The following is a 57,671-nucleotide window of genomic DNA, read 5'->3' on the forward strand; positions in this document are numbered from 1 at the left end:
CAAGCAACATATCCATATACATGGACTTGTTTCGAAATACGAGAGAAAACGCATACATCAAGATGTTTGAAGGAGATTCACCTTTCAGCTTTTTTACATTAGATGATTTCAATATCGCAGAAACATGAAATTTATTGAAGAAAATCTTGATTGAATCTGTTATCTGCTTAGTATCGAGTTCATTCTGTGATATAATCTTAGACAAGGCGTTGGTCTCCTTATGGTTAATTTTTGGTGGTACTTAAATTATACCAATTTTAGAGGCTTATCGCCTTTTTTGTTGCCAGTTTTTATTGAATTTTCAAGGTTCTAGAGCACTTTTTAATGTGCGAAGTTTCAGTAATCTGATTTTGAAAAAAAATCGAGTGTTCTTCAAGAGTTTTTATGATCTTGGGAGAGTCGTATTCAAACATTACGTCTTTTGTATCGGAAAGAGAAAAACCTAAAGAACGATATTTTAATATGTCAACTATAGAACATACGTCCCAGTAACTATACTCTCTGTATCCATTATTAGGATTGACTCTGGGATTAAGAAGCCCCTGGCGCTCATAGTGCCTTAGAGTTTCTCTGCCGAAATTAAATATCTGGCATATTTCTTTTGTTGAGTATTTTGTTTCAATCATAGGCAATCCTCGTAACTAACTGTATTGACTATACATATTTATGCATTTAATATATTGGTTTTGGAGTAAGACAAATCGGGAGGTAATAAAATGGAATTAAGTCAATGTGTTGCTGCAAAGCTGGAATCATCTCAGGCTTTAATAGCAGGAGTGAGAGATGAAAAGATAGCCATTCCGCTTTCAGCAGTTTTATCAATAGAGAATGTAGCTGTTTCTGAGATCAAAAGCGTTAATTTTGAGGATGTTATTTATCTTAGAGGACAGGTTATTCCATTGATCTATATGGATAAATTGTTCGATTGTGAGGATTCGAATACAGAATCTTCAAATATAAATGTTGTTATCTGCATGTATAAAGATACTTATATTGGTCTTGTAGTTGATGAGCTTTTTGGACAGGATGATATCAACACAAAATCATTGGGAATACTGGACAATAATAACCGCTTTTTTAGTGGCGCGACAATTCTTGATGATGCAGTAGCACTTATTCTTGATGTTGAGTCATTGATTGCATAAGGAGGCTATAAATGTCCGAGTTAACAAAATTTAATCGAAAAGAAGATGAGTCAAAATATATCATCTTTAAAATAAATCAGGAGTTGTACGCTATCGATGTTCAAAGTGTAAATAACATCATTCAGATGCCTGCAATAACAAAAGTTCCAAGTTCACCAAGGTATTTTAAAGGGATTATCAACCTTCGTGGCGAAATTATACCTGTTATGAGCCTTCGCCGTAGAATGAATTTTGAAGACGATTCTTTTACAAGTAATTCACGTGTGATCATCTTAAATATTGGTGAAGGCAATCTGCTTGGAATAGTTGTTGATGAAGTAAGTGATGTAAGAAACATTCCTGGTAGCATGATTGAGCAGCCATCACCATTTCTAAAAAGCGAAGAGTCGGTTGTTCGCGGAGTTGGAAAGATTGATGATATGATAATATCAATTCTTTCAGTAGATTCAGTAGTTGGTCAGAGCGTTGCATCATAATAGTTTTGCTTTTGTTAAAACCTATACTGCCGTATTGGCAGTATAGGTTTTTATTTCTTTAAATGTTCAATCTGGTTTGTGAGTTCTTCCGGAACGTCAATTCCATCTTTATTCAACTTGGCTATGATGTTCAGGATAGGCTTTGCTGCATTGTTTATACGAACAGAATAATGGTTGAAAAGTTCTTTGTACTGAGGATTGTCAGCGTTCTTTTCTCTGACTGCCTTAGCAAAAGGACAGAAGGTAAAAAGAATTTCTCTTGTAACTTTGTTCAGTCTTGGAGAACCGGCAGATTCAAACTTGATATATGAAAGATAATCTGCAATAAATACATTTTTATAATTATTACTGAATTTCTTTAAGTCAGTTCTTAATTTTTCTTTGTTTTCAGTTGAAAGAGCAGAATTCTTTTTATAAAACTGCAAATAATCACAGTACATTGATGTAAGAGAAGGGTCAGTAACATCGTTCCAGTGCACTCCTTGCTCGGTCTTACACATTTCCCATCTGAACTCGCCAAATAGTTTTATCATAGTTTCTTCTGTATTTTCTGTATTAAATATAGAAACAAGCATTCTGGCCTTTGTTCGCCTGTTTTTGCCCTCGATTTCCTGCCAAAGACTGGCTCTGCTTCCAACGTTCGGCATCAATATCATGTATGGAGTTATATCATCATCATAATAAACCTGAGGGATACCGATTTCTGTATTGGAGTACAGTGCCTGTCTGCAGAATACTCCATAGTCAATGCTGCGGATCATATCATAATATCCGTTTACTTTGGCGGCTGTCTGATATGCCATATCAAGTGGTCTTAAGACATTTTGCTCATCAAAAACAGGAACGAAAGAAGAAATTCGTCCAAAGGTCATTCTGTTTCCAAGGGCAAAGAGATTGTGAATTTCGAAATCAAGTCTTTTCTGTGGGTTGTTTTGCATAGCTTCAAGCTGATCCTGACTGATAGCGCCTGTTGATCTTTGCTCTCTTAGATATGAAGGCCAATCCTGATCAAACTCATTTTTTGATGGTTCAACTTCTAACATAAATATTTTTTTGAGCCATTCATAAACAGTCAGTACATTACCGTTCTCATCAGGAACATAAGCCTTTGCCATGTTATGGAGAATACTTGTATTCTTTGCTCCTGCCAATTCTTCATCAACAAAACCGAACATAAAAAACATCTTAACTTCGATTGGGATGTTTTCATCAGTAAGGCTCCGTAAAAAAGCAGGTATGAACACTTCATAAAATGAAGTACTTATATTTCTCCTCAAAGCTCTTGCTTCATCAGAGGAATCATAGCGGTTATTATTTGATTTAAAAGCTGAAATCTGTTCTTCGAATTTAGTAGCAATTTCACCACTTACCCCTGAATAAACAAGGATGGTATTAAGAGCATTAACGATAGTCACACTACCTTCTGTACCTTCATTCTCAGACCTTTCCATATCTGCAAGCTTTAATTTTATTGCTTTTATAGTGGAAGTAAATGATGAGGTTTTCTTTTTTAATACTTTTCGGTATTCATTAAGGAGAAGAACTTGATCTGATATAGTTTTATATATGGTATAGGTAGTCATGATCATTCCGGTTGCAAATTCTATGTTTAAGCCATAGAAAGTCTTCTTTAGAACAGCTTCGTTTTCCTTTAGACTGTTGCTAAAGTCGATTACCCAGTTAGGTATTTTTTCGGATTTTTCAGGAGGAATCAACTCATCAAGTTCTGGAAATGATTTTGCTATTTCGCCGACTTTTATGCAAAGACTTGGATAGTCGGCATAATCAGCCATAATCTGTTCATATTCCTGAAGCGCGTCATCATACTGTTTTTCATATACTGCGCAGGTTTTTGCAGCAATCTCAGATGACTGAGCGGCAAGAATAGGAGCAATTTTGGGATTTGATTTAATTATTTTGGGAAGATCATCTGGCGAATTAAAAGGATAGGAATAAACACTCGTTTCTTCAAGTGCTTCATAATTATACGCGTAGGGATCGCCTGGATTTTCTACAATTCCGATAAAACCGCCAACATTACAATTGATAGAAGAGTACGCATTTGAAATTTGAATACTCCCTTTTATCACAACTTCAACACTTTCTACCTTGCCTTGTCCTGCTTTATGAAGAAACTGGCCTTTTTCAAGTTTTGTAATTCCCATGTATCCTCCAAAGAACAATAAATAGTAAATTACGTATACAATATAATGATATCACGACAACCATTTAACATCAATTAAAAGAAAATTAAAGAATAACAGGCTTTAATCTATACTCGGATTTTATATTGTTCTGAGCAACCCGGTTATAAATTGTTGTGGCAGAAAGTGTCTCTTCAAAAAGTGCAAACTCCAGCGGAGACAGAAACTCTTTTGCATCCTTTAGTCTATGTAAAATCGGTAGAGTTCCTTTTTTTTGGATCATAGACAAAAGGGCTGAAGATTCTTTTTGGCTACCAAGGATTCTTCCATAACAGGTAAAACCATCAAGCTTGTAGGAATCCATGTTTTCTTGCGTTATGTTCAAAAGAATATGTAAAAGACATCTGCTTATGCGGGTGTAAGTAAGATTCCTGGTTTTTAAGCTGTTGCAAAATGAATCAAAATTCGTGTAGCTTTCGAGAACGCCTAAAATGCGGTTTGAAAGATCATTGTTAACATCAAGATATTTTGTATAGCCGCTATTCTTATCTGAAATAAGTTTATAATAAAGAAAATCAGAAAAATCATTGGAATCGAGGTATTTACCTGCATATTCAGTGAAAAAAGCAGCTGATGCAGACGGAAGTTGTGCTTTGATAAGGCTTTTTTCTGTTTCACTATTTGAAAAAATCATATTTCTAATGCCTTGTGCACTTGATATTTCTTCGATTCCTTCGGAATGATAATCTGCGCCTTCTCTTTTTATGGTAAACGGAGTTATTTTACTTTTAATTCGTCGAATAGCTTTTAAATATTCAACTGCCAGAATATTATTTGGGCTTTCAAGTATATCGACATATGCTGAAGATATATCTGATTTTTCAAGAGTAAAATAGTCATTTAAGGCTTTTTTTCTGGAAACAGGGTAGGAATCGCCCATTTTCAAATACTTGCCAAGGGCGTCCTTGTATGACTGTGGTTCATCAGATAGAATTTCTGCGATTGAATTCAAAGATTCAATATCTGGATTTTCACTTCCAAAACAAAGATAGTCTACTACGCCGAGCCTATCAAGAAGTGAGATAGCGCCCGATGCAAAATACTCAGCGCTTCCAAGACTGTAATAAACAGGGAGTTCAAAAACAATATCGGCACCACAACTAAGAGCCATCCTGGCTCTATCGAATTTGCTGATGATTGCCGGAGCACCTCGTTCTACATAATCTCCGCTCATAACAACTACACAGTAGTCAGCGTTTAATTTTTCTTTACATTTTTTAATGAGGTATTCATGACCTTTATGAAAAGGGTTGAATTCTGCGATAATCCCGATGGTTTTCATTGACGATATCCTGATAACAAAATTTTATATTGCGACAATAAATGTTACTGTTCACTCGCATACAGCTCGCTCCAGTAACCACTTCGCGCATTCATTCCAAATCGACTTCGTCGATTGAATGCGCTCACTCCCGTATCAAGTTCTCACGAAATGCGCAGCTTAGTGCGCATTTCTGTCTGAACAGTAACCAATAAATTTCTAATTTTTGTACAGTTTTTTCCTTGTACAAGAATTATAATATAAGTATGATATACATGGAAGATTTTTTGATTCTGCTCAAAGAATAAAAATGAAACTGAAGTTACTATTATAATATAAGTAGATTTCAGAAATATTTTGAAAAGAGGTCAAATATGAAAGTTTTAGTTATTAACTGTGGAAGTTCATCACTTAAATTCCAGCTTATTGATTCAGACTCAGAAGCTGTAATCTGCAAAGGACTTTGCGAAAGAATCGGAATTGACGGAAGCCAGATAGTTTATACTCCTGCTGGCAAAGATAAGATTACAAAGGTTACTCCAATGCCTGATCATAACAGAGCAATTGAGCTTGTTATTGAGGCACTTACAAATAGTGAAAACGGTGTTGTTTCTCTTGATGAGATAGGAGCAGTTGGCCACCGTATCGTTCATGGTGGAGAAAAGTTCACTAAATCTGTTGTTATTGATGAAGAAGTTATTAAGGCAATTGAGGATGTTTCTGATCTTGCACCTCTTCACAATCCAGCTAACCTTATTGGTATCAGAGCATGCCAGAAGGCAATGCCTAAAGTTCCAATGGTTGCAGTTTTTGACACAGCATTTCATCAGACAATGCCTGAAGAAGCTTATCTTTATGGCCTTCCTTATTCATACTATGAGAAATATGGAATCAGAAGATATGGTTTCCATGGTACAAGCCATTCATATGTAAGTAAGAGAGCTGCAGAAATCCTTGGAAAGGATGCAAAAGACCTTAAGCTTATTGTTTGTCACCTTGGAAATGGTGCTTCAATTTCAGCTGTTGATGGTGGAAAATGTATTGATACATCTATGGGACTTACCCCACTTGAAGGACTTATCATGGGAACAAGAAGTGGTGATATAGATCCTTCAGTTGTTGAGTTTATCATGAAAAAAGAGAATTCTACAGTAGCTGATGTTACAAATCTTTTAAATAAAAAGTCAGGTGTATTCGGACTTTCAGATGAGCTTTCATCTGATTTTAGAGACCTTCAGAAAGGATATGAAGAAGGCCATGCGGGCGCTAAGAGAGCTGTTGATGCATTTGTTTACAGAGTTGTTAAGTACATCGGTGCTTACACAGCAGCTTTGGGAAGAGTAGATGCTATTTGTTTCACAGCAGGCGTGGGCGAGAACAGTGGATTCGTTCGTAACCTTATTTGCAAGAGACTCTCATTCCTTGGCGCAACTGTTGATGAAGAGGCTAACAAGGCTCATGGTGAGGACAAAGTCTTTTCAGGTGCTGACAGCAAAGTTAAGCTTCTTATTGTTCCTACAAATGAAGAACTTGCAATTGCGCGTGATACAGTAGCACTCTGCAAATAATGAATTGATAATAAAGATGTAAATCCAAAAGAGGCGGTGATTTTTCACTGCTTCTTTTTTTATACTAAATGTTAATCGTTAAACTAAATTTTCTTGATATTAAATAAACATAACAAAAAACTTGAAAATACTGAAGTAAAACTGTATGATATACTATGTCTTTTGTTTGGGATAATATAGAAAAAGCTGATAATGGGGAAGGTATGAAAGAGTTAAATTCATGTAAAGAGGCAATGGCCTCCAGTATAGAGAATAAATACTTTAGTATTGCTCATTTGTATAAAGATGAAAAGGCGATGGAAATGCATATTCATGATTGCTATGAAGTGTATTTTTCCATTTCTGGAGGAAAGCAGTTTCTTATTGATAATAAAGTCTATGATATAGCCCCCGGGGATCTTTTTCTTATTAATCAGTATGATTCTCATTATCTTACCCAGATTGAGAAAGAAAAGCATGAGAGAATTGTTATCATGATAGATCCAGACTACATGAAGGAGATATCTTCAACAGAGACCAATTTGGATGCATGTTTTCAGGAGAGGAATGAGAAGTTCTCTCATAAGATAAGTCTTACCAGTGAACAGCAGAGTCGTTTTCTTTACTTTGTAAATAAGATACTCACAAGCAACGGATATGGACATGATTTGTTAGAAAGAGCGACATTTACGGAACTTTTTGTGCTAATAAATCAGATAGTGAATGAGAAAACTAGTGATAAATTAGAGGATAAGCCTTCGACATATAATGAACAGGTGGATGCAATCCTTTCATATCTGAACAATAATATTCAGTATCCGATAAGTATAGGAGATTTATCAAAGCAGTTTTATATAAGCGAGTCATACATTTGCAGGATTTTTAAATCTGCAACCGGAACAACTATAAATAAGTATATGACAGCCAGACGTATTTCTATTGCCAAGTCGTTATTGGCAGAGGGAATAGGAGTGAGCGATGTATGCGAGAAGTGTGGATTTAGTGATTATAGTAATTTCCTAAAAGCATTTACTAAGTCTGTAGGAATCTCGCCCAAGAAGTACTCTCAGAATTGCAATAGATGATGAAATGACATGAGTCAAAAAAATGTATTGACAAACACTGCTGCTATGAGTACAATATCAAGGTATGCTAATGAATAAACGTAAACAATTGCCTTTTTAAGGCAGTTTCTTATACGGTTACTGTAAGGAGGTGTTACTCAAATGTCAATCTGCCCAAAGAATAAGTCATCAAAAGGCCACAGAGATCAGAGAAGAGCTAACTGGAAAATGACAGCTCCAACTCTTGTAAAGTGCAGCCACTGTGGAGCTCTTATGCAGCCACATTGCGCATGTAAGAAGTGCGGCTATTATAACAAGAAGAGCATTGTTGAAGTTGAGGCTTGATAACTAAGTGTAACCTCATATGTTCTGAAATTTAAGGCTTTCCAATTTATTTGGAAAGCCCTTTTTTTGCCCAAAAATCAATGTTTTTATTCTATTGATTTTTGATTAGTACTCTTGTATATTATAAGAAGTCAATTTTGATATGGGGGTAATTTTATGGCAGAATTAGTTAGAGTTGCTGTTGATGCAATGGGAGGAGATAACGCTCCGTTTGTCACAGTAAAGGGTGCTGTGGATGCTGTTAAAGAGTCACAGAATCTCAAGGTTTTCCTCGTTGGAAAAAAAGATGTTGTAGAAAAAGAACTATCTGCTTACGAATATGAAAAAGATAAGATTGAAGTTGTGGATGCAACTGAAATTATCGAAATGGCTGAACCTCCTGTTATGGCAATAAGAAAAAAGAAAGATTCGTCTATTGTAAAAGCCATGTATATGGTCAACCATGGCGAGGCTGATGCTTATGTTTCCGCAGGAAGTACAGGTGCAACACTTGTGGGTGGACAGGTAATAGTAGGACGGCTTAAAGGAGTTGACAGAGCACCACTTGCTCCGCTTATTCCTACCGAGAAAGGCAATTCTCTTTTGATAGATTGTGGTGCCAATGTAGATGCCAGGTCTAACCATTTGGTACAGTTTGCTAAAATGGGAACTGTTTACATGGAAAATGTCATGGGTATCAAGAATCCCACGGTTGCCATTGTAAATATTGGTGCAGAAGAGGAAAAGGGTAATGCTTTGGTAAAAGAGACATTCCCGCTTCTTAAGAACTGCCCGGATATAAATTTTATCGGAAGTATAGAAGCAAGAGATATTCCTGCCGGATTTGCTGATATTATTGTTTGCGAGGCTTTCACTGGTAACGTTATCCTTAAGATGTACGAGGGTGTTGCCAAGTCCATGATGCATGTTATCAAGAAAGGGCTTATGAGCAATATTAAAACCAAAATTGGTGCACTTCTTATTAAAGATGACCTCAAGAAGTCTCTTGCTGATTACAGTATGGATAAATATGGTGGAGCGCCGATGCTTGGGCTTAAGGGCCTTGTAGTTAAGACACATGGAAGTGCTAATGATATTGAGGTTAAGAATTCAATCCTTCAGTGTGTAACATTCACAGAACAAAAAATTAGCGAAAAGATCAGTGCAAAATTATCTGATGAGACTTGAGCGCTGACTATATAAATTATTACTTTGACAGTTAAGAAAGGTCGATTATTATGGAATTTGAAAAGATGAAAGAAGTTATTGCAGGCGTTTTAAATGTTGATCCTGAGGAAATTAAGATGGATACAACTTTTACAGAAGATCTTGGTGCTGATTCACTTGATCTTTTCCAGATTATTATGGGACTTGAGGATGAATTTGATGTACAGATCGATCCTGAAAAGACAGAGAATATCACTACTGTTGGTGAAGCTGTAGAGCTTCTTAAAAGCGCACTTTCTACAAAATAAGCTGTAAATAAATAACAGACAATGGTGAGGCAGCTTTTTGACTGCCTCATTTTAATTTAAGTAAAGCACTTGGCGAGGTTTTTATGTTATCAGAGTCAGATATTTCAAAATTTGAAAATACTATTGGATATACTTTTGAGGATAAATCACTATTAATTCAGGCATTTACTCACAGTTCTTTTGTAAATGAACAAAAGATTAATAAAAAGCCTGATTATGAGCGTCTTGAGTTTTTGGGAGATGCTGTCCTTGAAATGCTATCAAGTGAGTACCTGTTCAAAAAATATCCGGATAAAAAAGAGGGTGAAATGTCAAAAATCAGAGCGTCTCTTGTATGTGAGCCTGCTTTGGCCTTTGATGCAGAAAAACTTGATATAAGGCATTACATGCAGCTTGGAAAAGGTGAAGAGGCCACAGGGGGCAGGAACAAGGAATCAATCATTGCCGATATGGTTGAGGCGGTGATAGGTGCATTGTTTTTGGATGGCGGAATAGAAGAGTCCAAGAAGTTTATTTATAAATATGTTCTTACAAATGAAGAGAGCATGCAGATGTTTAGCGATAGTAAGTCTATTCTTCAAGAGATTGTTCAGGGGCAGAATATGGGACAGATTCGCTATGAAATTTGTGGCGAAAGAGGTCCTGAACATGATAAAATATTTGATGTCTGCGTATTTGTGGGCGATAAGAATTTTGGAGAGGGGTCAGGAAAAACCAAAAAAGCTGCTGAGCAAAAGGCTGCTTACAAGGCTATTCTTGAATTAAAGAAAATCAAGTAATGTATTTAAAAAGTATTGAAATTCACGGTTTTAAGTCGTTTGCAAATAAGATAAAATTTGATTTCCATAATGGAATCACCGGAATTGTAGGACCTAACGGCTCTGGTAAGAGTAATGTAGCGGATGCTGTAAGGTGGGTTCTTGGTGAACAGCGAATAAAGCAGTTGCGTGGTGGATCCATGCAGGATGTTATCTTTTCCGGCACAGAGCTTCGTAAGCCTTTGGGCTATGCTTTTGTTGCCATCACTCTTGATAATTCGGATCATTCCCTTGCTATTGATTACGATGAAGTTACTGTTTCAAGAAGGCTTTATCGTTCTGGTGAAAGTGAATATATGATAAATGGCTCTACATGTCGACTTAAGGATGTAAACGAGCTGTTTATGGATACAGGTATTGGTAAAGAAGGATACTCTATTATTGGTCAGGGTCAGATTGACCAGATTCTTTCAAGCAAGCCTGAGGACAGGCGTAATCTTTTCGATGAGGCTGCCGGTATTGTGAAGTTTAAATCCCGAAAAGAGACTGCTATCAAAAAACTTGAGGAGGAGAAGATAAATCTTACCCGTCTTTCTGATATTTTATCTGAGCTTGAAAAACAGGTAGGACCATTGGAAAAACAGTCTGAAGTAGCTAAAGAGTATTTAAAACTTCGTGAACGTCTTAAAACTTTGGATGTCAATATGTTCCTTGTTGAAAACAAGAGCCAGAGGCAACAGCTTGAAGATGCCGAGAATAATCTTGGCATTGCGACTGAATCTCTTGATAAAGCAAAAGAGTCCTATGAAAAAGCCAAGGAAGAATATGAGGGAATTCAGAAAAAACTTGAAGTTTTAGATCGAGAAATAGATGAAGCCAGAGCAAGAATCACTGATTCATCTGTCAAAAAAGAAAAGCTTGAAGGCCAGATAGGCATCTTGAATGAAAAGATAAAGTCTGCTACAACCAATGATGCTCATTTTAAGACGCGTATTAAGGATGAGCAGGCTAAAATTGAAGAAAAAAATAAAGAAAAAGAGAAATATCTTTCTGAAAAAGAGAGTATCGATAAGGAAGTAGGAGAACTTTCACAAAAGCGTGATGAAGCAAGAAAAGAGCTTGAAAGGGTTCTTACACAGATATCAAACATAAATGAGGAAGTAGAGAGCTGCAAGAGCGCTATTATTGAAACCTTGAATACCAGAGCTACCATAAAATCAAAGCTCAGTTCCCTCAATACAATGAAGGAGCAGGTAAATATCAGAAAGGCAGAACTTACTGGAAAGCTTGTTAGAGCCAGATCTGATGAGTCAAAGCAGGAAGAAACAATCAAAAGACTTAAGGATGAGTTTGAACGCATAACTTCAGAGATTTCTGAAATGAATAAAAAGCAGAAAAAGGCTGAAGAAGACGTAAAAGAGATGCGTGAAAACATGTCTTTAAAAGATTCTGAACTTAGAAAGATACAGGAACTTTATCAGCAGGAAAAATCAAGACTTGAAGCTTTGGCAAATATTACAGAGAGATATGAAGGATACGGCGGCAGTGTTAAAAAGGTAATGGAGAAAAAAGACACAACACCCGGAATCATAGGTGTTGTGGCTGATATTATAAAGACACAGCCTAAGTATGAAACAGCTATTGAGGTTGCTCTTGGTGGTAACATTCAGAATATTGTTACCGATGATGAAGAAACTGCCAAGAAAATGATTGCTTATCTAAAAGAAACTAAGGCTGGAAGAGCAACGTTTTTACCTCTTACAGCATTGGACAATCCGCCTGAGCTTAAAGCTAAAGAGGCTCTTAATGAAAAAGGCGTTCTGGGTATGGCGGATGAACTTGTTGATACTGATCCTAAGTACAGGCAGGTTGCTAAGGCCATGCTTGGAAGGATTGTTGCTGTAGACAACATTGACAATGCAGTTAAAATTGCCAGAAAGTATAATTATACAGTTCGTATGGTAACTCTTGAAGGTGAACTTCTTGTTCCCGGTGGAGCTATAAGCGGTGGAGCTTTCAAAAACAACTCTAATCTCCTTGGTAGGAGACGTGAGATGGATGAGATGGAAGCTAACGTCAAAAAATACAAACAGAGTATTGATGATCTCAAGAGTGAGATAGAGGAATGCAGAACAAAGAGGAATGAGCTTAGAACTCTTGCTGAAGAGCTTAGAACAGAACTCCAGGGCAAGTTTATTGCACAGAACACTGCGAGACTTAATGTTGAAAATGAAGAGACAAGACAGGCTGAACAGAAAGCTGGTTATAGTGATCTTAAAGCTGAAAATGATGAAATAGAGAGTAAACTTTTGGAAATTGCTGAGGAAAAAGCAGAGGCTGAAAGACTTCTTGAAACTTCGGAAAACACTGAGAAAGAATCTACTGTTAAGGTTGAAAAATTTCAGAAAGAACTTGAAGGGCTTCATGAGATTGAGGAAACTGAAAACGAAAAAGTTTCAAAACTCGATATTGAGTATGAGAAGATAGCTCAAAAGCATGAATTCCAGCAGCAGAATCTGAATCGTGTCGAGTCAGATATAGAAACTCTTGAGAAGGGTCTTCAGGAGATTCTTGATTCCATGGAAGAGAATATAAGAAATCTCGAACAGAACAAGAAAGATATTGAAGAGATTCGACTTACAATTGAAGCTTCAGTTGATGTGCAGTCTGATGCAAATAAAGAGCTCGAGCAAAAGAAAGAAGAAAAGAACGAGCTTTCAGTTTCACAGAAGGAATTCTTTGGAAAGACTGAAGAACTTAATAAGCAGATATCTGATCTTGATAAAGAAGTTATCAGATTGGGGTCAAAGAGAGAAAAGTGTCAGGAGGCTATTGAGTCACATATCAATTATATGTGGAATGAATATGAAATCACTCTTTCTGATGCAGCAGAGCTTCGTGACGAAAACATGACTGATGTTCCGGCTATGAGAAAAGAAACTAATTCTCTTAAGGATTCAATAAGAAAACTCGGTGATGTAAATGTTAATGCCATTGAGGACTATAAAAACCTCATGGAGAGATATACGTTTATGAAGACTCAGCACGATGATCTTATTGAAGCGGAAAGGCAGCTGAAAGAGATCATCAAAGATCTTGATGAATCCATGCGTAAGCAGTTCATTGAGCAGTTCCACAAGATAAATGCAGAGTTTGATCAGGTATTTAAAGAAATGTTTGGAGGAGGAAAGGGTTCACTGGAACTTGCTGAGGACGAGGATGTCTTAGAAGCTGGAATCAGAATCAATGCACAACCGCCGGGAAAGAAACTTGTTAACATGATGCAGATGTCCGGTGGTGAGAAGGCACTTACAGCTATTGCACTTCTTTTTGCAATTCAGAATTTAAAGCCTTCGCCATTCTGTCTTCTTGATGAGATTGAGGCTGCCCTTGATGAAAACAACGTTGTTCGTTTTGCTAAATATCTTCATAAGCTTTCAAGTACGCAGTTTATTGTAATTACTCATCGTCGTGGTACAATGGAAAGTGCTGATAGATTATATGGTATTACCATGCAGGAGAAGGGAGTGTCTACTCTTGTAAGTGTAAACCTCATTGATAAGGAGCTTACAAATTAATGGCCAATAATTTTTTTGCAAAACTGCAGCAGGGATTATCCAAAACCAGGGACAATATTGCCAGAGGATTTGACAATGTTTTTTCGGGATTTTCAAGTATAGATGAAGATTTTTATGAAGAACTTGAAGAGACTCTTATAATGGCTGATATAGGTGTTAATGCCACCAGCAGAGTTATGGATGAACTCAGAAAACAGGTAAAAGAAAAGAAAATATCAGATCCTAATGCGTGCAGAGAGCTTTTGACACAGATTTTAAGAGAACAGATGCATACTGATGATAATGCTTATGACTTTGAAGATAAGAAGACAATAATCTTTGTGATCGGTGTGAATGGAGTGGGAAAGACTACATCAGTAGGAAAACTTGCTTCAATTTTTAAAAACAAAGGAAAAAAAGTTCTTATTGCTGCAGCAGATACCTATAGAGCAGCAGCTACTGAACAACTTCAGGAATGGGCAAAAAGAGCTGATGCTCCAATAATTGTCGGAAAAGAAGGTGCGGATCCGGCGAGCGTTATATATGATGCGGCATCTTCATTTAAAGCCCGAGGCTGTGATATTTTGATAGTTGATACAGCAGGAAGGCTTCACAATAAGAAAAACCTTATGGAAGAGCTTGCCAAGATGAACAGAATCATAGATAAGGAACTTCCTGGAATCTGGCGTGAGAACTTTATTGTGTTAGATGGAACTACAGGGCAGAATGCAATTATGCAGGCAAGAGAGTTTGGTGAAGCGGCAGATCTTACTGGTATTGTGCTTACTAAACTTGATGGTACTGCCAAGGGAGGAATTGCTGTTGCCATTGTATCGGAACTTAATATTCCGGTTAAATATGTGGGAGTTGGAGAGGGTATTGACGATCTTGAGAGATTTAATTCAGATGAATTTGTTGATGCTCTAATGTAAGAGCTGATAAGGAGACGACATGGAAAACGGGGAAAAAATGACACTTGAAAAATTTGAAGAAGCTTACGAAGATGTAAAAAAAGTTACTTTGGAGACAAAGCTTATCTACAGTGATTACTGGAGCAATTCTACAGGTAACAAGGTATATTTGAAACCTGAAAATCTTCAGAGAACAGGGGCGTACAAAGTAAGAGGCGCTTATTACAAGATTACAACTCTTTCTGATGATGAGAGAAAGAAAGGTCTTATTACTGCATCTGCAGGTAACCATGCGCAGGGCGTTGCGTATGCTGCAAAGCGTTATGGCGTTAAGGCAACAATTGTAATGCCTACATCAACTCCACTTATCAAGGTGAACAGAACAAAAGCTCTTGGAGCTGAAGTTGTTCTTCATGGCAATGTGTATGATGAAGCTTATGAGCATGCTAAAAAGCTTGCTGAAGAAAAAGGTTATACAATGGTTCACCCATTTGATGATCTTGATGTTGCAACCGGACAGGGAACCATAGCAATGGAAATAATCAAGGAGCTTCCAACCGTTGATTATATTCTTGTTCCAATCGGTGGCGGCGGACTGGCTACAGGAGTTTCAACTCTTGCAAAACTCCTTAATCCCAAGATCAAAGTTATAGGTGTTGAGCCATCCGGTGCTAATTGTATGCAGGAATCTATGAAGGCGGGGCATGTTGTTACACTGCCTACAGTTAATACTATTGCGGATGGAACAGCTGTTAAGACACCGGGCGAAAATATATTCCCATATCTTAGCAAGAATATTGATGAGATAATCACTGTTCCTGATGAGGATCTTGTTGTAGCATTCCTTGATATGGTTGAGAACCATAAAATGGTAGTAGAGAATTCAGGACTTCTTTCTGTTGCGGCTCTTAAGCAGCTTGATGTGAAGGATAAGAAGATTGCCTGCGTTTTATCTGGCGGCAATATGGATATTATTACAATGTCTTCTGTTGTACAGCAGGGACTTATTATGAGAGACAGAATTTTTACTGTTTCTGTTCTTCTTCCTGATAAGCCGGGAGAACTCTCAAGAGTTTCAGGTGTAATTGCTGAAGTAAAAGGCAATGTAATAAAGCTTGAACATAACCAGTTTGTTTCCATTAACCGAAATGCAGCTGTTGAGCTCAGAATCACTCTTGAAGCTTTCGGAAGCGAACACAAACAGCAGATCATTGATGCACTCAATGATAATGGATATAAACCAAGAATTGTAAGGACAAATATTTAAGTAATGAATAGGATAAGATCAAAGAAATTAAGAAGAGTAGCGGAGTATATTCTAATCACAATCGGAGCAATAATATATGGAGCAGCAACAAGTCTTTTAGTTGATCCTAATAATATAGCTCCCGGAGGATTAACAGGTCTTGCCATCGTGCTTAACAGAGTGGTGCCGATGGGTACTGGTTTATGGTTTTTGATCATGAATATACCTATTCTGATCCTTTCTATCTGGAAATTCGGTATTAGGTTCACTATTTCAACCATCTATGCAACTGCCGTGATTTCCTGGGTTACGGATATCTGTACTAACTTCTTTTCGGGATACATAATTTATGATGTATTCCTTGGGGCATCCTTTGGTAGCGCAGCCCTTGGTATTGCAATCGGCCTGATTTTTAAATGTCATGCCACAACTGGCGGTACCGATGTTATAATTAAATTATTAAGGATCAAGTATCCGCATATCAAAACTGGAGTGCTATACCTTTTAACAGATATTGTAGTACTTCTTATAGCGGGTATAGTATTTGGTGACTTTGCAGCTTCTTTATATTCATTTATGTCGGTTATGGTTACATCTTATGTTCTTGACCTTGTTTTGTACGGTAGAGATGAAGCTAAACTTATTTATATTATTTCTGACAGGGTTGATGATATAACCAAAAGGCTTCTTGAAGAGCTGGATATCGGTGTTACACATGTATTTGCAAAAGGGGCATACAGCGGGGAAGATAAAAAAGTTATAATGTGTGCCATAAAGAAGAGGCTTTCGCCTCTAGCTGAGGATATAGTAAGAGATGAGGATCCTAATGCGTTTATGATCATCTCTAGTGCAAGTGAGATTTATGGCGAAGGCTATAAAAGTTATTTTGACGAGAGAATTTAAGTATGAATAGTTCATCTGGGGAATTACGTGAGAAAAGGGGTGTCAGGAACACTCATAATATTATATCAATCATATTCTTGAGCCTTGTGGCGCTTTTGGCGCTATCTTTTAGTATTGCACTTTTGATTAAAAATGCGATGCTTAAAAGAGAGGAAGAGGCAGTAAGGAGTGAACTGGAAGCTCTGAACAATGAGGGATATTACACTGAGGTTGAGACACAGATTCTTGTTGATGAGGCTAAAAAAGTTGCTGCCGATGAAACTGAGAAATCAATTAAAAGTACTATACAGAGAAAACTTGAGGCCGGAGAAGGTACTACTTCAACAATAAGATCTCTTTTTCCTGAACAATTGGTTGTTGCCAGTGATGGCAGGTATTACTTTTTCCCTATTACAGATGAGATTGAGCATCATCCCTTTGACGAAGATGACTTTGAATTTGATGAAAAAGGATATCTGCAATATGTTGGTGATGATGAAACGATTAAGACCAAAACCGGTGTTGATGTATCAAGATTTCAGGGCGACATCGATTGGGATAAAGTTGCTGATGCGGGCATCGATTTTGCTATTATCAGGACAGGATTTAGAGGTACTACAGAAGGAAAACTTCTTCAGGATGATTATTTTGAAAATAACATAAAGGGTGCTACAAAAAATGGCATTGATGTAGGGGTTTATTTCTATTCACAGGCCTTGAATGAAACTGAAGCTCTTGAAGAAGTGCAGATGATGCTTGATATGATTGAACCATACGATATAAAATATCCTGTTGTGATAGATATTGAATCTGCAGACTCAGATTCTGCCAGGACTGTGAATCTTTCAAGTGATTCTTATGAAGAGGTCGCTAAGGTTTTTTGTGAGGCTGTTAAAAAAGCAGGCTATAAGCCCATGATTTATGGAAATGTAAAATCATTTACACTCCTCATGGATGCAATAGATGTTGATGACTACGATATTTGGATTGCTTATTACGGAACACCTTTGTATTATCCGTATCATTTTGATATGTGGCAGTATACATCCAGCGGAAGTGTGGATGGAATTACCGGTAACGTTGATTTGAATATTTGCATAACTGATTATTGATTCTATGGATACAAAAGATTACGAACAGAAGGGTTATCTAAACGAGGACTATAAGTTTTTTCATATCTGCGATAATGAGAATATAGATATTCCATTTCATTATCATGATTTTGACAAGCTTATTTTGATACTAAATGGAAATGTGAAATATATTATTGAAGGGCGAGAGTATGAACTTTTGCCCTTTGATTTTGTGCTTGTAAACAGGTTTGATATTCATAAGCCTGTTTATGAGGCTGATAATGGGCAGAAGGAATATGACAGGATAATACTATATCTTAATCATGAATTTCTTGAAAAGTATGGACTTTTAGATGCTTTTCATAAGACAAAAGAAATAGAGAGTTATGTTGTCAGGTTTCCTGCAAATATTAGTACAAAGATATATGATGGCTTTGTAAAAATTGAAAATGATTTAAAGGTAGAAAATGAAGAATATGCCGGTAAGCTTTCTACAAGGATTGATGTTTTGAGCTCTTTGATTGAGTTTAACAAGGCCTGCATATCAGAAGAACTTGGCTTTACTCAGGAAGCACGCTATAACAGAAAAGTTATTGATATCATTGAGTACATCAACAAAAACCTTTCAAAAGATCTTACAATTGAGAGACTCGCTGATCATTTCTATATGAGTAAATATCATATGATGCGTGTGTTTAAGCAGGAAACAGGGTATTCAGTTCATCAATATGTTTCTGAAAAGAGAATCCTTTATGCAAGGACTCTTATAATGTCAGGAACTCCGGCAACAAGTGCCTGTCTTGAAGCGGGCTTTAAAGATTATTCATCCTTTAGCAGAGCTTTTAAATTACAACTTGGGATCTTGCCTTCTGAAGTGAAAATATAGGTGTCAAGAAAAAATACTTGACACCTATACTCTTTTTATATATTATAAACATTGTTGATTTTTAGGAAGAGGTATATCATGGAGAAAATCGTAGAACAGGGTCTTCTATATGATTTTTATGGCGAGCTTTTGACTGATCATCAGAGACAGGTTTATGAAGCTGCTGTATATGATGATATGTCACTTACCGAGATCGCTGATGAGCATGGTATCAGTAAGCAGGGAGTACATGACCTTATCAAGAGATGTACCAGGACATTGCAGGGATATGAGGATAAGCTTCACATGATACGAAGATTTGAAGCTATCAAAGAGAGTGCTAAAGAGCTAAAAAATGTTTCTGATAATTACGGAGATATGTCAGATGATGAACTTCGAAAGAGGCTTGGCAGTATATCCGACAGAATTTTAGAGGAGCTTAGTAACTAATGGCTTTTGAGAGTCTTACCGATAAATTGCAGGATGCCTTTAAAGGGCTCCGCAGCAAGGGAACATTAACTGAAGATGACGTTAAGGCAGCTTTAAAAGAAGTTAAAATGGCTCTTTTAGAGGCAGATGTTAATTTCAAAGTTGTTAAACAGTTTGTTTCATCTGTTCAGGAAAGAGCTGTTGGAGAGGAAGTTTTAAACGGTCTTAATCCTGCCCAGATGGTAGTCAAGATTGTTAATGAAGAGATGACTAAGCTTATGGGGTCTGAAACCACAGAGCTTATGCTTCAGGATAGCAAGTATATAACTGTTATCATGATGTGCGGCCTTCAGGGTGCAGGTAAAACAACTACTGCTGCAAAACTTGCCGGAAAACTTAAAGGTAAAAGGAAACCTTTGCTTGTAGCCTGCGATATATACAGGCCTGCTGCTATTGATCAGTTAGAGGTTAATGCTAAAAAGCAGGAAGTTGATTTCTTTTCAATGGGCACTGATGTAAGCTCTGTTAAAATTGCTAAATCCGCAATGGACTATGCAAAAGAACATGGTCATAATGTTGTGATTTTAGATACAGCCGGTCGTCTTCAGATTGATGAAGCGATGATGAAAGAGCTAAGAGACATAAAGGATGCTGTTACAGTGCATCATACGCTTTTGGTTGTTGATGCCATGACTGGTCAGGAAGCGGTTAACGTTGCTGAACAGTTTAACGAAAAAGTTGGCATCAATGGAATCATTCTTTCTAAGATGGATGGTGACTCTAGAGGTGGTGCAGCTCTTTCGACCAAGGCAGTTACTGGAAAACCTATACTTTTCGTTGGTATGGGTGAGAAGTTATCTGACCTCGAACAGTTTTATCCGGATCGAATGGCAAGCCGTATCCTTGGAATGGGAGATGTGCTAAGTCTTATCGATAAGGCAGTTGAAGCAAACGCAGAGCGTGATGCTGAGAAAGACCGTGAGATGGTCTCCAAGATGAAGAAGGGCAAGATTGACTTCGAAATGTATCTTGAGAGCATGAAACAGATGCGTAACATGGGAGGACTTGCTTCCATAATGGGGATGCTCCCGGGAATGGGTAAGATCAGTGATGATCAGCTCCCTGATGAAAAACAGCTCGCAAGGATTGAAGCAATTGTCCTTTCAATGACTCCTGAAGAACGAAGAAATCCAAAGCTTATGAGTCCACAGAGGAAGTTTAGGATTGCAAAGGGCTCAGGTAATGACATTGCAGATGTAAACCGATTTATAAAGCAGTTTGAACAAATGCAGAAGATGATGAAGCAGATGCCTGGTCTTATGGGTGGAAAGAGAGGATTTGGTAAGTTTGGTAATCCTTTCGGAGGCTTCGGAGGCAAAAAGTTCTTTTGATATGTGATTCAGCAAATAGCTGGTTTATCCATATAAATACAATATTATTTATTTTTTATTCATTTACGGAGGAAATTTAAAATGGCAGTAAAGATCAGATTAAAGAGAATTGGTAAGAAGAAGGTTCCTTTCTACAGAATCATCGTTTCTGATTCAAAGTTCCCTGTACAGGGTAAGTTCATCGAGGAGATCGGAACATACGATCCTAACACAGATCCTAGCACAGTTAAGTTCAATGAAGAACTCACGAAGAAGTGGCTTTCAAATGGTGCACAGCCTACAGAATCTGTAGCAAAGCTTCTTAAGCAGGCTGGTATCAAGTAATAAAACTTGAATTATAAATTTTAATTACTTGTGCCGGAGGTTAATCAATGAAAGAGTTAGTTGAAGTAATCGCAAAATCGCTCGTTGATAATCCTGAAGAAGTCGTTGTGACTGAGAAGGCAGAGGGGCGTAATATTATGATCGAGCTTCATGTTGCACCTTCAGACATGGGCAAGGTAATTGGCAAACAGGGGCGTATTGCTAAAGCAATCAGAGCTGTTGTAAAGGCTGCTTCTACCAGAGAAAACCTTAAGGTAGACGTAGAAATAGTTTAAGCCAAATATATTGAGTCGAATTGGTGTTATTCCAGTTCGACTCAAATTTAAAATAAGCATTTTTGTTTATACTTTTAGTAGGATATAAGATGAATTTTCACATCATGACATTGTTTCCCGAAATGATTCAGGCATCTCTTTCTAACAGTATCACTGGAAGAGCTGAAAATAAGGGATATATTTCTTTTAATGCTGTAAATATAAGAGATTATTCTAATGATCTCAAACATCACAAGGTTGACGATTATACATATGGTGGCGGTGCTGGTATGCTTATGCAGGCACAGCCTATTTATGATTGTTTTATAGATATCAAGAACAAGATTATCGAAAGTGGCGGAAAGTCTCCAAGAGTCATTTATGTTACTCCTCAGGGATGCGTATTTGATCAGAAAAAAGCTCAGGAACTTTCAAAAGAGGATGATCTTGTTTTTTTATGCGGTCATTATGAAGGCGTTGATGAGAGAGTTTTAGAAGAGATTGTTACTGACTATATTTCAATCGGAGATTATGTCCTTACAGGTGGAGAACTTCCTGCAATGGTCATGATAGATGCAATCTCAAGGCTTGTTCCCGGTGTTCTAAATAATGATGAGTCTGCTCTTACAGAGAGCTTTCATAATAATCTTCTTGAGTATCCTCAGTATTCAAGGCCGGAGGAATGGATGGGGAAGAAAGTTCCTTCGATTCTTTTATCTGGAGATCACAAAAAGGTTGATAAATGGAGACTTGAGCAGTCTGTCATTAGGACAAAAGAAAGGCGCCCTGATCTTTATGAAAAATGGCTTGTAGAAAATCCGCCAAAGCCTGAAAAAAAGAAGAGAAAAAGACGTAAGACTACTGAAGATGCAATGCTTAATGAGATTGTTGCATATGATAGTAATGATGATTTAAAAGATGGAGAATGATATGACAGAAACATTTCAGGTTGGTGTGATAGCTTCTACACATGGTCTTTCTGGTGAAGTTAATGTATTTCCTACAACAGAAGACCCGAACAGATTTAAGAAACTAAAGAAAGTTACGCTTCATACTTTGAGAGGCGAAGAGATAGAGCTCGATGTTCAGAGTGCAAGATTTTTCAAGAAATTTGTCATTGTTAAATTTAAACAGTTTAACAATATTAACGAAGTTGAAAAATTCAAGGGATGCGAGCTTACTATAGAAAGAAAAGATGCTCTTAAATTGAATCCGGGAGAGTATTATTGCGCAGATCTTATTGGTCTTGATATAGTCGATGAGGATGGTAACGTTCTGGGGAGTGTAACGGATGTTATTCAGACAGGTGCAAATGATGTATATGAGATGAAAAGGGCAGATGGCGGCGAGAATGTTTATATTCCTGCTATAAAAGATTGTATAAAAGAAATAGATTTAACGAAAAAAAGAATTATTATACATGTTATGGATGGACTTATGTAAATCCTGATGACTTTTATTGTCAAATAAACTATAATTATATGTGTTAGTTTTTTACTAGGATTGTGAGGAAAAGTAATGGTTGATTATACAGAAGGTGCTGGGTACCAATATCATACACACGTAGCTCCGGGAGATGTCGGGAGATATGTTATTCTTACAGGAGATCCGGGACGTTGTGAATCTATTTCCAAATTGTTGGATAATCCCAAGTTTGTTGCGTACAATAGAGAATACAACTGCTACACAGGATATTTGGATGGAGAAAAGGTAAGTGTTATTTCCCATGGTATCGGTGGGGCTTCTACTGCAATTTGTATAGAAGAACTTGCAAAATGTGGTGCAGATACATTTATCAGAATGGGTACTTCAGGTGGAATGCAGGATGATGTAATTGGCGGAGATATAGTTATTGCATCTGGTGCTATAAGAGCTGAAGGTACATCTAAAGAGTATGCTCCAATTGAGTATCCTGCAGTTGCTTCCTTTGAAGTTGTAAATGCTTTAGTTGAAGGGGCCAAAAAAGTCGGGGCCAGTTATCATGTAGGCGTTGCTCAGTGCAAGGATTCTTTCTTTGGACAGCATGAGCCTGAAACGAAGCCTGTCGGACCTGAACTTTTGTATAAATGGGATGCTTGGATAAAATGTGGTGCTCTTTGTTCTGAAATGGAGAGCTCAACTCTGTTTATTGTAGGCAGTTATTTAAGACTTCGTACTGGTGCTGTTTTACTTGTTGTTGCAAACCAGGAGCGAGCTAAAAAAGGTCTTTCTAATCCTCAAGTACATGAAATGGATAAAGTGTATGGTACAACCATTGAGGCTATAAGAAGACTCATTGCTTCGGATAAGGCCTGAAAGGGGTTTATCATATATAGTTTTCATAAATCAAAAAATGGAGGAAGATTATGAAAAAGAAATTTTTAGCAGTACTTATGGCTGCAACAATGGTTTCTTCACTTGTAGCATGTGGTCAGACAGCTACTACAACAACAGAAACAACAGAGACAACTGAGGCTACTCAGGAAACACAGGCTACTGAAACAACTCAGGAGACAGCAACTGAGACAGCAGAAGCTGGAGACAAGATGATGATTGCTATGGTAACAGACTATGGCGATATCACAGACCAGTCTTTTAACCAGTCTACTTATGAGGCTTGTAAGGCATTTGCTGAAGCAAATAATGCTGAGTTTACTTACTACAAGCCAGAAGGCGATTCAACAGCTGAAAGAGTTGCTATGATCGATAAGGCTGTATCCGATGGTTACAATGTAATCGTAATGCCTGGATATGCATTTGCAGAGGCTATTAATGAGACAGCTGATATGTATCCGGATGTTAAGTTTGTTGCTCTTGATGTTTCTGAGTATGACCTTGAGGGTGAGGGATCTGATTTCAATTCAGAGACATATCCTAATGTATTCTCAGCAGTATATCAGGAAGAGCTTCCTGGATACATGGCTGGTTATGCTGCAGTAAAGATGGGCTATACACAGCTTGGTTTCCTTGGCGGTATGGCTGTTCCTGCTGTTATCCGTTATGGCTATGGCTTCGTTCAGGGTGCTGACGCTGCTGCAAAGGAGCTTGGTGCTGACGTTTCTATCAACTATGCATATGGTAACCAGTTCTACGGCGATTCAGATATCACAGCTGCTATGGATACATGGTATCAGGGCGGTACACAGGTAGTATTCGCTTGTGGTGGCGGTATCTTCACATCAGCTGGTGAGGCTGCAGGCAAGGTTGGCGGAAAAGTTATCGGTGTTGACGTTGACCAGTCAAAGACTATCGATGGAATGTTTGAAGCAGGTATGACTGTTACTTCAGCTATGAAGGGCCTTCAGGCTACAGTTAACACACTTCTTGCTGCTATCAGAGATGGTCAGTGGGATTCTTATGCCGGCAAGATTCTTAACCTTGGTCTTGTTTCTGGCGATGACACATCACTTAACTATGTTGGTCTTCCAGAAGATACAACAATTTGGACAGAATCTTTCACAGTTGATGATTACAAGAAGCTCGTTGCTGATATGGTAAGCGGCGCTGTAACAGTATCTAACGATACAACAGCAGCTGAGCCTACAGCAGAGAATGTAAAGATCAACTTCCAGGGCAATATTAAGTAATAATTACTTCAGTATGAAGTTCAGGGACCGGAAGCCTCAAAACTTTCGGTCTCTTTTTACCAGTCAAATGGTGATAAATATTGGTAGGAGGAAAAAGAAGGTGGCTTTAGAAAGCGCGTATGCTATTGAAATGCTGGGTATTACAAAGCGTTTCCCTGGAATAATTGCGAACGACAATGTTACTATTCAGCTTAAAAAAGGTGAAATACACGCTCTTTTAGGGGAAAATGGTGCTGGTAAGTCAACACTCATGAGCGTTTTGTTCGGCCTTTATCAGGCAGAAGAGGGGACAATTAAAAAGGATGGTAAGGTTGTTACTATCAACAATCCTAATGATGCCAATGACCTTGGAATAGGAATGGTTCATCAGCACTTCAAACTTGTTCAGTGCTTTACTGTTCTTGATAACATCATTCTTGGGGTGGAGACAACAAAACATGGATTCTTACAGAAAGATGTAGCAAGAAAGAGAATCTTGGAGCTTTCTGACAAATATGGTCTTAAGGTAGATCCTGATGCAAAGATTGAGGATATTACCGTAGGAATGCAGCAGAGAACTGAAATTCTTAAGATGCTCTACAGAGAGAATGATATTCTTATTTTTGATGAGCCTACAGCTGTTTTAACTCCTGCAGAAATTGATGAACTTATGCAGATCATGAGAAATCTTGCAAAAGAGGGTAAGTCAATTCTCTTTATTTCTCACAAGCTTGCTGAGATTATGTCTGTTGCAGACAGATGCACTGTACTTAGACGTGGTAAGTACATTGGAACTGTTAATATTGCTGACACTAATCAGGAAGAGCTCAGCCGTATGATGATCGGTAGAGATGTACAGCTTGTCGCAACCAAGGAAGATAAGACGCCGGGGGATGTTATTCTTCATGTTGAGAATATGACTGTACCATCCAAACTTCATCATAATAATGCGGTTAAGAATGTTTCTTTTGATGTCAGATCAGGGGAAATCGTATGTATAGCCGGGATTGACGGAAATGGGCAGACAGAGCTTGTTTATGGCTTGTCTGGGCTTGAAAATATTACTTCAGGTAAGATCACACTTTCCGGAAAAGACATTTCGCATGCATCTATCAGGGAGAGATCTCTTAGCGGAATGAGTCATATTCCTGAAGACCGACATAAACATGGTCTTGTTATGGACTATTCACTTGCCTATAACCTTGTGCTTCAGAGATATTTTGAACCTCAGTTTAGCTCAAAGGGATTTCTTAAAAAAGGTGAGATAAATAAATATGCTGAAAAGCTAATTGATCAGTATGATATCAGATCAGGTCAGGGGGCTCCTACAATTGCAAGGAGTATGTCAGGCGGCAACCAGCAGAAAGCTATTATTGCCAGAGAAATTGATAAAGACCCGGATCTTCTGATTGCAGTTCAGCCTACGAGAGGCCTTGATGTAGGAGCGATTGAATATATTCACAAACAGCTTATTGCCAGAAGAGACGAGGGACATGCAGTTCTTTTAGTTTCTCTTGAATTGGAAGAAGTTATGAGTATATCAGACAGAATTCTTGTTATGTATGAAGGCGAGATTGTAGGAGAGTTTGATCCGAAAAAGACGACTCCTGAAGAGCTTGGTCTATATATGGCAGGAGCTAAAAGAAAGGAGGCTGGAGCTTAAAATGGCTGGAAAGAACAATAAAATTGAAAAAGAAAGCTTTTTCTCAAAGCCGGCAGTCCAGTCTATAACTGCATCATTACTTTGTATAGTTATTGGACTATTGATAGGATATATAGCACTTCTTATCATCAACCCAGTTGGAGCTACAGAGGCTATTATTACAATTATTAAGAATTATTTTACATATCCATCCAAGGCTGCTGCTCTTAAATATCTTGGAAATACGCTTGTTAAGGCTGCACCACTTCTTATGTGCGCTTTATCAATTCAGTTCTGCTATCAGGCAGGCCTTTTCAATATTGGAGCTGCAGGTCAGTATGTGGCCGGAGCGGGTGCATCACTTTATTTTGCACTTGGTTTTGGACTTCCATGGTACGCATGTATTCTTGCAGCACTTGTTGCAGGCGGTGTTTTTGGAATTATCGTTGGTCTTTTGAAGGCTTATCTTAACGTTAATGAAGTTATTTCAGGAATTATGCTTAACTGGATTGGCTTATATACAGTTAATATGCTTCTTGGAGGCGTAAAAGAGGTTTCAAGTCCTTATACACTTTCACTTGCAAATACCAATCCTTCTGCTATTATTCCTTCACTCGGACTTGAAAAGCTCTTTTCAAACAATAAGTATGTTACAATTGCTATTCCTTTAGCGATTTTAATTGCAATTATACTTAAAGTTGTTTTGAGCATGACTGTATTTGGTTATGAAATAAAAGCAACAGGTATTGCAAAAGATGCTGCAAAGTACAGTGGAATGAAAGAGAAAAAGAATGTAATCCTTACGCTTTTCATTGGTGGTGGCCTTGCAGGTCTTGGGGCAGCGTTCCTTTTCCTTACAGGATATGAGCAGTGGTCTGTAACTCAGTCATCTGTTCCGGGAATGGGCTTTAATGGTATTGCAGCTACATTCCTTGGAGGTCTTGATCCTATAGGAACAATTTTTGCTTCATATTTTATTCAGCACATTACAAGTGGTGGTTCATATCTTGATAAAAATGTATATCCATCACAGATTTCAGATTTTATATCCTCAATAATTATCTACCTCTGCGGATTTGTTCTCTTCTTTAAGTTCTTCTTAAACAGCAGAATAAGAGCCAGCAAGGAAAAGAGAGAAGGAGGTAATAAATAATGGTATTACTTCTTCAATACACATTATTATTTTCATCAGTACTTATCCTGGTTGCTCTTGGTGGATGTTTTTCAGAGCATTCTGGTGTTATTAACCTTGGACTTGAAGGAATCATGGTAATGGGTGCCTTAGGTGGAGCGCTTACATTAAAAGTTATTTCACCTTCGCTTCCTGCTATAATTATTGTTATTGCAGTACTTTTGGCTTCAACCTTATGCGGAGTATTATACTCGGTGCTTTTGGCTTTTGCCTGTATCAATTTCAAGGCAGATCAGACACTTGTAGGAACGGCTCTTAACATGCTTGCTGCAGCTGCTGCAACAGTCATTGTTAAGACTATTAATATTGCTGAGAATCCTGATAATGTATCATCAACTGTTCAGTATGTAGCTTCTAAGAAGGCTCTTGTTGTTAATATTGGAAGCTTCCAGTTTAACTGGTTCATGCTTGTGGCTCTTATAGCTTTGATAGCAGCTTATGTTATTCTCTATAAGACAAGATTTGGATTAAGACTTATGGCCTGCGGTGAGCATCCTCAGGCTGCTGACAGTGTGGGAATCAATGTTTATAAAATGCGTTGGTCAGGTGTTCTTATTTCAGGAATGCTTGCAGGAATCGGTGGTATTGTTTATATCACAGCAGGAGTAAGTGAGTGGAAGTTTGAAAACGGTGTTGCCGGTTTCGGATTCCTTGCTCTAGCTGTTATGATTTTTGGACAGTGGAAGCCTCTTAATATTGGACTTGCAGCTTTGTTGTTCGGGTTCTTTAGAGCTCTTTCCAATGTTTATTCAGGATTTGATTTTTTGGCAGCGCTCAATATTCCGAGCTCTGTTTATAATATGATGCCTTATATCATTTCTCTTGCAGTACTTGCATTTACATCTGCTAACTCAAGAGCACCTAAGGCAGAAGGAATTCCTTATGATAAGGGATCAAGGTGATATATAGTATGAAAGAAACACAAATTAAAGAATTAATAGAAAAAGCTTTGGATATGAGAAATTTTTCTTATACTCCATATTCTCACTTCAACGTTGGAGCAGCGCTGTTAAGTGCGGATGATAGGATTTTTACGGGATGCAATATTGAAAATGCTTCTTATACGCCAACTAATTGTGCTGAGAGAACAGCTTTTTTTAAAGCAGTAAGTGAGGGAGTTCTCACATTTAAGGCAATAGCAATTGTGGGCGGTCCGGCAAATGCAACAGAACTTGAATATTGTCCTCCATGTGGAGTTTGCAGACAAGTAATGAGTGAGTTTTGTGATGATGATTTTATAGTTATTGTTGCAAAATCTACTGAGGAGTACAGGATGTATACATTAACTGAGATTCTCCCAGATAGATTTGGCCCATCAAATCTTATTAAAAAGTAAGTAAAATTACTGTTGATTTGAATCATTTTGTTGACGTATTAACATATTTTGTGTTATATTATAATACGTTGTGAAAATCAGACGGTCCTCTGTTATGATTAAGAGTCAGAATGTAGCTGATTCTGTAGGATTACATATTAAGAACGTCCATAGAATAGGAGAAAAGATATGAGTACAATTATCGAAGAGCTCGAGAAGGAGCAGCTTAATGCAAATGCACCTCAGTTCCACACTGGTGATACTGTAAGAGTACACGCTAAGATCAAAGAAGGAAACCGTGAAAGAGTACAGGTTTTTGAAGGAACTGTTAAGAAGATTCAGGGTGGTAGCAACCGCACAACATTCACAGTAAGAAAAGAGTCTTATGGTGTTGGCGTTGAGAAGACTTGGCCACTTCACTCACCTATCGTTGAGAAGGTTGAGGTTATCAGAAGAGGTAAGGTTAGAAGAGCTAAGCTTAACTACCTTAAGGGTCTCACAGGTAAGAAGGCAAAAGTTAAGGAACTTGTTACCAGATAAGTTGTTAGTTAAAAGGCAGTTACTTTTTAGTAATTGCCTTTTTCTTTACTTACAATCCATGCCAGATTGAGGATTAATATGTTCAGGAAGAAAAAAAGAAATCTTTATCTAAATCCTAAGAAAAAGATAATTACACCCAGAATGCTTCATGAGATCTTTTCGTGGCTCTTTGTAACAGTTATTGCGGTCTTTTTGGCATTTGTATTTGTAATGGCATTTGGAATGCAGGTTACAAATATTGGAGATTCTATGACACCGACCCTGGCAAATGGACAGGTGGTTTTGGTGAACAGACTTCAGTTTAAGATATTGCGACCTTCAATAGGAGATATCATAGCTTTTCTACCAAATGGCAATGCTAATTCTCATTACTATGTTAAAAGAGTTGTAGCAACTTCCGGTGACAAAGTTCAGATAATCGATGGATATTTATATGTAAACGGCGAAAAAACTGAAGATACTGATGAAATATATGATAAAATGGAAGATGCAGGGATTGCTGCCAATGAGATTAAGCTTGGAAGCGGAGAATATTTTGTCCTTGGCGATAACAGAAATAGTAGTGAAGACTCGAGAAGTGCCAATATTGGTATTGTTAAGACCAATATGATAATTGGCAAAGTTTGGTTTAAACTTGCTGGTAATGATAACAGCGGAGGTTTTATTTTAGAATGAATTTACAATGGTATCCTGGTCATATGACAAAAGCAATCAGGATGATGCAGGAAAACATTAAACTGATCGATATAATAATTGAAGTGGTAGACGCCAGGATTCCGGCGGCATCCAGAAACCCTGATATTGATGAACTTGGAAAAAACAAGTTCAGACTTATAGTTTTGAATAAGTCCGATCTGGCTGATAGTCTGGTGACAAAAAAGTGGAAAGAGTTCTATGAGAATCAGGGCTTATTTGTAATGGAGATGAACTCCAAGACAGGTAATGAAGCAGGTAAAGTTAAGGATCTGGTTCAGAAAGCTTGTGCCGAAAAGATTGAGAGAGATAAAAAGAGAGGAATTGTTGGCAGACCTATAAGAGCAATGGTCGCAGGAATTCCTAATGTTGGTAAGTCAACATTTATAAACAAGCTTGCCGGCAAGGCTTCTGCAAAAACCGGTAATAAGCCTGGTGTTACTAAAGGAAAACAGTGGATCACACTTAGTAAGAGCATGCAGCTTTTAGATACTCCCGGTATCCTGTGGCCTAAGTTTGAGGATGAACAGGTAGGGTTTAGGCTTGCACTTATCGGGTCTATGAATGATGAAAATCTTGATGTTGCAGAGCTTGCATGTGAACTGATCAAGAATCTTGAAAAGAATTATCCAGAAGCCATTTTTGAAAAATATAGTATTACTAAAGAGCAGCTTGCAGAGCTTGAAGAGGATCAGTATTCTACTCCGGCAAGCAGAGTTTTATCAGCAATTGCCATAAACAGAAAGTGTCTTCTTTCAGGTGGCAATCCGGATATCTCAAGAGCGGCAGCTCTTCTTTTAGATGATTTCAGAAATGGAAGACTTGGCAAAATATCTCTTGAAAGACCAAATGAACAATAAACTAAAATATGATGGGCGAATGTTATGAAGAAGTTTCTTAAAGAACTATTAAGCACAATAATTTATCTGGCAGTCATTTTTCTTTTGACATTTCTATTTATTACCTTTGTTATGCAAAGAACCGAGGTAAGTGGTCAATCGATGGAACCAACACTTCAGGACGGCGATTCGCTTCTTATTGAAAAGGTATCCTATAGATTCAATGATCCAAAAAGGTTTGATATCATAGTTTTTCCATATCAGTATGGCAATGACCAGTTTTTTATAAAAAGAATAATTGGTCTTCCTGGTGAGAGCATAAGGATTGATTATGATGGAAATATTTATGTTAATGGTGAGATCTTAAAAGAAGGCTATGGCGCCGAGATTATACTTGATCCGGGCAGGGCTGAGACGGAAGTTGTCCTTGGCGAAGACGAGTATTTCGTCATGGGTGATAACAGAAATCACAGCATGGATAGCAGGGATATTTCTGTTGGTAGTATCAATAAAGCTGATATTACGGGCAGAGCCTTCATTCGTATTTTTCCATTTTCTAAATTCGGGAGCATAAACTAATGGGTTCAATGACAGATATTAAGGCAGCGTTGCAACTTGCAGCAACAAGGGAAGAGTTTATTTCTTTTATTAATGAGTATTCATCTGATGAGAGGGCTGGCGTAAAAAAGCTCGTAGAATCAGCTGAAAAGAAATTAAAGGCTCTTGAAAAAGAAATAGCCCGAATAGAAGAAATGAAAAAATATGAGAAAGAATATGCTTATTTGGGGCCTATCTGCGGAATTGATGAAGTGGGAAGAGGGCCTTTGGCTGGGCCTGTATATACAGCAGCTGTAGTTCTTCCTCCTGATTGTGATATTTTGTATATTAATGATTCTAAGAAATTATCCGAAAAAAAGAGAGAAGAGCTTTATGATGTAATAATGGATAAGGCTCTTTCTGTCAGCATCGGATGTAATTCGCCTGAAAGAATCGATGAGATAAATATCTTAAATGCAACGAAAGAAGCTATGGTTTTTGCAGTGAAAAACCTTAAGGTAAAGCCGGCAACTCTTTTGATAGATGCAGTACACCTTGACGGGCTTGATGAATATAATCAGGTATCCATAATTAAGGGCGATGCAAAGAGTATCTCTATAGCTGCAGCCAGTATAGTGGCTAAGGTTACAAGGGACAGGATAATGAAAGAAGAAGCAAAAAAGTATCCTGAGTATTTCTTTGATTCCAATAAAGGCTATGGAAGTCAGGACCACATTGAAGCCCTAAAAAAATATGGTCCTTGTCCAATACACAGAAGGTCGTTTATAGGTAATTTCGTATGAGTGGTATTTCCAGCGTATCACAATCAAATCAGCCTATAGTTCTGAATGGTAGCAGCCTCCAAGTCCCACAGGGACAGGGAGAGGCTTTAAACCTGAAAAATGGTTCTGTCATTCAGGGAATGGTTATGTCTGTAAATGATACCACCGACGGAAAGATGGTTAGTATAAATGTATCCGGTTATGAGATTTCAGCTAAACTTCAGGATGGGATGGATCTTAAAGAAGGTCAAAGCCTGCAGTTTGCAGTAAAAGGTCTAAGTTCTAAGGCAGTTACCATTATGCCTCTTTATGAAAACACTACGGCTATTCAAAGCACTATTAAGGCTTTGACTGCTGCCGGACTTGAGACTACCCCTGAAAATGTTCAGATGGTAAAAGATATGATGGAAGCAGGACTTCCAATCGATAAAGCATCTTTGCAGGAAATGAGCAAGAATTTAAACTTGTTCTCTGATACATCGGTTTCAACTTTAGTTGAGATGAAAAGTCTGAATATTCCAATAAATGATAATAACATAAATGGTTTTGAGAGCTACAAAAGCTATGAACATCAGGTAGTAAATGAGATGGAGGATATTATGAACGCCCTTCCGGATACATTTAATATGCTGATGTCAGATGGAAAAGAGACGAAAGCCATGAATCTGTATGGCTCTGTATTAAAGCTTTTTGGCAAGGAAAATCCAACTGCTATACAGACTCAGGAAAGTCCAATGGCTTTGCAGACGCAGGAAAATCCAAGCTCTTTGCAGGGGCCGAAAAACCCAACAGTATTGCAAACAAATGAAAATCCAGTTGCGTTGCAGGAACAGGAAAATGCTGAGACATTGCAGGGAATGGTTAAAGAGGCAACGTCAAATAATAGTGCTATTGTTATGGGAGATGTGGTTTTCGAGAATGAAGCCTCTCTCAAAATGACGGATTCCGGTAAAGAAATCATTGATAACAGCGTACCTTCTGAACAAAATCTTTCGGTGGAGATAGATGTTTCTAAACAGAATAATTTAATTGAAAAAGAAACGGCAAGTATAAAGGGGAATATTTTCTCAAATGAATTTATTGATAATCTGAAAAATCTGGGTATTTCTGATGAGAGTATTAGCAAGCTATTAACATCTGATTCAAAAGAACTTTTAAATGAGCTGGCCAAAAGCTTTGAGGAAGCAGACCTTACCAATAGAGTAGAAAGTGCTGCCTGGAAAAAGCTCTTTGTAAGTGAAGAATATAATAGGATCATAAAAGAAAATATATCTGAACAATGGCTATTAAAGCCCTCAGAAGTTGAAGATAAGGAAAATATTCAAAATCTGTATCAAAGATTAAACAATCAGGTTAAGCATCTTGCAGAGACGGTCAATAATTCAGGATTATCTGATACGAAACTTGGGCAATCGCTTAATAACCTTTCTAATAACCTGGATTTTATGAATCAGTTAAATCATATATTCCAATATGTACAACTTCCACTTCAGATGGCAGGGCAGAATGTTCATGGAGATCTTTATGTATATAGAAACAAGAATAAGAGGATGAGTGAAGATGGATCGGTAAGTGCAGTTCTTCACCTTGATATGGATAATCTGGGGCCTATAGATGTTTATGTGAAAATGCTTGAGAAGAAAGTTACGACTAACTTCTATGTGTCAGATGATTCAATCTTGGATTTGATAAATGATAATATTCATATTTTGAATGAGAGACTGGAAAAACGTGGATATTCCATGAATGTAATTCTAAAACTCCAGGATGACATGGATGGAGAAGATGCTGCTGTTGATGAGATGTTTGAAGTCACAAAAACTCCAATATTATCGACTACGTCATTTGATGCGAGGGCATAATTATGTCTTATGAGAAAAAAGAAAAACCAAAAACTGCGGTGGCCCTTGCCTATGATCCAAATGAGGATGGAGCACCAAAAGTTATTGCTTCAGGTAAGGGAGTCCTTGCAGAGAAGATAATTGAGCAGGCAAAAGAAAACAAAATTCCTGTTCATGAAGATGATAAATTGGCTGAGACGCTTTCTAAACTTGAAATTGGGGAGATGATACCGCCTGAACTATATGAAGTTGTAGCTGAGATACTTGTTTTTGTTGATGCTATGGACAAAATAAAGGCTAAAGAACGCTCGAAAAAGTAGCATATTTATTTTTTAAGAAAAGGATATTTTATAGTAGTAGTGAATAAAAGAACGATGGGCTCATGGTATGAAGAACTTGCTTGCATGTACTTAAGGAGCCAAAACGCAAGGATTTTAAAAAGAAATTTCAGGGTAAGAAGTGGTGAGATAGATATTGTTGCTTTTGATGAAGGATATTACTGTTTTATAGAAGTTAAGTATAGAAAAGACAATAAATATGGCGGCCCTGAGGCCGCCGTTGGTTTGTCTAAACAAAAACAGATCTGTAATGTATCAAAATTCTATCTTTTATTGAATCACATTTCGGAAGATGTTCCTGTCAGATATGACTGCATAGCCATAAGCGGTGAACAGGGAATGGCAGAGATAAAATGGTATAAAAATGCATTTCAATATAGGCTATGACTTTTATACGCTGTATAGCCATATTTTATAAGGTGAAGTCTCGTTTTCGTACTGTCCGATAAGTTCTATTCCAAGCTCGTTAGCATTGCTGATTTCAATTCTTGAAAATATATATTTTCCATTTAAATTTTTAAAGGCATCTACATCAATAAGGAGTCTTTTATCATCTACATTTTTGGTCCTCAAAGGAGACCAGATAGAATCAACAGTACCGGAATAAATATAGGCTCTAGCTCCCCAGTCATCGTAATATTCTCTTGCGGAAAGAGATTCATCAAGTGCCGGTGCAATAATCTTCCTGAAGGAATCTTTGTAGGATTGGTAATAGTAGCTAAGACACCCATCAAGAGTTGATATGCCGCTGTATGATAAAACTGCAGGGTGAAAACCATAGGCAACAGAGTATTCGTTATCATAGTTTATGTCATTTTTTATCTCTTCAAATAAATCTGCTGAATAGAATTCTCCATAGGAGAGGGTTTCCGATTTGGCATGTTTTATCAATTGCCATGCGTTTACATAAATGGTGTTATAGAAATCATTGTACAAAGACTGGGTGCCAATTACAGACACCATAGTCAGAAGCATAATGGTAGCAGGAAGTTTTTTATAATGTTTGGCAAGCTTTATTGAAATGATGACTATTTCCAGATACCACAAAAAGGGATTAAAGAATACAGTTCTGTTAAACTGCCAGCCTTTTAATGGAGAAAAAATAGTCTCGAAAAGAGTTCTTATTGGTTCGCAGTAGTATAGACCATATACAATACAATTAAAGATAATAAAGTAAAGTACAAGATTAAAAGGATCTGTAAGAAGCTTTCTGTAGTTCTTATTTTTTATAAAAATAAAATTTATGACAAAAAATGAAATGATAACTATTGGCATAACAATGAATCTGTGAAGATCATCGCAGTGGAACATGTTTCTAATAAATACATTGTTTATTGTAGACAGAGTCTCGGAGAAGCTAAAGTTCTCAATGACCATTTCATCCCTGATTGTTGGTTCATTGCCGGCAAAAATCAGTAGAAATAGTCTGTATTCGATAAGAATGAATGAAATCGAAATAAGAATCATGCTTATGAGAAGTGGAACGTTTATTTTTTTATCTTTTATCAGTCTGTAGAGGAAATAGATAAAAATATAGCCTATAATAAATGGTCCAAAGAATGTGAAATAAGACAAAGTCGGATAAATGAAAAGAAGGATATTGTACTTGAGCTTATTTTTTTCCATTACTTTTCTTACGAGATAGATAAGCAGCGGAATAGACGCAAAGGCAAAAGAAAATGCGGGATAAAGTGGAAGAAGGCCATAGATAAAGCTTCCAAGTACAATAGCCCATTCATTTTTCTTGTAATTGGCTTTTAATATATCTTTTCCAAGTAGTATTCCGGAAAAAGTGGCAATGAAAATTTTTATAAAATATCCGATGACATAGGCTGTGAAATTAGGAAACAGCATATATAAAACAGCATACAAATAGAACTCTGAAAGGAGGAAGTTTCTATTAATTCCACCAAGCAAAGGTACAGTTACATTATGCGAAAAGAAAGCGTTATTTAGTTTTAGTATCTGGTAATCAGCGATGTGAATATCAAGATTATCGTGAACACCAATATATGTGTGATTTTTTCCTGCAATAACGAATGTTATAAGTTCGATAGCAGTAATAAGGATGACAATTCCCCAATACCAGTTTGATTTAATTTTTTTCATATTTTCCTCAATAAAAAACAGAATACAAAAATTAAGCATATTAAATATGCTAATTAAAGTATTCTGCTGCTTTTCACATTTCTTTTCACGATGAACATTCTCTGGTGTATCATCCAGACATAATGTAACATCATAAAAGCTTTAACCACTTTGGCTGTGTAATACTGCAAATTCAATTTAAAAAAATTATATCACAGCTTCAGTAACATTTACAATTATAAGAGGCTTTCGCATAGTCTTTTTCCAAATGGATGCCTGCAATGTACGTTTAATGTTGGTCTCAAATCTGGAACTATCGATATCCTGTGCTATCATTCTGGAGACTTCTGAGGAAACATCATCTGTCAGTTTCAAAATTAGAGAAGCCGATTTTTGGCGGTTTACGAAACCTTGTGTTACTATTGATGGAGGAGCTATGAGTCTTTTTGACCCATGAGAAAAGCAAAGAGTAACGATAACTACTCCCGCCTGGGACATAGCCTTTCTTTCGGAGAGAATCTGTCCACTGATATCGCCTATTCCGAGACCGTCAACAAGTATTTCTTTTAACTCAATGGAACCTGTAACTTCAGAAAAAGATTCAGAGATTTTCAAAATGTCCCCGTTTTTTATCATCAGAACATTTTCTTCCGGTATTCCACATGATATGGCAATTTCCTTGTTGGCATTTCTTATTCTGAATTGACCATGAGCAGGTATTATGTATTTGGGACTTAACAGATTATAGATTAGTTTTAACTCCTCGATACATGCGTGACCGGTTACATGAAGATCTCTGAAAAGTATTTTGGCACCCTGTTCTTCAAGGCTATTTATTGTTTCTGAAAAAATGCTTTCATAACCCTGCACTGGAATTGAGCTAAAAAGTATCACATCGGACTCTTTTATCTTTATATTCTCATTGAGACCATTTGCTATATCCGACAGACAACTGATAGGTTCACCGTGATTTCCGGTTGTGAGAAATACTAATTCGCTGTCTTTATAGCAGGATGCTTCATCAGGCTCAATTAAAACATCATTTTGGAGGGAAATATAACCAAGTTTTTCTGCTGATTTAAAGATTTCAAGCATCACATCGCCCTGAAGGATGACTTTTCTGCCGTATTTCTTAGAAATATCAATTATTTGGCTTACTCTGTCCATGTTTGAAGCAAAAGTTGCAATGATCAGACGCTCATTTTTGTAATTATTAAAGAGTCTGTCCATTGAGATACTTACTTCATTTTCTGAAGGAGATGAACCTTTTATGAGGGCGTTAGTACTATCGCTTAAAACAGCAAGGACCCCCTTTGAACCAATTGCAGCAAGTCTTCGTAAATCTGTAGTGTCACCGATAGTAGGAGTTAAATCTATTTTGAAATCTCCGGTGCATACGATTATTCCTGCGACGGTGTAGATTGCAAGCATAACAGCGTCAGGAATACTGTGGTTGGTTTTTATAAATTCAATTTTAAAATCTCCAAGAATAAATGTATTTCCCTGGCGAATTACTTTTGTTTTGGGTTTATTGATATTGTATCTCTTTAATTTATCTTCGATTAAAAGAATTGTGAGAGGGGTTCCATATATTGGAATATCAAGTTCGGGCAATACATAAGGAATTGCACCTATATGGTCTTCGTGACCGTGAGTTACAACTATACCTTTCACTTTTTCTTTGTGTTCTTTAAGGTATGAAATATCAGGAATTGAGGTGTCTATACCAGGCATGTCATTGGGTGGAAAAGAGGTCCCGCAATCTACTATGATAATAGATTCATCGCTTTCAATAATAGTCATGTTCATGCCAATTTTATCAAACCCGCCAAGGGGAATTATTTTTATTGTATCTTTCATTATGTTAAGCTCCCGATTTGTCTATATGGTAGAGTTTATCAAATTATGATAAAGTGTGTAAATACGATAAATACTTAATGAGGAAGAAAAATGACAGATAATAAATTGATCAGATATGGGAAAAAAGAAACAACCAAATTAAAAGAAAAAAACGGTGTGACATATATTGTGTTTCCGGAAATCGAGAAGATAGGCTTTGTAGATCATCTTTTTTCTACAAGGATTGGTGGCGTTTCAAAAGGTGACTATGCCACAATGAACTTAAGCTATACAAGAGGCGATGATAAGGAATGTGTTGATGAAAACTATAGAAGGATAGCTGAAGTTTTAGGACACGGCAAGACCTTAGATGACTTCGTGTGTACTTTTCAGACGCATACAACTAATATACGTGTTGTAACAGAAAGTGACAGAGGGAAAGGCCCCGCAAGAGTAAGAGATTATACTGATATTGATGGACTGATTACAAATGTTCCTGGTATAATCCTTGGAACCTTTCATGCAGATTGTCCGCCAATATATATTATTGACACTGTAAAAAAAGCTATTGGTCTTGCGCATTCCGGTTGGAAAGGTACTAGGGGAGAAATTGGTAAAAAGACTATTGAGAAAATGAGTACAACTTATGGAACTGACCCTAAAGATTGCATCTGTGCTATAGGCCCGTCGATTTGTGGCGAATGCTATGAGATAGGTGAAGACGTAGCTTTGGAATTTTCCAAGGCTTATACGGAAAGAGAACTTGAAGATAATAAAATTTTAGTGCCTTATCCAAATAACAAGTACAGATTATATCTTTGGAATGCGATAAAGTTATCTCTTTTAAAGGCCGGAGTACCTGATAGCAATATTATTGTCACGGATATATGTACAAAATGTAACCCCGACCTACTTTTTTCACACAGAGTACATGGCGAAAAACGTGGAAATCTCATGGCATTTTTATGCATTAACGATAATGCGTTAAATTCTTAAGAAATCTTAAGAATTTTCGTAGGTAAATCTTAAGAATTTTCTGATTTAATAGAATTATAAAGATATGGAGCAGAGGATGGAAAACATATTAGTTTGTGATGATGACAAGGAAATAGTTGATGCGATTGAAATCTATCTTTCCCAGGAAGATTTCAGAATTTACAAGGCATATGATGGGATTGAAGCTCTTGAAATCATTAAGAGTAAGAAAATCTCTCTGGCAATTGTAGACATTATGATGCCCAGAATGGATGGTATGAGAATGGTTATGGAGCTTAGAAAATTCAGCTCCATTCCTGTTGTATTTCTTTCTGCAAAATCTGAGGATTCTGACAAAATACTTGGACTTAATATAGGTGCCGATGATTATGTCACCAAGCCTTTTAATCCATTGGAACTTGTGGCAAGAGTAAAGTCCAATTTAAGACGCTACACAACTCTTGGAAGTATGGAGGATAAAGAGAATATTTATAAGACTGGAGGCCTTGTCATTGACGACAATTCTAAAGAATGCTTTGTTGATGGTGAAAAAATCCGCCTTACGCCTATTGAATATAATATTCTTGAATTTCTTGTTAAAAACAAAGGAAAGGTTTATTCCATCAATCAGATTTATCAAAGTATCTGGCAGGACTCCGGGTCTTTTACAGCAGACAATACTATAGCTGTACATATCAGACATATCAGAGAAAAAATAGAAATCAATCCAAGAGATCCAAGGTACCTCAAGGTTGTGTGGGGCGTAGGATACAAGATTGAAGACGAGGAACCATGTTAAAAAAGCCTATTAATTTTAAAATACTAATTTTAGTTCAGCATGTATTGGCTGCATTTGTAGCCTTTGCACTTGTCTTTGTATTTGCCGGAACAAGCATAATCATTTCAGGTGCGAAGGGAGATTATTCCTATACGCTGTATGAATCAGACAGAAACAGAGCCTACGAGGACTCTTATCTGTTCAATAACATACTTGGCAACAATCTTGCAGATGTTATCAGGCTTATAGCGATAAGGAGTCAGCTTGAGACCGCAGGCGAGTACGATAGTGAAAAGACAATTGATGTTACTGCCTACGTGAACAGAGGTACAACGCTTCCCGGGGATTATGTAACAGCTGTATACACGGTTGCGGATCTTTTAAAGTGGGCACAAAGCGGGTTTACTTATGAAACAAGAAATTTCACAGAGGAAGAGAGTAGATCCTTTTTAAGCGAAAGAACAACATATACCCATTTGAAAAATAATCTTATGTCAGGAGGAATGAACTCTTACTTAAGCTCAGGACTTTCTGATAACAGTGTGGCTTTTACAGTTTCAGGGAATTCAATTCCATCAGGTGGAACTCACAATATTCTTGTTTCAAGGTATCAGACCACAGATGGCAGAAATATCGAAGATCTTGTTTCAAATTGGGAAGAATACAGCCTTTTATGTAGTAATGTTGAAGAGGCTGCAAAAACTCTTTTATATAACTTTGAGGAATATGGCAAGCTTCTTTCTTATTATGGATATCAGTCAAGTAACTTAAGATACTATATTTCAAGAACAATCAATGGTAGTACTTCGGTGTATACAAATATCTCGGAACTTTCAGGAGAGACAACCGGTATAGACATAAAGAGTGTTTTTGAAGCGTATGGTAGATACATATATTATTGCCCATACGAACTGAAGTATGAGACCAATACGCTTATAAAAGAAAATGTTGTCAGGAGCTTTCTTAAGACATATAGCTATGCTTATCCGGATCAGATAAAAGTTTATGTGGCTGTTGATACTATTGGTTACCCATGTAGTGACGATTTTTATCAGGGCAAGAGTAGTTTTACCAAATATATGCCTTACAGAACACAAATCTTGATATTGTGCTTTGTTGCGGCATTTATCTATATTCTTCTGTTTATAATAACTCTTAAGTCTCCTTTAGTTGTGAGCGGAAGTTCAATAAAAACTGAAATTGCCTGTCTTAAGAATATAATAATAATGGCAGTTCCATTGGGGGCTTTTGTGATGGCATCTGTCCTTACACAGATGAGTTACATGAAGATGATTCGGCTTGAGAACTTCCCCGTATATGCGGCCCTTGGTGCATTTGTATTTAATGTTGGTTTTCTGGGACTTATTTATGGTATTGCAGATAAGGTAAAAGAGAAGTCTCTTTGGAAGGATTCTATCCTAAGAATGCTCATTATAGGGGCAAAGAATCTGATCCTCACAACTACTGACAATGGAAATGTTATTATAAGGACTTGGATACCATATATCTTTTTTGTGGTAATAAATCTATGTTTGTTTAAGATAGGCCTTGCAGGAATAGTTATTGCGGCATTTTTGGACATTCTTATTGGCATTTATCTCTACAGACAGAATTTGGATAGGGACAGTATTATCAAGGTTATAGAGAGAATAAAAAATGGTGATGTGAAATCAAAGGTCGATGTTTCATCACTTCATTCAGATAACATAGCACTGGCAGAAGCGGTTAATTCCATTGGCGAAGGAATTGAAAAAGCAGTGGATACCAGTATGAAGGATGAAAAGCTAAAGGCAGATCTTATTACAAACGTATCACATGATATTAAGACTCCGTTGACCTCCATTATCAACTATGTGGACCTTATAAAGAGAGAAGACATAGGCAATGAGAGGGTAATTGAGTACGTAAATATATTGGATCAAAAATCTCAAAAGCTTAAAAAACTTACAGAAGATCTGGTTGAGGCTTCAAAAATAAGCTCAGGAAATATAAGTATTGAGCTTTCTAAAATAGATTTTGTTGAGCTTATAAATCAAACAATTGGTGAATTCTTTGAGAAGTTTGAAAAGAGTGGACTTACTCCAATTTTTAAAGCTAATGAAAAGAATATATCCATAGTTGCGGACGCAAGGCACCTTTGGAGAGTGTTGGAAAATCTCTTTAACAATACCTGTAAATATGCGTTTCCTGGAACAAGAGTATATTTGGAAATGTATACAGCAGAGGATAAAGAAGGTAAAAAGAAAGCCTTCTTTTCGATAAAGAACATCTCAGCGAAAGAACTTAATGTAAGTGCAGAAGAACTTACAAAGAAGTTTATTAGAGGAGATGAGTCAAGGACAACAGAAGGAAGTGGCCTTGGACTTTCAATCGCCAAGAACCTTACTATTGCACAGGGAGGTACCTTTGATATCAGGCTAGATGGAGACCTTTTTAAAGTAATAATAGGATTTGATATTGCCGAATAATACATGGAAGGAAGCAATTTCTTATTACATAATAAAAGTGCCCATAACTAAGTTCTAATCTAAGTTATGGGCACATCTTTTAATTAATCAAAAAGCTCTGTTGGAGTCTTACATCCTGAATTGTATTTACCTACAATTTCATGGATTTTGTCTGTTGGCATATTTACTGTAGACATTGAGGAGTCGTGATTAAGGAAATCAATAATAGTTGCAAGGAACTTACCCATATCTGCGATAAATATGTATTCTTTTGATGTAACTTCCTCATTCATGTAAGTAAGGTTAGTAGTAATAACTGCGTCAAAGTATCCTTTTTCATAGCCATCATCAAACTTGCTCATTCCGTCTGTGAAAAGACCGAAAGTAGTGCAGATAAATACTCTTTTAGCACCCATGTTTTTGAGCTGTTTGGCTGTATCTATCATGCTTGATCCTGAAGATATCATGTCATCGATGATGATAACATCACGTCCTGAAATATCAGAACCAAGGAATTCATGAGCAACAATAGGGTTAGTTCCGTTAACAACGTGGGCATAGTCACGCCTCTTATAGAACATTCCTGTATCAGCGCCGATTACGTTTGCAAAATAAACGGCTCTGTCGAGAGCACCCTCGTCAGGGCTTATAACAGTGAGATGATCCTTATCAACGATGAGGTCATCAATGTGAGATAAAAGAGCTTTCATAAACTGATATGAGGCAAGGAAGTTATCAAATCCACCAAGAGGCTTGGCATTTGATATTCTTGGGTCATGAGCATCAAAAGTAATAAAATTTGAGATACCCATATCATGGAGCTCAGCAAACATCTGAGCAGCATCTAATGATTCCATTCCGTTTCTTTTGTGCTGACGTCCTTCATAAAGGAATGGCATGATAACATTTATTCTTTTTGCTTTGCCAGTAATTGCACCTATAACACGTTTAAGATCCTGATAGTGATCATCAGGTGATTTATGATTGACGTAATTGTACATCTTGTAGGTTATGCTGTAATTGCATACATCAGTAAGAATATAAACGTCATTTCCTCGAACACTTTCCTTGATAGTAGCCTTAGCTTCGCCACTGTTAAACCTGTCAAGGTTAATATCGATTTTGTAATTGTCTTTTACATAGCCATGAAAAGCGGGATCGTTTTCAGGCATTTTGTAAAGCTCATGTCTGAACTCTGAGATATAACGATTGACGCTGTCACAAAGTTCTTTGGCTGAATCCATTACAATTAGATTAAGAGGTGCAACCGGAATAGTACCTTCCAGTTTTCTAAAATCTGGCATATTTTTCGCTTCCTTCTTTAAAGATTTATATTAGAACATAATTCTACATTTACTGTTTTAACATCTATGGTGCTGACACGTCAAGGACAAGATGGTATAATACAGGGCATGAAGAAAAATATAGGACACCTTATCGGCAGTGTCGATGAGGGAAGCATAGCAGAAGAATTAAATATTGAACCGGGCGATAAGCTTATAAAAATTAATGACCAGATCATAGAAGATATTTTTGATTTTCAATATCTGGTACAGGATGAACATTTGGATGTTTTGATTGAAAAGTCTGATGGTGAACAGTGGTTGTTAGATATTGATAAGGAATTTGATGAGGATCTTGGAATAGAATTTGAAAATGGTCTTATGGACGATTACAGGTCATGTAGTAATAAGTGTATTTTTTGCTTTATTGACCAGATGCCTAAGGGCATGAGAAAAACGCTCTATTTTAAAGATGATGACTCAAGACTGTCTTTCCTTCAGGGGAATTATGTAACACTTACCAATATGTCTGATGCAGATATAGACAGAATTTTGAAATATCACCTTTCACCTATTAATATATCATTTCAGACTACCAATCCTGAACTCAGGTGTAAGATGCTGGGCAACAGATTTGCAGGTGAGGCACTAAAAAAAGTAGACAGGTTATGTGCTCCGGGGACAGGAATTGAAATTAATGGACAAATAGTTCTTTGTAAGGGAGTAAATGATGGAAAAGAGCTTGAGAGATCAATCTCAGATATGGCCAAATATATCCCAAATCTTCAGAGTGTATCTGTTGTTCCTGTGGGACTTTCTAAATATAGAGACGGTCTTTACCCACTAGAGCCATTTAATAGTCAGGACGCCGGTGAGGTCATCGACCTTATAGAACGCTGGCAAAAGAAGATTTATAATGAGCATGGAATGCATTTCATTCATGCAAGTGATGAGTGGTACTTCCTTGCAGGAAGAGATTTTCCGGAAGCTGAAAGATATGATGGATATATACAGCTTGAAAATGGCGTTGGTATGATGAGGCTTCTTATAGATGAGTTTAATGAGGCTCTCGAAAAGGCAGTTTCAGAGCACAAAAACCATCTTGATTGTTTAAACAGAGAGATATCAATTGCCACGGGAAGGCTTGTTTACCCTTGTATAAAAGACATGGCAGAGAAGGCCATGAGTATTTGTACTGGACTTAAAGTGCATGTTTATGAGATAATTAACGAGTTTTTTGGCGAGAGGATTACTGTTTCAGGGCTTCTTACCGGCACAGATATCATAAATCAGCTAAAGGGCAAGGAACTTGGAAGTGAGCTTTTTCTTCCTGAGAATCTACTCCGAAGTGGAGAGGATTATCTTCTTGATGATGTAAGGATATGTGATATCGAGGAGAAACTAAACACAAAAGTAGGAATATCAAAGTGTGACGGTCATGATCTTGTTTCGGTGTTGTTTGATATTCCGGAAGATGAACTAATATAAAGGATAATTATGAGTAAGAAAAATATTGTTGCGGTAGTTGGCCGCCCAAACGTTGGAAAATCAACACTTTTTAATGCTCTGGCAGGTAGCAGGATTGCTATTGTTCAGGATACACCGGGAGTTACCAGAGACAGAATTTATCAGGATGTTGAATGGCTTAATCATAGCTTCACTCTTATCGATACAGGTGGTATCGAACCTGATTCCAATGACATCATTCTTTCACAGATGAGAGAACAGGCGCAGATAGCCATTGATACAGCAGATGTTATCATTTTTATGGTAGATGTTAAGCAGGGACTTACTGATTCTGATTCAAAAGTAGCAGATATGCTCAGAAGATCAGCAAAGCCTGTTGTTTTGTGTGTAAATAAGGTAGATAACTACAACAGGGATTCACTTGATGTATATGAGTTTTACAATCTTGGAATCGGAGAGCCTTTCCCTATTTCAGCTGTTAATAAGCAGGGAATTGGTGACCTTCTGGAAGAAGTTGTAAGTCATTTCAGCAAGGATTCAACTAATGATGAAGATGACGATACAACCAAGATTGCAATCATTGGTAAGCCTAACGTTGGTAAGTCATCCATCATCAACAAACTCATTGGAGAGAACAGGCTTATAGTTTCTGATATTGCAGGTACGACACGAGATGCAATCGATACTGAAGTTAAATACAATGGTAAAAAATATATATTTATTGATACAGCAGGTCTTCGCAGGAAAAATAAGATAAAAGATGAACTTGAGCACTACATGATCGTAAGAACTGTTGGAGCGGTTGAAAGAGCTGATATAGCAATTCTTGTTATAAATGCCGAGGAAGGCGTAACAGAGCAGGATGCCAAGATTGCCGGAATAGCTCACGAAAGTGGTAAGGCCGTAATAATTGCAGTTAATAAATGGGATCTTATCGAAAAAGACAATCACTCTGTAAAAGAGTTCACAAAGGATATCAGAAATACACTTTCATTTATGAACTATGCAGAGATTATCTTTATTTCTGCAGAGACAGGACAGCGTTTAGTAAAACTCTATGACCTTATTGATATCGTTAGTGAGAACCACTCGCTCAGAGTTGCAACAGGTGTACTCAATGAAATCATGACACAGGCCGTTGTAATGCAGCAGCCACCGAGTGATAAAGGAAAAATATTAAAGCTTTACTACATTACTCAGGCATCTGTAAAGCCACCAACGTTTGTTATATTTGTAAATGACAAAAAGCTTATGCATTTTAGTTATACCAGATATATTGAGAACCAGATCAGAGAAGCCTTCGGTTTCAAGGGGACTCCTTTGAGATTTATTATCAGGGAGAGAAAAGAGGATAAATAAATGACCACATCAGGTTTAGTTGGGGCGAGAATTGTCTGCATTATCATTGGATATGTTTTTGGAATGATACAGACAGCTGTTTTCTACGGAAGACTTAAAGGAGTAGATATAAGAAAAGTTGGTTCGGGAAATGCCGGAACCACCAATACGTTAAGAGTGCTTGGACCAAAGGCAGGCGCTGTTGTTTTGCTTGGTGACATGCTTAAATGTATGGTTGCGATATTTATAACTTATCTTATTTTTGGAAGATCCAATCCGGAATATATTATATTGTTTATGACTTATACTGCTGCAGGAACTGTACTGGGGCATGACTTTCCTTTTTTCCTAAAATTCAAAGGCGGAAAAGGAATTGCATGTACTGCAGGATATACTATTTATCTTAGTATTCAATTCAATATTCTGTTCCTTATTATGGGACTCATTTCGTTCTTCCTGCCTTTTAATCTGTTCCATATTGTTTCAGTATGTAGTTTGTTTTATTATTCTGCACTTCTTGTTACAACAATTATCTACGGACAGATGGGCCTGTTTTTTGCACCTCAGGGAGCTCTTATTGAAGTTTATATTATAGTTGCAATTTTGACATTACTTGCTTTTTATCAGCATAGGGGAAATATTAAAAAGCTCATAAATGGTCAGGAACGCAAAACCTACATATTCAAAAAAAATAAAGTGGACTAATGTAAGATTTAACGGGAGATAAGACTTGGACAATCAGCAAATTGGCGTCATAGGTGCAGGTAGCTGGGGAATAGCACTTGCGTATCTTTTATCAAATAATGGACATAACGTTACTGTATGGTCGCGTAGTGAGACTACAGTAGAAAAGCTTAGAAGTTATCACGGTAATGAAGACAAGCTTCCGGGAGTCAAACTTCCAGAGAGCGTTGTTTATACTTCCGATATGAAGATTGCAGTTGAGGATAAGGATATTTTGGTTTTAGTAGTTCCATCTGCACATCTTCGTGAGACTGTAAAGCTTATGAAAACTTACATTATAGGTAATGAGGAACATAAGCAGATCATAGTAAACTGCACGAAGGGAATTGAAGACGACACCCTTATGGTAATGTCAGATGTGATTCTTGATGAGATCCCCGGATGTAATGTATGTGTTTTATCTGGTCCGTCCCATGCAGAGGAAGTCGGCAAGGGAATGCCAACTTCAATTGTTGTTGGAGCCTTTGAAAAAGACATTGCAAGATATATTCAAAATGTATTTATGAATAGCGTTTTCAGAGTATATATTAGCCCGGATATGCTCGGAATAGAAATAGGTGCGGCTCTTAAAAATGTTATTGCTCTTGCTGCAGGAATGGCTGATGGATACGGACTTGGCGACAATGCCAAAGCAGCTCTCATTACAAGGGGAATAGCTGAAATCGGCAGACTTGGAATGGCTATGGGCGGTAAATTTGAGACTTTTAGTGGCCTTTCAGGAATAGGAGATCTTGTTGTCACCTGTGCTTCAATGCATTCCAGAAATAGAAGAGCAGGTATTCTGATTGGACAAGGAAAAACCTATCAGGAAGCCATGGATGAAGTACATATGGTTGTTGAGGGGGTATATACCGCTAAAGCTGCGCTTAAGCTTGCTCAGAAATATGAAGTTGAAATGCCTATAGTACAGGCAGTAAATGATATATTATTCAATAGTAAAGCACCGGGAGATGCACTTAATGACCTGATGCTTAGAGACAAGAAAATAGAGAACAATTCACTAGATTGGTAGTTATTTAAGTAACAGCATTTAAGATTAAATGTTAAAAAAACTTTGACCTTACTGAGGTTATGATGTATTATGAATGGCAAATAATAAATGCAGAGTAGAAATTTAAGCGTTAAGTGCCGGGTGAACAGGGAGTTGTCATCAGGACGAAGGATTTTTCCGCGGTTTAAGTTTCGCATCCCGCTGCTACATCAATGGAATATCTGAAACTTTGAATATCCCCCGATGTGGTAATGGAAAAACTGCAAAGGAGGATATTTTTATGTTAAATCAAACAGCTAAACAGACAGTAACAGGCAAATCTTATTTTTCATCAGTTTCAAGGCTTAAAGAAACAAAAGTCCTTACTTTTTGCGGTATGATGGGCGCCCTTTCCGTTATTTTGGGCTATGTTGCAACCATCAAATTCGGACAATACATAAGAATTGGTTTTTCCGGCCTTCCTAATCAGATAGTTGACTATCTCTTTGGACCATGGATTGGAGCAATCTTTGGTGGCGCAATGGATGTTATTAAATGGTTTGCATCAGGAGATGGTGACTTTTTTATAGGATTTACCATAACAGCAATGGTTGGCGCTGTTATTTATGGGCTTTTTATCTACAATAAGCCTCTTAAACTTTGGAGAGTAATTGCAGCTCAGGCTTGTGTAAAGATTGTATGCAATATTATTCTTAACACTCTTTGGCTTAATATGCTTTATGGAAAGGCGATTGCTGTTATTCTTCCGGGAAGACTTGTATCTAACGCGATCATGCTTCCTGTTGATACTATTATCATGTATTTGATGCTTCAGGTTGTAAAAAAGGTTATTAAGCCATATTTTGATTGATATTATTTTTTGAAAGGTGGAACTTCAGGCAGATGAGAGGAATTGATCTTCATACCCATTCAAATTGTTCAGATGGTACATATAGCGTAAAAGAGCTAATAGATTACGCTCATGAGAAAAATCTTGCTGCGATTGCTCTTACAGATCATGATACAGTAATTGGCCTTGATGAAGCTATTGGTTACACCGGTAAAAAATATAGTGATATTGAATTTATTCCTGGAATCGAATTTTCTACGGTTAATGAAGGAAAAGACGTTCATGTAGTCGGACTATACATTGATCATCATAATAAAGAATTTAAAAGGAGGCTCCAGGCTTTTGCTGATTCAAGGCGTGAACGCAATGAAAAAATGTGCAGGAAACTGACTGAAGAAGCAGGACTCCCCATAAGCTATGATGAGCTTCTTGAGGCTTTTCCCAATGCTGTTATAACAAGAGCACATTATGCAAAACTCATGCTTGATAAAGGTTATGTAAATTCAAGGCAGGAGGTTTTTGATAAATACATAGGTGATCACTGTAAATATTATGTTCCAAGGGAAAATATCACTCCTGAGGATGCAATTGAGCTTATTCTTTTAGCGGGCGGAGTGCCAATTTTAGCTCATCCTATTTTGTACCATATGAGTGATGAAAAGCTTGAAGCTTTGGTAGTAAGGCTGATTAATGCCGGCTTAAAGGGAATAGAAGCAATTTATTCTACTTATGAACCGGCAGAAGAGAGACAGATAAGAAATCTTGCCCAGAAGTATGATCTTTTGATAAGTGGTGGTTCAGATTTCCATGGAGCCAATAAACAAAAGATTGATCTTGGGGTTGGTTTTGGAAAAATGTTCATTCCTGAAGATATTCTTACAGATATAAAAAATGCAAGAGCAAACTAAATAGGACATAAAAAAAGAATGTCGCAAGCGGCATTCTTTTTTTGTATCATAGGAAATTGCTTTCCTATGATATAAAAAAACGCTCCGCTAAGGATGCGCACCTCGCGGCAATGAAATTAATTGCTTCGCAATACCGCTCGGGCGCGAAGAGTCGCGAGCGACTCTTTATTTTAAATTATAAATCACTGCAAAGCTGGTTTTTGCCATTGTTTTTGGCTTTATAAAGAAGTTCATCTACGCGGGTAATTGTCTGAAGAACAGTTTCATTTTTTTGATGCATTGTTGCACCGGCACTGATTGTAAGCTCATAATCAATGCCTAAAAGATTGTTTACTTTTTTGATCATCTCTTCAGCATTTGTTTTTACATATTCCGAAGAGCGGTCTGATATGATCATTATAAATTCTTCGCCGCCCCAACGACCACATTCTATGCCCTCATTGCAGATGATCTTTTCTTTTATATAATTGGCAATATTTTTTAGAGCATTATCACCTTCAATATGTCCATATGTGTCGTTGATGTTTTTAAAGTTATCTATGTCAAACATGATAAGAAACCAGTCTTTGGAGTTGTCTGTTTCATAGATAAGTCTTTCAATTGCACCACGGTTTAATAAATCTGTAAGCGCATCATGCGAGGCTTTATAGAGCATATCATTTAGCTGATTGTTTTTCTCCATAAGCTCTTCAGTAATAGTATTGATAAATACTGCAAGCCTTGCTGTTATAGGCATACTTGAAGAAGCCATATTTGAAACTTCTTCAATATGGTCTAATTCCTGTTTTTCACCCTCACGCATGGAAGCAGTAACTATGGACAGATTATTTAAAATGGTCTTTCCTTTAAAGCGCATTATTTCGCCAAGGGCACTAAAACCGGCTGCATCCATATGCTTGGAGATCTCAACGATCTCAATATTATCCTGTTCGCCCCAGAAGAGTTTTCTGCCGAAACAGTTATATATAGTAATTGCCTGTGGCGCAAAGTCTCGTATAAGCTGGCCTGCCTGCTTGGTATGCTCCATTATTCTTAATGGATCTCCATAGGTAAGACGGATATTGCTTCCAACAGGAACATTAGTAGACATAACGATCGATCCGTCAGGATTTACAGATTTGGCATGGCGGATGTATACAGTTTCTTCATTGACCTGAACTTCCCATGGGAATTCCAGAGCATCATAGAAAAAGTTTGGACCTTTTTTTATGTTGAGATAATGGCTGTAAACATCATAAGCAGGCTTTCCATCAAGCTCATATACAACGTTTCCCTCTGCCCTTGTTACATGAAGAGGGTAGCCAATAGCTTTCCATCCAAACATTCTGTTTGTCTGGATATGCAGCTCTTTTCCGCTGTATAGAACAAGAAAAACGCCTTCTGTATGGTAGTCATTGTCATCAGTAAAAATAAAAGGCTTGTTATCATCATCACCTACAGCAATGGCGCCGAATACCTCAATGTTATCAGGGAGAGAATCGGCCGTATGACTTGCCTTATCAAACATCACGTCAGAGTTTGCACATACGATCTCAAGTCCCTTTAAGTCAGGAATTTCTTTTATGATATCAAAGAAAACTTGTGAAAAGTCTTTGTTGAGATCATAAAAAGACAGAACCTTAACCTGGGTAGACGTATCATCAAATACTGTAAGCGTGATAACGCATTCGTTGTAATCTATGCTTCCATTAATGATTTCTCCTATTGCACTACAGCCGACAATAGGTACACCGGGAAGTTCTATATTTAGAATTTTTTGGATTCTGTCCAATTTATAATAGATTGACTTATCGGTATAAGGAGCATATATATGGATGATTGCACTATTTCCATGCAAATTTGTCTTTTGTGCCCAATCTCTGATGGTTGGTATAAATCTTGGATTAAATGTTGTTTGAAATAGTTTCAATTGCATTACTCCCAATGATTCTAATTTATTGTTGGTCTTATTTTACTACAAATCTATTATTAAAACTACAAATAAACGCTTGACATATTTTTTTTTAATTATTAAAATTTGTAAAGTAATTAAATATAAAAAGCTATGATCGGAATAAGTAAGAATCGAAATCTGACGACAGAGAATTGCTGGTTGGTGAGAAGCGTAAGTTAAGAGCGATGATGAATACCTCCGTGAGCTGCTGAGATGAATTCTTTTTACTACAAGATATTAGTTTCAGACGGGGACTGACCGTTATATCAGTAGAGTATCATTCATTTTTTGAATCGTACTTGATGAGGCGCTTTGCGTGAGCATAGTGTGAATGAAGGTGGTAACACGGATTATTTCGTCCTTCGCAACAAAATATGTTGCGAAGGATTTTTTTGAGCAGAGCACTTGCTGAAGTTTTTTTGAAGCTAGTGCGAGCCATGGGTGAACACTTAACGAGGTCTTTTCGAGTTTAGTGAGAATCCCAATATTTCTTTGCAACGACAATCATTTGGAGGTGCATTATGCAGATTTATGAGGAACTAAAGGCAAGAGGACTGATTGCGCAGGTTACAGATGAAGAGCATATCAGAGACCTTGTAAACAATGGTAAGGCAACATTTTATATTGGTTTTGACTGTACAGCAGATTCACTTACAGCAGGTCATTTCATGGCACTTACTCTTATGAAGAGACTTCAGGAAGCTGGAAATAAGCCAATCGCTCTAATCGGTGGCGGTACCACAATGATCGGTGACCCATCAGGAAGAACTGATATGAGAAAGATGCTTACAAGAGAAGATATTGATCACAATGCTGCATGCTTTAAGCGTCAGATGGAGAAATTCATTGATTTCTCAGATGGAAAGGCTTTAATGGTAAACAATGCTGACTGGCTCATGAACCTTAACTATATTGAGCTCTTAAGAGAGGTTGGTGCTTGTTTTTCTGTTAACAACATGCTTCGTGCAGAGTGTTATAAGCAGCGTATGGAAAAAGGGCTCAGTTTCCTTGAATTTAACTACATGATCATGCAGTCATACGATTTCTATTACATGTTCCAGAAATACAACTGTAATCTGGAATTTGGTGGAGACGATCAGTGGAGCAATATGCTTGGCGGTACAGAGCTTATTCGCAGAAAGCTTGGTCAGGATGCTCATGCTATGACAATCACTCTATTAACTGATTCTCAGGGCAAAAAGATGGGTAAGACAGCCGGAAACGCTGTATGGCTTGATCCTAACAAGACATCACCGTTTGATTTCTATCAGTACTGGAGAAACGTTGATGATGCTGATGTTGATAAGTGCATCAAGATGCTCACATTTATTCCTATCGAAGAGATCCTTGAAATGGAGAAGTGGGATCCTAGCAGAGTCAATGAGAAGAAAGAAATCCTTGCATTTGAGCTTACAGCACTTGTACATGGAAAAGAAGAAGCTCAGAAAGCGCAGGATGGAGCAAGAGCTCTTTTCGCAGGCGGCGGAGATGCTGCAAATGTTCCTGCTACAAGTCTAAAGGAAGAGGATTTCAGAGATGGAAACATCGATGTCCTTCAGGTTCTTGTTTCTGCAGGCCTTTGTGCTACAAGAAGTGAAGCTAGACGTGCTGTTGAGCAGGGCGGTGTAACTGTAGCAGATGAGAAGGTTACAGATGTAAAGGCAACTTATGACAAGGCATTCTTTGCAGATGGAGTTATGGTAAGAAAAGGAAAGAAATCATTTAAGAAGGTTTCATTCTAAAATAAATTAACAAAAAGCCGTAGTATTAAAAACTACGGCTTTTTTAGGAGAGGTAAAAAAATGGGGTATGAAAATTTAAGACCAGATGAGATTGAGTCAGCAGGAAGGTTTGACTCTTTTGATGATGGCAAAGTAATGTTTGGAAAACAAAAAAATAAGCTTCCGGCAATGGGGTGGAACAGCTGGAATGCATTTGGAAGTGGCAACACAGAGGCTCTTACTAAAATAATGGCTGATAAGTTTATAGAACTTGGCCTTGATAAACTTGGCTATAAATACATTATTTTGGATGATGGATGTTATAAGACGGAAAGAGTTGAAGATAAGCTTTCCAATGAAGATGTCAAGTTCCCAAGTGGATTTAAGGCTCTTTCTGATTATATACATGAAAGAGGCCTTAAATTCGGAATGTACAATGACATAGGAACCAATCTTTGCGCAGGCGCACAGGTTGGAACCTGCGGGCACGAAGCCATGGATGCCGCAAACTATATTGAGTGGGGTGTTGATTTCTTAAAGGTTGATAACTGCTATTATCCTTTTGATAATGCAACTTTCTCAAATGCTGAAAATGCAAGATATACCTTTGCTCCAAATATAAGAGCAGTTAAGGTTTGCGCTAGTGATGGCTCTTTTGAAAAGATATACTCTGCTGTTAAAGATGGTGTAATTGTAGGAAGAAGGGCAGAAAAGGTAAATGATGATGGCTATGTTACAAAAATAGGAACTTTCGATGGGACAGGACCAGATGCTACACCGGTAGGACTTCAGAGCAGTGAACTTGTTTTTAATGTCGATGTTCCAAGCGATGGAGAATATTCTATTTTCGTACAATATGCAACCGGAAAAGAGGAAGGCGTTGGAGAGTGGCTTCAGATAATGGTCGAAGGAGAAATGATATTTGACGGCTTCCTTAAAGAAACAGAAAGTCCTGCTTCTTTTGTCTGGTCAACATCACCTTCTGATGAAAAAAGCGGTTTTGTATGCAGGTTACATAAGGGCATAAACAAAGTCAGAATAATGAACCATAGAAGGCAGGAGAATACGCTTAATTCATATGGTCGCTTGTTAAAAGAACTTAAGAGACTATCACCTGATAAGGATATCTATTATTCAGCCTGTGAGTGGGGAAAGACTCAGCCTCAGAATTGGGGCAAAAAAGTCTGTGATTCCTGGAGAATCTTAAATGATATCACTTTTAGAGTTGGAAGTGATGGAGATCCGGGACATGGTGACTGGACTTCTGATTATACAACTGGTGTAGCTGTGCAGTACAATAAGGCAGTTATCATGGATGAGTTTGCTGGTCTTTCAAAAGGATGGAATGATCCTGATATGCTTATGATCGGCATGGATGGTCTTAATGAAATCCAGTGCAAGACACATATGGCTATGTGGTGCATGATGAACTCTCCACTGATGCTTGGCCTTGATCTAAGAAGAGTAAGTAAAGGAGACTGGATCTATAAAATTATCTCCAATGAAAAACTTATTTCTTTAAATCAGGATACGCTTGGAATTCAGGCAAAGAGAGTTTATTCAAGCATTGCAGTGGGAGATCCTTCAAAAGAGTACATAAGGGACAATGACAGAGTTGATATTCTTGTTAAGCCTCTTTCTGGAGAAAGATTTGCAATTAGCTTTATAAATGTAAGCGAAAAAGATAAGGAAGAGACATTTAAGATAACTTTAAAAGATATACTTAAGGCCTTTGCAGATAATGAAAAGAGCGTTTATTTGAAGGCATTTGAAAATGCAAAGAAATTGGAAGCTCTTGATGTTTACACTGATGATACATTTACAATTTTGGATGGATGTATTGAAGTATCAAACCTTAAGGCTTTTGATAATATAACTTTTATTGTTTCGCTTTCTGATGAGAAGTAATTATGAATTGTAAGGACTTTACAAATAAACTTATAGATTTATATCAGAATAAAAATAACCAGGAGCTTTCTTATGAGGCTCTTGGTCCATTTTTATGCGAAATTATTGATAGCAGTGCAGACATATATAAAATGCCTCTTCGAAGAAATACCATGGCCAGAGTGCTCCATGAGTTTTATAAGAATGTCCTGAAAGTAAAGGATCTTGACTGGAGAGATGCAGGGAAGTTTCCTGATATTTATGATTGTAAGCTTTGTGCTAATCCACTTGCACAGTGTTATGTAAGAGGCCTCATAAAACCCAGAAAAGAAGGCAATGTACTAATTCTGGGAGCAAATGATATCGTTACAAATGAAGAAATTATATATATTTTTTCTCTGATTTAGAAAATATTTTGCCGCATATTTTTTTCCTTCGTATAAATATTTGTAATCATAAATATGACCTTTTGGAGGAAAAAATTATGAAGAAAATCGGATTGTTAATGGCAGGTGTTGTTTTAGCAGTATCTCTTACAGCTTGTGCTAGTGAATCAACATCAACAACAAGCTTTAATGTAACAACAACTACAGAAGATGGCACAACGGAATACAATTATTCATCTGAATTTGCAAATGGTGAATTTTCATCAACAGAAGATTATACAGAATACAACAATGATATTAACTGCAACATAGTAGATGGCGTTGCTTATATATCTGCTCCATATAGAACAGACCTTTGGTGTGAAGAAATCGTTTATGTAGATGATGTAGAGATCTGTGATACAGATGCTGAAGATGGTGTTTATTATGCATCAAATTCTCCACTTATTCAGGATGGAGCTACAAAGATATTTGTTGCTCAATATGATGAAGAGAACAATGATGCTTTTGCATATGCAGTGTTTACTTTATCAGTAAAAGATGGACAGTTTGCAACTGTTGATGAAGCATATATGGTTGACAGCATTGACGATGTGCTTTGATTAAAAACATAAATAAGTGTAAAAAAGGTCCAAATCAGTGTAACTGATTGGATCTTTTTTTGAAATAATAGTCTGTATGAGTTGACAAATGAGGGAAGGGGTTTTATATTAATCATATGAACAATTATTCATATGTTCATTGAAATTAAAATCAATTCATTTTTATGGATATTCGAAAGGAGGCGTTTTGTGGCAGTTACAGATGTAGAGTGCTGTGAAGAACACCATGTACATATTCAGGTTACTAATAAAGCTAAAAGAAAAATGCCAGACGAGGATGAATTATATGATCTGGCTGAGCTTTTTAAGGTGTTTGGTGATTCAACCAGAATAAAGATATTGTTTGCTTTGTTTGAAGAAGAAATGTGTGTTTGCGATATCGCAGATACTCTTAATATGACACAGTCTGCTATATCTCATCAGCTTAGGATTCTTAAACAGAGTAAGCTTGTTGGTAATAGGCGTGAAGGTAAGTCGGTTATATATTTCCTTGCCGATGATCATGTGAGAACAATTATCGATCAGGGACTTAATCATATTGAGGAATGATCGAAAATAATAAGCCAGATGGCGAAAGGGGTTAAATTATGAAGAAAACATATAAATGTGAAGTTGATTGCGCAAACTGTGCAGCAAAGATGGAAGATGCTATCAAAAAGATTGATGGAGTTGTAAATGCAAGAGTTAATTTTATGACTCAGAAACTTATGCTTGAAGCTGCAGATGATATATATGAAAAGGTCCTTGATGAGGCAGTAAAAGCATGCAAAAAGGTTGAGCCTGATTGTGAGATTGAGATTGCATGACATCTTGAACTAAATTCCAGAAATCCGCATATACTGCGGATTTCGTGAGAATATGAGTGAAGAGTCAACCAAGCCTCATCGACGAAGTCGATTTAAATTGGCTTGGTTGATGCATTCTTGAATTGTTGATTCAAGAATGCATAAGAACATAAAGGAGTCATAGCAATATGGCTCCATTTTTTTTAATAAGAGTTTTTCT

Annotated in this window: 56 protein-coding genes, 1 pseudogene, 1 riboswitch and 1 other annotated feature; of the genes and pseudogenes, 49 read left to right on the top strand and 8 right to left on the bottom strand. The window is 37.2% G+C overall.

The annotated features are described in order from the left end of the window. Positions 1 to 205 (bottom strand): annotated as a pseudogene (locus BM146_RS19845) (IS4 family transposase); the annotation flags it as partial. 85 nt (positions 206 to 290) lie between these two features. Beyond that, a complete protein-coding gene (locus BM146_RS08295; RefSeq protein WP_074887151.1) occupies positions 291 to 626 on the bottom strand; it encodes a MerR family transcriptional regulator in 336 nt (111 codons plus the stop codon). Between the two features lie 90 nt (positions 627 to 716). On the opposite strand from BM146_RS08295, the gene BM146_RS08300 reads away from it, so the two are divergent. Further along, positions 717 to 1,145 carry a chemotaxis protein CheW gene (locus BM146_RS08300; RefSeq protein ID WP_074887154.1) on the top strand — a complete coding sequence of 143 codons (429 nt, stop codon included), beginning with the start codon at positions 717 to 719 and terminating at the stop codon, positions 1,143 to 1,145. An 11-nt stretch (positions 1,146 to 1,156) separates the two neighbouring features. Beyond that, the gene (locus BM146_RS08305; protein ID WP_074887157.1) at positions 1,157 to 1,621 is read left to right on the top strand and encodes a chemotaxis protein CheW; all 465 of its coding nucleotides are present in this window, start codon (positions 1,157 to 1,159) and stop codon (positions 1,619 to 1,621) included. Positions 1,622 to 1,671: 50 nt separating this feature from the next. Here the strand turns inward: BM146_RS08305 and BM146_RS08310 are convergent, their stop codons facing one another. Together BM146_RS08310 and BM146_RS08315 are read right to left on the bottom strand one after the other, a co-directional pair. After that, entirely contained in the window at positions 1,672 to 3,786 is a 2,115-nt protein-coding gene (locus BM146_RS08310; protein WP_074887159.1) for a cyclic nucleotide-binding domain-containing protein, read from the bottom strand. Between the two features lie 85 nt (positions 3,787 to 3,871). Next, positions 3,872 to 5,107 (bottom strand): nucleotidyltransferase, encoded by a 1,236-nt coding sequence (locus tag BM146_RS08315; protein ID WP_074887161.1) that lies wholly within the window; start codon positions 5,105 to 5,107, stop codon positions 3,872 to 3,874. A gap of 353 nt (positions 5,108 to 5,460) precedes the next feature. Between BM146_RS08315 and BM146_RS08320 the strand changes: the two genes are divergently transcribed. From BM146_RS08320 to BM146_RS08475, 32 genes are all read left to right on the top strand, one after another. Next, entirely contained in the window at positions 5,461 to 6,654 is a 1,194-nt protein-coding gene (locus BM146_RS08320; RefSeq protein WP_074887163.1) for an acetate/propionate family kinase, read from the top strand. Positions 6,655 to 6,857: 203 nt separating this feature from the next. Then, entirely contained in the window at positions 6,858 to 7,718 is an 861-nt protein-coding gene (locus tag BM146_RS08325) for a helix-turn-helix domain-containing protein (RefSeq protein WP_074887464.1), read from the top strand. A gap of 141 nt (positions 7,719 to 7,859) precedes the next feature. Further along, a complete protein-coding gene (gene rpmF / locus BM146_RS08330) occupies positions 7,860 to 8,042 on the top strand; it encodes a 50S ribosomal protein L32 (protein ID WP_022773549.1) in 183 nt (60 codons plus the stop codon). A gap of 156 nt (positions 8,043 to 8,198) precedes the next feature. Beyond that, complete coding sequence (gene plsX, locus BM146_RS08335; protein ID WP_074887168.1) at positions 8,199 to 9,209, top strand: phosphate acyltransferase PlsX; 1,011 nt, start codon at positions 8,199 to 8,201, stop codon at positions 9,207 to 9,209. A gap of 50 nt (positions 9,210 to 9,259) precedes the next feature. Beyond that, complete coding sequence (acpP, locus tag BM146_RS08340; RefSeq protein WP_022773552.1) at positions 9,260 to 9,496, top strand: acyl carrier protein; 237 nt, start codon at positions 9,260 to 9,262, stop codon at positions 9,494 to 9,496. Between the two features lie 83 nt (positions 9,497 to 9,579). Continuing rightward, entirely contained in the window at positions 9,580 to 10,275 is a 696-nt protein-coding gene (gene rnc, locus BM146_RS08345) for a ribonuclease III (RefSeq protein WP_074887171.1), read from the top strand. After that, the gene (gene smc / locus BM146_RS08350; RefSeq protein WP_074887176.1) at positions 10,275 to 13,832 is read left to right on the top strand and encodes a chromosome segregation protein SMC; all 3,558 of its coding nucleotides are present in this window, start codon (positions 10,275 to 10,277) and stop codon (positions 13,830 to 13,832) included. The genes rnc and smc overlap by 1 nt, the downstream gene beginning before the upstream one ends. Beyond that, a complete protein-coding gene (ftsY, locus tag BM146_RS08355; RefSeq protein WP_074887177.1) occupies positions 13,832 to 14,743 on the top strand; it encodes a signal recognition particle-docking protein FtsY in 912 nt (303 codons plus the stop codon). The genes smc and ftsY overlap by 1 nt, the downstream gene beginning before the upstream one ends. Positions 14,744 to 14,762: 19 nt before the next feature. Next, entirely contained in the window at positions 14,763 to 15,989 is a 1,227-nt protein-coding gene (gene ilvA / locus BM146_RS08360; protein ID WP_074887181.1) for a threonine ammonia-lyase, read from the top strand. Positions 15,990 to 15,992: 3 nt separating this feature from the next. Beyond that, positions 15,993 to 16,871: a YitT family protein gene (locus BM146_RS08365; RefSeq protein WP_074887184.1), complete on the top strand. Its 879-nt coding sequence runs from the start codon at positions 15,993 to 15,995 to the stop codon at positions 16,869 to 16,871. Positions 16,872 to 16,873: 2 nt separating this feature from the next. Beyond that, positions 16,874 to 17,962 carry a glycoside hydrolase family 25 protein gene (locus BM146_RS08370; protein ID WP_074887187.1) on the top strand — a complete coding sequence of 363 codons (1,089 nt, stop codon included), beginning with the start codon at positions 16,874 to 16,876 and terminating at the stop codon, positions 17,960 to 17,962. 4 nt (positions 17,963 to 17,966) lie between these two features. Beyond that, the gene (locus BM146_RS08375) at positions 17,967 to 18,809 is read left to right on the top strand and encodes an AraC family transcriptional regulator (RefSeq protein ID WP_074887192.1); all 843 of its coding nucleotides are present in this window, start codon (positions 17,967 to 17,969) and stop codon (positions 18,807 to 18,809) included. 78 nt (positions 18,810 to 18,887) lie between these two features. Next, positions 18,888 to 19,238, top strand: a complete 351-nt coding sequence (gene ylxM, locus BM146_RS08380; RefSeq protein WP_074887195.1) for a YlxM family DNA-binding protein — start codon at positions 18,888 to 18,890, stop codon at positions 19,236 to 19,238. Next, positions 19,238 to 20,608 (top strand): signal recognition particle protein, encoded by a 1,371-nt coding sequence (gene ffh / locus BM146_RS08385; RefSeq protein WP_074887199.1) that lies wholly within the window; start codon positions 19,238 to 19,240, stop codon positions 20,606 to 20,608. The genes ylxM and ffh overlap by 1 nt, the downstream gene beginning before the upstream one ends. An 81-nt stretch (positions 20,609 to 20,689) precedes the next feature. Then, on the top strand, positions 20,690 to 20,932 hold the full coding sequence (rpsP, locus tag BM146_RS08390; RefSeq protein WP_074887202.1) for a 30S ribosomal protein S16: 243 nt from the start codon (positions 20,690 to 20,692) through the stop codon (positions 20,930 to 20,932). 47 nt (positions 20,933 to 20,979) lie between these two features. Then, on the top strand, positions 20,980 to 21,207 hold the full coding sequence (locus BM146_RS08395; protein WP_022773567.1) for a KH domain-containing protein: 228 nt from the start codon (positions 20,980 to 20,982) through the stop codon (positions 21,205 to 21,207). Positions 21,208 to 21,296: 89 nt separating this feature from the next. Continuing rightward, the gene (trmD, locus tag BM146_RS08400) at positions 21,297 to 22,115 is read left to right on the top strand and encodes a tRNA (guanosine(37)-N1)-methyltransferase TrmD (protein WP_074887204.1); all 819 of its coding nucleotides are present in this window, start codon (positions 21,297 to 21,299) and stop codon (positions 22,113 to 22,115) included. Between the two features lies 1 nt (position 22,116). Next, positions 22,117 to 22,629, top strand: a complete 513-nt coding sequence (rimM, locus tag BM146_RS08405; RefSeq protein ID WP_074887207.1) for a ribosome maturation factor RimM — start codon at positions 22,117 to 22,119, stop codon at positions 22,627 to 22,629. A 75-nt stretch (positions 22,630 to 22,704) separates the two neighbouring features. Continuing rightward, positions 22,705 to 23,481, top strand: a complete 777-nt coding sequence (udp, locus tag BM146_RS08410) for a uridine phosphorylase (RefSeq protein ID WP_074887210.1) — start codon at positions 22,705 to 22,707, stop codon at positions 23,479 to 23,481. A 50-nt stretch (positions 23,482 to 23,531) separates the two neighbouring features. Continuing rightward, entirely contained in the window at positions 23,532 to 24,752 is a 1,221-nt protein-coding gene (locus BM146_RS08415; RefSeq protein ID WP_074887213.1) for a BMP family lipoprotein, read from the top strand. 67 nt (positions 24,753 to 24,819) lie between these two features. Then, positions 24,820 to 26,394 (top strand): ABC transporter ATP-binding protein, encoded by a 1,575-nt coding sequence (locus BM146_RS08420; protein ID WP_334292725.1) that lies wholly within the window; start codon positions 24,820 to 24,822, stop codon positions 26,392 to 26,394. Position 26,395: 1 nt separating this feature from the next. After that, positions 26,396 to 27,526, top strand: coding sequence for an ABC transporter permease (locus BM146_RS08425; protein WP_074887216.1), 1,131 nt, complete (start codon positions 26,396 to 26,398; stop codon positions 27,524 to 27,526). Next, a complete protein-coding gene (locus tag BM146_RS08430; protein ID WP_074887219.1) occupies positions 27,526 to 28,467 on the top strand; it encodes an ABC transporter permease in 942 nt (313 codons plus the stop codon). Before BM146_RS08425 ends, BM146_RS08430 begins: the two co-directional genes overlap by 1 nt. A gap of 8 nt (positions 28,468 to 28,475) precedes the next feature. After that, on the top strand, positions 28,476 to 28,901 hold the full coding sequence (locus BM146_RS08435) for a cytidine deaminase (protein ID WP_074887222.1): 426 nt from the start codon (positions 28,476 to 28,478) through the stop codon (positions 28,899 to 28,901). 168 nt (positions 28,902 to 29,069) lie between these two features. Then, positions 29,070 to 29,420, top strand: a complete 351-nt coding sequence (gene rplS / locus BM146_RS08440) for a 50S ribosomal protein L19 (RefSeq protein ID WP_013280946.1) — start codon at positions 29,070 to 29,072, stop codon at positions 29,418 to 29,420. Positions 29,421 to 29,498: 78 nt separating this feature from the next. Next, complete coding sequence (gene lepB / locus BM146_RS08445) at positions 29,499 to 30,095, top strand: signal peptidase I (protein ID WP_074887225.1); 597 nt, start codon at positions 29,499 to 29,501, stop codon at positions 30,093 to 30,095. Next, entirely contained in the window at positions 30,092 to 30,973 is an 882-nt protein-coding gene (gene ylqF, locus BM146_RS08450; RefSeq protein ID WP_074887230.1) for a ribosome biogenesis GTPase YlqF, read from the top strand. The genes lepB (BM146_RS08445) and ylqF overlap by 4 nt, the downstream gene beginning before the upstream one ends. Before the next feature lie 24 nt (positions 30,974 to 30,997). Then, positions 30,998 to 31,531: a signal peptidase I gene (lepB, locus tag BM146_RS08455; protein ID WP_074887233.1), complete on the top strand. Its 534-nt coding sequence runs from the start codon at positions 30,998 to 31,000 to the stop codon at positions 31,529 to 31,531. After that, the gene (locus tag BM146_RS08460; protein WP_074887237.1) at positions 31,531 to 32,292 is read left to right on the top strand and encodes a ribonuclease HII; all 762 of its coding nucleotides are present in this window, start codon (positions 31,531 to 31,533) and stop codon (positions 32,290 to 32,292) included. The genes lepB (BM146_RS08455) and BM146_RS08460 overlap by 1 nt, the downstream gene beginning before the upstream one ends. Next, on the top strand, positions 32,289 to 34,133 hold the full coding sequence (locus BM146_RS08465; protein ID WP_074887240.1) for a flagellar hook-length control protein FliK: 1,845 nt from the start codon (positions 32,289 to 32,291) through the stop codon (positions 34,131 to 34,133). The genes BM146_RS08460 and BM146_RS08465 overlap by 4 nt, the downstream gene beginning before the upstream one ends. 2 nt (positions 34,134 to 34,135) lie before the next feature. Beyond that, on the top strand, positions 34,136 to 34,432 hold the full coding sequence (locus BM146_RS08470; protein WP_074887243.1) for an EscU/YscU/HrcU family type III secretion system export apparatus switch protein: 297 nt from the start codon (positions 34,136 to 34,138) through the stop codon (positions 34,430 to 34,432). Between the two features lie 39 nt (positions 34,433 to 34,471). Then, a complete protein-coding gene (locus BM146_RS08475) occupies positions 34,472 to 34,837 on the top strand; it encodes a YraN family protein (RefSeq protein WP_074887247.1) in 366 nt (121 codons plus the stop codon). 3 nt (positions 34,838 to 34,840) lie between these two features. Here the strand turns inward: BM146_RS08475 and BM146_RS08480 are convergent, their stop codons facing one another. Then, complete coding sequence (locus tag BM146_RS08480; RefSeq protein WP_074887251.1) at positions 34,841 to 36,559, bottom strand: DUF6044 family protein; 1,719 nt, start codon at positions 36,557 to 36,559, stop codon at positions 34,841 to 34,843. 186 nt (positions 36,560 to 36,745) lie between these two features. After that, complete coding sequence (locus tag BM146_RS08485; protein WP_074887256.1) at positions 36,746 to 38,398, bottom strand: ribonuclease J; 1,653 nt, start codon at positions 38,396 to 38,398, stop codon at positions 36,746 to 36,748. Positions 38,399 to 38,488: 90 nt separating this feature from the next. On the opposite strand from BM146_RS08485, the gene pgeF reads away from it, so the two are divergent. From pgeF to BM146_RS08500, 3 genes are all read left to right on the top strand, one after another. Next, positions 38,489 to 39,373: a peptidoglycan editing factor PgeF gene (gene pgeF / locus BM146_RS08490; RefSeq protein WP_074887259.1), complete on the top strand. Its 885-nt coding sequence runs from the start codon at positions 38,489 to 38,491 to the stop codon at positions 39,371 to 39,373. 76 nt (positions 39,374 to 39,449) lie between these two features. Beyond that, positions 39,450 to 40,151 (top strand): response regulator transcription factor, encoded by a 702-nt coding sequence (locus tag BM146_RS08495; protein WP_074887263.1) that lies wholly within the window; start codon positions 39,450 to 39,452, stop codon positions 40,149 to 40,151. Between the two features lie 44 nt (positions 40,152 to 40,195). Next, positions 40,196 to 42,598 carry a sensor histidine kinase gene (locus BM146_RS08500; protein WP_207649911.1) on the top strand — a complete coding sequence of 801 codons (2,403 nt, stop codon included), beginning with the start codon at positions 40,196 to 40,198 and terminating at the stop codon, positions 42,596 to 42,598. An 83-nt stretch (positions 42,599 to 42,681) separates the two neighbouring features. Here BM146_RS08500 and BM146_RS08505 read toward each other — a convergent pair whose 3' ends face one another. Beyond that, positions 42,682 to 43,881, bottom strand: coding sequence for a ribose-phosphate pyrophosphokinase (locus tag BM146_RS08505; protein ID WP_074887271.1), 1,200 nt, complete (start codon positions 43,879 to 43,881; stop codon positions 42,682 to 42,684). Positions 43,882 to 43,989: 108 nt separating this feature from the next. Here BM146_RS08505 and BM146_RS08510 point away from each other — a divergent pair, with 108 nt between their 5' ends. From BM146_RS08510 to BM146_RS08535, 6 genes are all read left to right on the top strand, one after another. Then, positions 43,990 to 45,348 carry a DUF512 domain-containing protein gene (locus BM146_RS08510; RefSeq protein ID WP_143087453.1) on the top strand — a complete coding sequence of 453 codons (1,359 nt, stop codon included), beginning with the start codon at positions 43,990 to 43,992 and terminating at the stop codon, positions 45,346 to 45,348. A gap of 9 nt (positions 45,349 to 45,357) precedes the next feature. Then, positions 45,358 to 46,686, top strand: coding sequence for a ribosome biogenesis GTPase Der (gene der, locus BM146_RS08515; RefSeq protein ID WP_074887278.1), 1,329 nt, complete (start codon positions 45,358 to 45,360; stop codon positions 46,684 to 46,686). Further along, entirely contained in the window at positions 46,687 to 47,370 is a 684-nt protein-coding gene (locus BM146_RS08520) for a glycerol-3-phosphate acyltransferase (protein WP_074887282.1), read from the top strand. A 25-nt stretch (positions 47,371 to 47,395) separates the two neighbouring features. Continuing rightward, entirely contained in the window at positions 47,396 to 48,421 is a 1,026-nt protein-coding gene (locus BM146_RS08525; RefSeq protein WP_074887285.1) for an NAD(P)H-dependent glycerol-3-phosphate dehydrogenase, read from the top strand. Between the two features lie 88 nt (positions 48,422 to 48,509). Next, positions 48,510 to 48,606: riboswitch (THF riboswitch) on the top strand. A 74-nt stretch (positions 48,607 to 48,680) separates the two neighbouring features. Next, positions 48,681 to 49,250, top strand: a complete 570-nt coding sequence (locus BM146_RS08530) for a folate family ECF transporter S component (protein ID WP_074887287.1) — start codon at positions 48,681 to 48,683, stop codon at positions 49,248 to 49,250. A gap of 32 nt (positions 49,251 to 49,282) precedes the next feature. Next, positions 49,283 to 50,137, top strand: a complete 855-nt coding sequence (locus BM146_RS08535) for a PHP domain-containing protein (protein ID WP_074887290.1) — start codon at positions 49,283 to 49,285, stop codon at positions 50,135 to 50,137. A 175-nt stretch (positions 50,138 to 50,312) separates the two neighbouring features. On the opposite strand, the gene BM146_RS08540 is transcribed toward BM146_RS08535, so the two are convergent. Then, on the bottom strand, positions 50,313 to 52,046 hold the full coding sequence (locus BM146_RS08540) for a sensor domain-containing diguanylate cyclase (protein ID WP_074887293.1): 1,734 nt from the start codon (positions 52,044 to 52,046) through the stop codon (positions 50,313 to 50,315). 126 nt (positions 52,047 to 52,172) lie between these two features. Further along, positions 52,173 to 52,436 (top strand) — a binding site (T-box leader). Positions 52,437 to 52,591: 155 nt separating this feature from the next. Between BM146_RS08540 and tyrS the strand changes: the two genes are divergently transcribed. From tyrS to BM146_RS08570, 6 genes are all read left to right on the top strand, one after another. After that, complete coding sequence (gene tyrS / locus BM146_RS08545; RefSeq protein ID WP_074887296.1) at positions 52,592 to 53,812, top strand: tyrosine--tRNA ligase; 1,221 nt, start codon at positions 52,592 to 52,594, stop codon at positions 53,810 to 53,812. A gap of 60 nt (positions 53,813 to 53,872) precedes the next feature. After that, positions 53,873 to 55,699, top strand: coding sequence for a glycoside hydrolase family 27 protein (locus tag BM146_RS08550; RefSeq protein ID WP_074887299.1), 1,827 nt, complete (start codon positions 53,873 to 53,875; stop codon positions 55,697 to 55,699). A 2-nt stretch (positions 55,700 to 55,701) separates the two neighbouring features. Continuing rightward, the gene (locus BM146_RS08555; protein ID WP_074887302.1) at positions 55,702 to 56,085 is read left to right on the top strand and encodes a hypothetical protein; all 384 of its coding nucleotides are present in this window, start codon (positions 55,702 to 55,704) and stop codon (positions 56,083 to 56,085) included. A gap of 77 nt (positions 56,086 to 56,162) precedes the next feature. Then, complete coding sequence (locus BM146_RS08560; protein ID WP_074887305.1) at positions 56,163 to 56,666, top strand: hypothetical protein; 504 nt, start codon at positions 56,163 to 56,165, stop codon at positions 56,664 to 56,666. Between the two features lie 189 nt (positions 56,667 to 56,855). After that, positions 56,856 to 57,215: an ArsR/SmtB family transcription factor gene (locus tag BM146_RS08565; RefSeq protein WP_074887307.1), complete on the top strand. Its 360-nt coding sequence runs from the start codon at positions 56,856 to 56,858 to the stop codon at positions 57,213 to 57,215. Positions 57,216 to 57,253: 38 nt separating this feature from the next. Continuing rightward, the gene (locus BM146_RS08570; RefSeq protein ID WP_074887310.1) at positions 57,254 to 57,472 is read left to right on the top strand and encodes a cation transporter; all 219 of its coding nucleotides are present in this window, start codon (positions 57,254 to 57,256) and stop codon (positions 57,470 to 57,472) included. The last annotated feature ends 199 nt before the right edge of the window (positions 57,473 to 57,671 follow it).

The organism is Butyrivibrio proteoclasticus (assembly GCF_900115735.1).
GTDB classification, from domain to species: Bacteria; Bacillota; Clostridia; order Lachnospirales; family Lachnospiraceae; genus Butyrivibrio; species Butyrivibrio proteoclasticus_B.

Coding starts and splice junctions, on each gene's coding strand:
- BM146_RS08305 (WP_074887157.1), top strand. CDS start 1,157: ATGTCCGAGTTAACAAAATTTAATCGAAAAGAAGATGAGTCAAAATAT.
- BM146_RS08570 (WP_074887310.1), top strand. CDS start 57,254: ATGAAGAAAACATATAAATGTGAAGTTGATTGCGCAAACTGTGCAGCA.
- BM146_RS08365 (WP_074887184.1), top strand. CDS start 15,993: ATGAATAGGATAAGATCAAAGAAATTAAGAAGAGTAGCGGAGTATATT.
- BM146_RS08550 (WP_074887299.1), top strand. CDS start 53,873: ATGGGGTATGAAAATTTAAGACCAGATGAGATTGAGTCAGCAGGAAGG.
- ylqF (WP_074887230.1), top strand. CDS start 30,092: ATGAATTTACAATGGTATCCTGGTCATATGACAAAAGCAATCAGGATG.
- BM146_RS08310 (WP_074887159.1), bottom strand. CDS start 3,786: ATGGGAATTACAAAACTTGAAAAAGGCCAGTTTCTTCATAAAGCAGGA.
- smc (WP_074887176.1), top strand. CDS start 10,275: ATGTATTTAAAAAGTATTGAAATTCACGGTTTTAAGTCGTTTGCAAAT.
- tyrS (WP_074887296.1), top strand. CDS start 52,592: ATGCAGATTTATGAGGAACTAAAGGCAAGAGGACTGATTGCGCAGGTT.
- BM146_RS08480 (WP_074887251.1), bottom strand. CDS start 36,559: ATGAAAAAAATTAAATCAAACTGGTATTGGGGAATTGTCATCCTTATT.
- rpsP (WP_074887202.1), top strand. CDS start 20,690: ATGGCAGTAAAGATCAGATTAAAGAGAATTGGTAAGAAGAAGGTTCCT.
- BM146_RS08370 (WP_074887187.1), top strand. CDS start 16,874: ATGAATAGTTCATCTGGGGAATTACGTGAGAAAAGGGGTGTCAGGAAC.
- BM146_RS08300 (WP_074887154.1), top strand. CDS start 717: ATGGAATTAAGTCAATGTGTTGCTGCAAAGCTGGAATCATCTCAGGCT.
- BM146_RS08485 (WP_074887256.1), bottom strand. CDS start 38,398: ATGAAAGATACAATAAAAATAATTCCCCTTGGCGGGTTTGATAAAATT.
- ffh (WP_074887199.1), top strand. CDS start 19,238: ATGGCTTTTGAGAGTCTTACCGATAAATTGCAGGATGCCTTTAAAGGG.
- BM146_RS08395 (WP_022773567.1), top strand. CDS start 20,980: ATGAAAGAGTTAGTTGAAGTAATCGCAAAATCGCTCGTTGATAATCCT.
- lepB (WP_074887225.1), top strand. CDS start 29,499: ATGTTCAGGAAGAAAAAAAGAAATCTTTATCTAAATCCTAAGAAAAAG.
- ftsY (WP_074887177.1), top strand. CDS start 13,832: ATGGCCAATAATTTTTTTGCAAAACTGCAGCAGGGATTATCCAAAACC.
- acpP (WP_022773552.1), top strand. CDS start 9,260: ATGGAATTTGAAAAGATGAAAGAAGTTATTGCAGGCGTTTTAAATGTT.
- pgeF (WP_074887259.1), top strand. CDS start 38,489: ATGACAGATAATAAATTGATCAGATATGGGAAAAAAGAAACAACCAAA.
- BM146_RS08535 (WP_074887290.1), top strand. CDS start 49,283: ATGAGAGGAATTGATCTTCATACCCATTCAAATTGTTCAGATGGTACA.
- ylxM (WP_074887195.1), top strand. CDS start 18,888: ATGGAGAAAATCGTAGAACAGGGTCTTCTATATGATTTTTATGGCGAG.
- BM146_RS08555 (WP_074887302.1), top strand. CDS start 55,702: ATGAATTGTAAGGACTTTACAAATAAACTTATAGATTTATATCAGAAT.
- BM146_RS08495 (WP_074887263.1), top strand. CDS start 39,450: ATGGAAAACATATTAGTTTGTGATGATGACAAGGAAATAGTTGATGCG.
- BM146_RS08460 (WP_074887237.1), top strand. CDS start 31,531: ATGGGTTCAATGACAGATATTAAGGCAGCGTTGCAACTTGCAGCAACA.
- BM146_RS08425 (WP_074887216.1), top strand. CDS start 26,396: ATGGCTGGAAAGAACAATAAAATTGAAAAAGAAAGCTTTTTCTCAAAG.
- BM146_RS08320 (WP_074887163.1), top strand. CDS start 5,461: ATGAAAGTTTTAGTTATTAACTGTGGAAGTTCATCACTTAAATTCCAG.
- BM146_RS08325 (WP_074887464.1), top strand. CDS start 6,858: ATGAAAGAGTTAAATTCATGTAAAGAGGCAATGGCCTCCAGTATAGAG.
- der (WP_074887278.1), top strand. CDS start 45,358: ATGAGTAAGAAAAATATTGTTGCGGTAGTTGGCCGCCCAAACGTTGGA.
- BM146_RS08520 (WP_074887282.1), top strand. CDS start 46,687: ATGACCACATCAGGTTTAGTTGGGGCGAGAATTGTCTGCATTATCATT.
- lepB (WP_074887233.1), top strand. CDS start 30,998: ATGAAGAAGTTTCTTAAAGAACTATTAAGCACAATAATTTATCTGGCA.
- rimM (WP_074887207.1), top strand. CDS start 22,117: ATGACAGAAACATTTCAGGTTGGTGTGATAGCTTCTACACATGGTCTT.
- ilvA (WP_074887181.1), top strand. CDS start 14,763: ATGGAAAACGGGGAAAAAATGACACTTGAAAAATTTGAAGAAGCTTAC.
- BM146_RS08505 (WP_074887271.1), bottom strand. CDS start 43,881: ATGCCAGATTTTAGAAAACTGGAAGGTACTATTCCGGTTGCACCTCTT.
- BM146_RS08435 (WP_074887222.1), top strand. CDS start 28,476: ATGAAAGAAACACAAATTAAAGAATTAATAGAAAAAGCTTTGGATATG.
- BM146_RS08375 (WP_074887192.1), top strand. CDS start 17,967: ATGGATACAAAAGATTACGAACAGAAGGGTTATCTAAACGAGGACTAT.
- rnc (WP_074887171.1), top strand. CDS start 9,580: ATGTTATCAGAGTCAGATATTTCAAAATTTGAAAATACTATTGGATAT.
- BM146_RS08530 (WP_074887287.1), top strand. CDS start 48,681: ATGTTAAATCAAACAGCTAAACAGACAGTAACAGGCAAATCTTATTTT.
- BM146_RS08295 (WP_074887151.1), bottom strand. CDS start 626: ATGATTGAAACAAAATACTCAACAAAAGAAATATGCCAGATATTTAAT.
- trmD (WP_074887204.1), top strand. CDS start 21,297: ATGAATTTTCACATCATGACATTGTTTCCCGAAATGATTCAGGCATCT.
- BM146_RS08420 (WP_334292725.1), top strand. CDS start 24,820: ATGGTGATAAATATTGGTAGGAGGAAAAAGAAGGTGGCTTTAGAAAGC.
- BM146_RS08430 (WP_074887219.1), top strand. CDS start 27,526: ATGGTATTACTTCTTCAATACACATTATTATTTTCATCAGTACTTATC.
- BM146_RS08510 (WP_143087453.1), top strand. CDS start 43,990: ATGAAGAAAAATATAGGACACCTTATCGGCAGTGTCGATGAGGGAAGC.
- BM146_RS08415 (WP_074887213.1), top strand. CDS start 23,532: ATGAAAAAGAAATTTTTAGCAGTACTTATGGCTGCAACAATGGTTTCT.
- BM146_RS08465 (WP_074887240.1), top strand. CDS start 32,289: ATGAGTGGTATTTCCAGCGTATCACAATCAAATCAGCCTATAGTTCTG.
- BM146_RS08315 (WP_074887161.1), bottom strand. CDS start 5,107: ATGAAAACCATCGGGATTATCGCAGAATTCAACCCTTTTCATAAAGGT.
- BM146_RS08560 (WP_074887305.1), top strand. CDS start 56,163: ATGAAGAAAATCGGATTGTTAATGGCAGGTGTTGTTTTAGCAGTATCT.
- BM146_RS08470 (WP_074887243.1), top strand. CDS start 34,136: ATGTCTTATGAGAAAAAAGAAAAACCAAAAACTGCGGTGGCCCTTGCC.
- rpmF (WP_022773549.1), top strand. CDS start 7,860: ATGTCAATCTGCCCAAAGAATAAGTCATCAAAAGGCCACAGAGATCAG.
- udp (WP_074887210.1), top strand. CDS start 22,705: ATGGTTGATTATACAGAAGGTGCTGGGTACCAATATCATACACACGTA.
- rplS (WP_013280946.1), top strand. CDS start 29,070: ATGAGTACAATTATCGAAGAGCTCGAGAAGGAGCAGCTTAATGCAAAT.
- plsX (WP_074887168.1), top strand. CDS start 8,199: ATGGCAGAATTAGTTAGAGTTGCTGTTGATGCAATGGGAGGAGATAAC.